The sequence below is a fragment of the Mycolicibacterium arcueilense genome (genome assembly GCF_058536225.1).
The window spans coordinates 2095730-2153400 of record NZ_JBZTYL010000007.1 but is presented as its reverse complement, the minus strand read 5'-3'; the positions used below and the strand labels follow the sequence as shown (position 1 = coordinate 2153400).

The following is a 57671-nucleotide window of genomic DNA, read 5'->3' as shown; positions in this document are numbered from 1 at the left end:
TATACCGTCCGCGCTGTCGCCCCCACCGGGCAGGCTCCGGCACATGTGATCGAGGCGCCGTCGGGCAGAATTTATGTGACCAACGCCAATGACGGGACAGTCTCGGTGTACGAGGGGCCTGAACTGTCCCCGGTCGGCGAAATTGCGCTCGGGGACATGCCACACGGACTCCGCGCCGCCGCAGGCGGCTCGGTGATCGTAGTCGCCAACACCATGGCGGGCCGGTTGGACCTGATCGACCCAGCAACTGATCAGCTGACCGGCTCAGTGCCTGTTGGCACCGCGCCGGCACAGGTTGCCGTCACTGCCGACGGTCGCTACGCCTTCAGTGGGATCACCGACCCGCCAGCGGTGGTGAAAGTGGATTTGGTGTCACGCACCGTCGTCGGCAGTGTCCCGGTGCCTACCGCTCCGGTCCAGCTGTACTTAACTCAGGATCAGAGAACCGTCCTCAGCGCCGACCAGGGCACGTTGGAAAAACCGGGCCACACCGTATCGGTGATCGACACCGCGGCGATGACCCTCCGCGGCACCGTGACCACCGGATCAGGGCCACACGGTGTCGTTATCGACGCGTCCGGGACACGGGCGTGGGTGACCAACACCTTCGACGACACAGTGTCGGTCATCGACCTCACCAACCTGGCTGCCGCCGCGACACTCGCTGTCGGCGACGAACCCAACGGAATCAGCTTTTCTCCGCGACCCCCAGCTGCGCCGCCAGCGGCGAACGTCACCCTCAATATCGCAGCCACTCCTGCAGAAACTCCGGCGACTGGGCACAACCCTACAACTGGCCACGGCCACGGCCACTAGTTCATCCTGCTCACCGCGGATTGCACTCCTACTAGCGCCGGCGCGAAGCGCTATTCTCGGCCGACGGGACGATGTGTGTGGGCGTTATCTGTAGGTCGTTATCGGCTGTAATCGACTGTCGCTCACGGTGAAGGTGAATGTGTTCCTGACCGTGAGCGACAGGGTTATCTGTAGTGCTGTACTTCATGATCTGCTCTTGGGCAGGCAGGCGTTCGACACTTCGCGTCGTCCTCTACGCCCTGCATCGGCAGTGCAGTGCGGCATTGCGACCACCATCGGCAGGGTCAGTAGTCCGTAACGTCGTCGCGGGTGGGATCAGGGACCCTGCGACCTCAACCCGAAGCTTCTCCCTACTGCCAGTAGCGGTGTCGAGCAAGCCTTCAGAAGGGGTCTTTCGGCCCTACCCGTCGGCGCCGATGACGCGCATCGTTATAGCAGCACCACTAGCTTTGGGTGCCGTTCGACGGAAGGACGACCATCATGATGTGGTATGGCGGGGGTTGGGGCGGTTGGATCATGATGACGGTGTTGATGTTGCTGTTTTGGGGTGGGCTGCTCACTGCGATTGTCTTGGCGGCCCGCGCCTTTGGCGCTGACAGCCGAGCCCGCAGCAGCCCGCCGGCATCGCCACGGGCCGATGAGCTGTTGAGCGAACGGTTCGCCCGCGGCGAGATCGACGATGAGGAGTTCCGCCGGCGCATGGCACTGCTGCGCGAGCACCGCTGAGCACCGGGACCCACCCGCTGCGGCACTGCACTGATCGACGGTCAGGTGTTGACGGCCGGCGTAGGTTCAACCTTGAGCCTGATAGCTGGCCGAGGTCGGTCGTAGCGACCCGGCCACCCTGAACAACGCGCAGAGCGTGATGAGAAGAGTCTCGTGATGGCGGAATCCCCACTGGGCGTGCGGCTCAGTCGGCGCAACTTCCTGGCCGCCACCGTCGCCAGCGGTTTCGCGTTGGCGAGCTGCGGCACCCGAACACCACCCCCGCCGACCACGACCACCGGCGGCTGTCGGCCGCGATCACCGCCACCGAAGCCGCCCGCCCACACACCGGGCGCACCGTGACCGCCGCGTTGAAACCTGCGCCAGCCACGATCGACCTCGGCGGCCCCACTCCACGCACTTTGGCCTATAGCGACACGGTCCCCGCCGCGCCGATCCGGGCCAGTGTCGGCGATGAGTTCGCCGTCACTGTCACTAACGGTCTTGACCATGCGACGTCGGTGAATTGGCACGGAATCGCGCTGCGCAACGACATGGACGGTGCCGCGCCGGGCACCCCAACATCGACGCCGGCGAGGAGTTCACCTACCGATTCTCGGTGCCGTATCCGGGCACCTATTGGGCCCACCCGCACACCGCCCTGGACGCCGATTTTGGGCTGTATTTACCGGTGATCGTCGATGACCCCAACGAACCGGGCGCCTATAACGCCGAATGGATCGCCATACTCGATGACTGGACCGACGGCATCGGTAAAGCCCCGCAACAGATTTTCGACACCCTGCGTGGCGGTATGCCCGGCATGGGGCCGATGAGCGGTGTCGGGAACAGCGCGTTGTTGGGCGGGGACGCCGGCGATGTCGCCTACCCGTACTACCTGATCAACGGCCGTATCCCGGCCGCTCCCACCAGCTTCTCCGCCAAGCCCGGTCAGCGGATCCGTATCCGCATCATCAACGCTGGCTCCGACACGGCGTTTCGGGTCGCGCTGGCCGGACACACCATGACGGTCACGCACACCGACGGCTACCCGGTCACCCCCACCGAGGTCGACGCGGTACTGGTGGGTATGGGGGAACGTTACGACGTTCTCGTCACTGCCGCCGACGGCATCTTCGCCCTGGTCGGGTTGGCTGAAGGGAAAAACGCGCTGGCCCGGGCACTGTTATCCACCGGTGCCGGCACCGCACCCGATCCTGGCTTTCAACCTCCCGAGCTGACCAAACGCGTGGGCACCGCCGACATGTTCACCGCCACACCGCCGGTCGATCTGGGCAACACCACCGCCGATGTCGACCGTGCGGCGGTACTGGCCGGGGATATGGCCCACTACGACTGGACGATCAACGGCGCCCCCTTCGACAAGTATCAGCCCCTGCAGATCAGCCAGGGCAAACGCGCGGTGCTGACCTTCACCAACAACACCGCGATGTGGCACCCCATGCACCTGCACGGTCACACCTTCCAGATCATCAGACCCGACGGCAGCCGCGGGGACCGCAAAGACACCGCGATCGTGGCACCCATGCGGAAACTGGCCGTCGCGTTGATCGCGGACAATCCCGGGATCTGGATGGTGCACTGCCACAACACCTATCACCAAGCGCCGGGATGATGACCAGCCTCAACTACCGCGCCTAACGGCAACACCTGGTCGTGCGCAGGGCGCTTCCCGCGCTGCTATTCGTGTCAGCGGGCCACCGGCTGTCCTCGCCCGATGGCGTGGCGTCCGTCCGTGCGATTGGGGACGAAAGACCCTAGTCACACGCCATTTCGCAGCCGATACTGGCAGTATCGTCCGGCACAAACAGTTGCCGAACGGGCCGCGGTGCGAGGGAGAACGATCATGACCGAGTCATCTGAGTCACGCATCGACACCGAACCGTCAAGCACCGCGCCACCGCGACAGCCCAACCGCGTCGGCCAAGTGGCCGTGTGGGTAGGCATCGTGGCCGGCGTTGTCTTCATCATCGCGGTGGTGTTCTTCTCCGGTTTCTACACCGCCAGCTACACCACCAACCGGTACTGGGACCAGGGCTACCGCCACAGCCAAGGGCAACAAGGACCCGGCTGCACCATGAGCCCCGGCGGCATGATGGGGCCCGGACAGCAGTCGCCGGTGTCTGTCCCACCGGGCGCGCCGAATCCCCATCATCCGTAGCCGAATTCGGCTCAGTAGCCCTGGGGATGGGCAAGGCAGCAATGACGCGGCAGGATAGCGCTTTCGGGAAGGTCGAGCACGTCATCCGCAGTCACACCTTCGGCACCCTCTCGACCTTGAGTCTTGCGGGCCTCCCGAATGCGACGGCCGTGGTCTACGCCGTGTCAGCGCCGTCGCAGCCCCTGATGCTGTACGTGACGACGAGGACAACCACCGCCAAGACCACAAATATTCGAAGTCACCCGGAGGTGGCGTTCGTCATCCCGGTACCTCGCCGGACCATCCCGCTCTTCCCGCCTGCCGCGGTGCAATTCCAAGCCACCGCAACAATCGTGGGTTCTCACGACACCGCAGCGTTGGCAGCCTTCCAATCAACGTGGTTTCACCGCCGCATCCTGCACGCTGAGCAGCGCATCGTCTCTCAAACAGGTGAGATGTGTTTCCTCGCGATCCGGCCACACCGCGCGCTGTCCACCTATGGAATCGGCATGTCGGCACTTTCTATCCTGCGTCGGCCGCGCCAAGCCATCAGCCGCGTGCATATCCCACCCAACCGATGACGGGATCAGCACGGTATCAGCTACCGCGCCATGAACCCTTTTCTCCCCGCCTACAAGTCCAGGTCCGTAGGTGGCGACAGACGATACTTCGGTGCATCGCTGGAGAGCTCCGGGCAGCGGTAAATGCGCAAAAACGCCAGGTGGCCAAGCGGTTTACACAGTCCCACGTGTGCAGACGTTGACTAGTGCGCCGCGAAGTACGCCTCCCGATGATTATGGCGCCGACTGGGAACTCACCCCGCGGGGATGGATTGTGTTGGCGTGCAGGTGGGTTGTCCCGCTATCCAATCCAGGGGCAGGGCCGGGGAGGGTTGCAGACAGTCCTGCGGAACCGCAGCAGCCGTTCCGGCGGTCCAGCTCCAGGACCGCCCTGGAAGTTGGGGTAGTTCGGCGGGGTGGCGCGACGTTGATCCCGGCGTGCCCTGGCGAGGTGCATTCGTGCACTCCTCAGTTGATCACCGCCGCAACGCCTAGAACACCGGCAGCCGCTTACGGCAGCACACAAGTAATCGAATCGAGTGAGCATCGAAGTTCCTCCTTGTGCAGAGCATCGCCGTATGGCCCGGCGCTACTTCAAATGTTGCGCCGCCCCAGTCGCAAACCAGGGTCTTAAGACCCCAGCCACGCGCCGAAAGCCACGCCCGGTTCCGGTAACTAAAGACCCTGAGTTCTGTCAGCAGTCACCGACAACAGCGCTCGGCGGCCCTCAGCGTTGACACCAAGCGCGGTGCGACGCGGGCGTACCCAACACCGCGGACGCGGCGGCCATAGCCGGCAAAGTTCTCGCCATGTGGGTGAGCGCGACTACCGACTTCGTGCCGCGGCCGTTCCGATGATCTGGGGTGAGCTATCTGGGGTGCGCGTCGGTCAGCAATGGACGTGCACGTAGGCCGTCATCGTGCTGGCGCCCTTGACCTTCGGGATGCCTAGCCTGTTGGGGTTCTGCAGAACAAGGATCGTCTGGCCGGTCCCTGAGACGGTGCGAACGTTATCTGCTGTGCAGTCTTGCAATGATCCGTGGCCCATCTTGTCGATGATGACTTTGTAGCCTTCGTCCCGCAGTGTGTTGATGATGTCTTGTGCTGAATCGGCGTTGTTGGGTGCCGCCAGCACCGGTGCAGCCAGTCCGGTGGTCGCCGCGGCCAGACCACTGCCGATGAGTGTCGCGACCGCTACGCGTTTCCAGTTCATGACGTTTCTCCCGACTAGAGTTCCGACGTGGCGTCGGTGCTGTGGCTGCATCGGCGCCGTTGTCGGATGTATCCAGTGTCCGTTCACTGGCACTGCGCGGGCAAGGGACTAAGTGCTCTAATGCACTGGTCGATCACCACACCGTGGGGCCCTGCCCCGGTCGTCACGCTGGCGCGCACGGTCATCGTGGCGATGTCAATCACTGAGACCGCGTGCCCTGCGGCATCGGGGGTGCCTTGGTCGGCCGAGGCTACGGTCGCGTCCCCGGGCGTGAGGTACACCTGCACCGGGTGGGGCTGATACCGCGACGCGACCAACTACTGTGCGCGCGTTGAGGTCGACCTTCACCACCGCCGCCGGCGAGGTGGTTCCGGTGTAGGCGTAACGTCCATCGGCGCTCACCGCGACTTGAGCCGGCCCCGCCCACAGGCACCGAGAACGCTATTTGGTGGGTCTGGGCGTCGATGACATCCAGTGCGCCGCTCATGTGATTGGCGACGACGACCTTTGAGCCATCGGCCGACGCGCGCAGTCCGTGTCCGTGCGGGTTCGGCGTGCACTGGCACAAGTAGTCTTGAGGGTTCTCGCCCTTCACACGATGTGACCGACAACCCGCTCACCGGGTTTCTGGCTCGCAACCCCATCACGTCGGTTACACATGTACAGACCACACTGTCTGCAACGGAGTCATCCAACCCGCCATCGCACATCAGTCACGGTCCTGCACACCCGAAAGCCATGACAGAGAACGACGGTGGCGCGTAGGTCACCTGTTGTGTGGTCGCCGCACTATGGTCTTCGGGCCAGTTGGCCGTGCAGGGTCGCGATGATGTGGTCGCGTTCGCGCAGTTGACCTTTCAGTTCGGCGATCTGAGCGTCGCGTGTTTTGAGCCGGGTCCGCAGCGCGGTGATGATGCTGTATTCGGTGTCGGCCGCTGGTGGTGGCGGCTCGCCCGCGTCGACGGCGGTCAGCGGTTGCAGACTGCGGATCTTTTCGTGCAGTTCGGGGCGGCGGTGGATGACGCTGCGGGACACGCCCGCTTCGCGGGCCAGGCTGCTGACATTGATGTCGATTCTGTGCTTGCGCATGTTCTTGAGGGCCCGCTCGATGCGTGCGTCGACGTCGCCGCTGCGTTTGCGGGCGCTGGCCTCAAGCGCGTTGAGGGACGCCTCGGTGGCGGTCATGGGTAATGGTGGGGTCGGCCTTGCGCAGTGCGGAATCGTGCGCGCCGCGGGTGGCGATGGGTTGCAGCGGGATCCAGTTGGCCGTGCCCGCCCGCGTGATCCCTCCTGGTGGGCGGCGTCGTCGGCGGCCAGCCGGTCCAGGATGGCTTGCAGGGAATGTAATTCGTGCAGCCGCTACGCGATCCACACGTTGTCGTCAGTCAATTCGCGGCCGGTGCGCCGACGGTACTGCTGGCGGCGCAGCTCGATCAGTGCGATGGTCTTGGCGCGCTGGTCTTTCAGCTCGTCGATGTGGGTGGCATCGGTGGCGAAATGCCCGCACGACAAGCAGGCGTTGCCCTTGTCGCATGACTTCAGCGGCGGCAACAGACACACCCCGTTGGGCAGCACCCGGTCGGTGCGCACCGACAGCTGGGTCATGTCCACGATGTCAGATGGGCTGATCCCGATATCGGTGCCATGGGCGCCGATCTTCTTGTGCCTGAGGAACTCAGCTTCCGCGGTCGCGGCCAAGGTGGCTGCGTAGCGCATGGAGCCCAAGCAACACGCCGCACCGGTGTGTTGCCGGGAAATCTATTGCTAGACACCCTCATAGGGTACATGTAGCTGACGATAAATGCGCTGGTAAACACACCCATAGCGAGTCACATGGAATTAACTACAGATAAGCCGTGCCGAGTTCGGGTTCGCAAAAAGGTCGATGCCCTGCAGGGTCGGCGCAGATGAGGTCCGCGGATGTGGCAGTCCGCGACGTCAACGCAAAGCGCTGCCTTGCACCCACTGATCCCAGGGCACACTCCAGTCGCCGTTTTGCCACACCTGTAGCGGCTCACCGCCAGTGTTGCGGACCTCGACAACATCGCCGGGTTGAGAGAAGTCGTAGAACCAGCGCGCGTTGTCGGGGTTGAGATTCAGACAGCCGTGCGACACATTGGTGTTGCCCTGCGCCCAGACGGTGCTCTCCAGCTGGTGTAGGTATATCCCGTCTGTGCTGATACGGGTGGCCCACGAGATCGTTTCGCGGTATCCCAACCGGGAATTGATCGGCAGCCCGTAGGTCGAGGAATCCATCACCACCGGATTGGCCTTGTCCATCACTGTGTAGATGCCGCGCTGGGTCCAAAACGAGATGGTCTGCCCGTTGACTGTCTCGGTGCCGCCCATGCCCATCGAGGTCGGCATAGTGCGGACCAGTTGGCCGTTGCTGAACACGCTGACTTGTTTGGTCACATCGTCGGCGATCGCGATGTGCGCGTCACCGATGACAAAACTCGCCTCGGCGTCTTCCTGCCCGTACAGGCCCCCGCCGAGGGCTGCCCCATAGATGTTGGCCCGCACCGTGACCGCGGTTCCCGGGGCGTAGTACTGCGCGGGGCGCCAGTGTGCATTCTGATCGTCGAGCCAGTACCAGGATCCGGTCACTGCCGGTGCGGTCGTCACCAGCAGGCGCCGCTCGGCGGCAGCCTTGTCGGGGATTGGTTCATCAAAACGCGCCACCACGACGGTGCCAATGCCGTAGGTCGCGCCGTCGCGCATGTCCGCGCCCGACGTCGTCGTCAGCCGGACTCGGGTTTGATTGCCGGGAATCAGCGTCGAGAACGTGGAAATACGTTGCAGCCGGGACCCGTCAGGGGCTGTGCCCGTCGCGGCGATGGTATAGGTACGTCCGTAACCCAGCGGCACTGCGGGCTTCCACACTGCACCGTCAGGCGTGGTGATGCCGACGATGCGGGTCCCCTGTTCGTTGGTCATCACCACCTCCGAGACCGAAGCAAAGCTCGCCGACACTGTCACCGGGGCCAGTGGGTCCACATCGGTGGCCGCCGGACCCGGGGAGATCACCAGTTCAGCCGGCGGCAGCGGCCCAGTGGCACTTTGCTGGTCGCGGCGGTCCGAGCGGTCACATCCCCAACAGCGTGAGATGCCCACGGCCACAACTGCACCGAGCACCGCGTTCAGTACCAGCACCGCAGCCAGTACTCGAACGCCGATCCGGCGGTCCATGCTCACATCGGCCTCCCGTCGCCGAGGAGCCGCACAGGCCCCGTCATCTGAACTGCACCCACTCACCATCTACTAAGCTAGATAGTAGATGATGCTTCGGTTCCTGCCGCGACTCTCGTGCGATGCGCTTATGGTGCTGCTTCCCAACGCATTCGGAGAACAGCGGCACAGACGCGAATCGGGCCTGTCAGCGCACCGGTCTCGACAGGTGAGCAGTATCGCGCAGAGCATTCGGGCAGTTGCCGATCCGTGGGTTAAGCCTGATAGTCCATACTGGTCATCATGCCGGCCTCCTGATGATAAGTGTTGTGGCAGTGCATCATCCACACGCCGGGATTGTCGGCGACGAAGGTGACCCTGACCTGCTGCATTGGCAACACGATCAGAGTGTCCTTACGCGCCCCCGGGCGTCCATCCTCGCCCACAACCTGAAATGTGTGCCCATGCAAATGCATCGGATGCCACATCATCGAGGAGTTGCGGAACGTCAGAGCGACGCGCTGGCCTTCGCGCACGCTCAGGGGCCGTGTTTTGGCGAACGGCAGACCATTGATCGTCCAGTCGTAGTTCGACATCGACCCGCCCAGTTCGGCCGGCAGTTCGGTGTCGGTGGGGGCCGCGGCGAAGGTGGCTTCCGGTGTTGCTGTAAACATTGAGACGGTACCGACGCGGCCCTGCAGTTGAGGTGGAGCGTAATCAGCTGCAGGGGCCGTCCCCTGCCCGGTCACCAGCATTGCCCGTGTCGATGCATTCTTGCCCTCGGCGGCGGCAACCAGCGGGAATGACCCGTCACCGGCGGTGACCACCACGTCGTAACGCTCCCCCATGCCGATCAACACCGCGTCGACCTCGGTAGGAACGACCGGAAATCCGTCGGTATGAGTCACGGTCATCCGATGTTCGGCCAAGGCAACCCGAAACGCGGTGTCGGAGCCGGCATTGATCAGCCGGATCCGTACCCGCTCGCCGGGACGAGCCCGAAAATTACTTGGCGATTGCGCATTACGCCCATTGGCGACATACAGCGGGTACGTGATGTCGCCGGCGTCACCACCGAGCAGCGCACTCCCGCCCCCCTCGCCCATCGGGCCCATGCCCGCACTGCCCGACATGTCGGGCATGCCGCCCATACCTGGCATATTGTGTCCCGGACCCGACCCTGCACGTAATCCGTCGTAGATTTGGGCGGGGCTAGAGCCGATGCCATCGGTCCAGTCATCGAGCATCACGACCCATTCCGCGTCGTAGCGTCCGGGGTCATTCGGATCATCGACGATCACCGGGAAGTATAGGCCGGTATCAGCGTCTAGGCCGGTGTGCGGGTGGGCCCAATAGGTGCCTGGGTGCGCGACTGAGAACCGGTAGGTGAAATCGCTGCCATCGTCGATGTCGGGAGTCGCCGGTGACGCACCGTCCATATCGTTGCGCAACGCGATGCCATGCCAGTGCACAGAGGTCGGATGTCCGAGCCGATTGCGCACAGTGACCGCGAGTTCATCGCCCACCGACGCCCGCACGAGCGGACCGGGCACCGTGCCGTTGTAGGCGATCGTGTCTGCCACTTGGCCACCGAGGTCCACGCGGGTGCGTTCGGCGGTCAAGGCGGTCGACACGGTACGGCCGCTATGTGGGCGACGCGCTTCGGCGGTGGCAATCGCTCCCGACGACGGCGAGGCGGAGGGCGAAGGTGTTGTGCCGGTGTTGCGCTGGCACCCCGCTATTGCAGTAGCGCCCAACGCTACCGAGGCCGCAAGGAAACCGCGGCGGTTGAACTGCGACGCTCTGCCGGTATCAACCATTTCCTGTGTTCTCCTGCGTCGGGTGATCGCGAGTTGCCGATACCGGGTGGCTGACGCCGTGCAGCACCTGCGGGCGGGTCGCCAACATCGCCGCAGTCCCCGCAGCTGAACGAACCTCGTGTCCGTCACGGGGCCGAGGACTGAACAATGATGCCGCCGTCGCAATCGCTGCGACCCAGCACGCCGCCAGCGCAGCGGTCAACAGGAGCCAGCCATCCCAGTCGGCGTGCGCGGCGAACCCGCCCAGTGTCGATCCCACGGTCACGTTGATCTCCTTCGTGCTCCACGATGACCGCCGTACGCCAATGAATCGGTAAGGGTCGTGTGAAGATTCGTTGAAGAAGCTCGCCAATCGTTTGCGGTGTGCGCCGCGGCGGCACCATAACACCATGAGTGATGCGTCACGACCACCTATCGACGGCTCAAAATACCGGGCACTTGTCGTCGACGACGAGACCGCCCTGGCCCAGGTTGTGGCCAGCTACCTCGTTCGTGAGCACTTCAGCGCCCACATCGCCCACACCGGACCTGACGCGCTGCAGCTGGCACGCGCTGTTAACCCCGATGTGGTGATTCTTGATCTCGGATTGCCGGGGATGGACGGCTTGGAAGTGTGCCGGCAAATCCGCACCTTCTCCGATGCCTACGTGGTCATCCTGACCGCCCGCGACACCGAACTGGACACCATCCTCGGGCTCACTGTCGGCGCCGACGACTATGTCACCAAGCCGTTCAGTCCTCGTGAGTTGGTCGCCCGTGTCCGCGCCATGCTGCGTCGCCCCCGCGGCACCAGCCCCACGGCCGCTGCCGGCGCCGAGGCGCGGCCAGCGCCCCTCCAGATCGGGGCGTTGCGCATCGACGTGGCCGCTCGCCAGGCGTTCCTGCAGGAGGAGCAGATCGCGTTGACTCGCATGGAATTCGACATTCTGGCGGCCCTGGCCGCCAGGCCAGGGGTGGTGTTGAATCGCCGCCAGCTGCTGGAGGTGGTTCGCGATGGCCCGTGGGTTGGCAATGATCACCTTGTCGACGTCCACATCGGACATGTGCGACGCAAGCTCGGCGAAGATCCCGCCGCATCGCGCTACGTCGTCACGGTCCGCGGGGTGGGCTACCGGATCGGGGACGGGCAATGACACGCCGTCGGTGGGGACAACCCGGGATTGGGATGCGGTTACTGATCGCGCAGTCCACGGTCCTGCTTGCTGGAGCGATCACGACCTGGTTGGTCGCCGCGGTCGTCGGGCCGCCGTTGTTCCGGGAACATCTACATCGTGCGGGTGTCCCGCCGGGCTCGGCCGAGCAAGTACACGCCGAACAGGCCTACCAGTACGCGACCGTACTGTCGGTCGGCGGCGCGGTGGTCGTGTCGGCCGCGACGGCAATCCTGGTGACCTGGTATGTCAGCCGGCGGCTGCAACGATCGGTGGCGGATATCGCGGCGGCGGCCATCGCCGTCGCCGAGGGCCATTACGGCGCCCGGGTGCCGCCACCTCGCCTGGGCGCTGACTTCGACTCACTGGCACACGCGTTCAACCGCATGGCCGCACAGTTGCAGGCCGTCGACGCGAACCGGCGCCGGCTGTTCAGCGACCTCGCCCACGAAATCCGCACCCCGGTATCGGTACTGGACGCCTACATCGAAGCTGTCGAGGACGGGGTGCGTTCCCTGACCACCGACACCACGACATTGCTGCGCGAACAAACTCGCAGACTCGTTCGGTTCTCCGAGGATGTTGCTGCGCTGGCCCAGGCAGAAGAAGGCTCGACCTCGATGTCGGCAGCCGAAGTGGACATCTGCGATGTCATCCTGACCACTGTCGCAGCCGCCAGCGATCGGTATCGCGCCAAACAGGTATCGCTGCTGACAGCGCTACCCGCCGCACTGCCGCCGGTGCACGGCGACGCGCAGCGACTCGCGCAGGTGCTCACCAACCTGCTCGACAACGCGTTGCGACACACTCCGGCACACCGACGCGTTACCGTCAGCGTTGAAAATCAGGCCGCAGACATTCGGCTGCAGGTCACCGATACCGGCCAAGGCATCTCTCCCGAGCATCTCCCCTACGTCTTCGACCGTCTCTACCGCGCTGACCCGGCTCGTACCCGCGAGCACGGCGGCTCGGGACTGGGTCTATCCATCGCCAAGGCGATTGTGGAGGCCCACGGCGGGAACATCGAAGTTGAAAGCCCCAGCGCTACAGGGCAAACCACCTTCACCATCACACTGCCCACATCAGTGCGCACACCCACCTGAGGTCATGGTAACCCGGCCCCGGTCGCGTACACCCTGCGAACAAAGCTCAAGAACAAGCGATGCGCCGTCAACCCGAAACAGGTTGGGGTGGGACCACATTGGCGCAGCGTGTCCAAGCCGTCACCACCTGCTCGGTGGGCTGGTCGACCACCCCGGGTTGCATCGGCGGCCGGCCGTTGAGCAGATTGTGCTGACGACAGTAGGCGTCGTTGTAGATGGTGTCGAAGTAGCGTTGCGGACCGTCAGGGAACACCGCAGCAATCGTGGCATTCTCATCGACCGTTCGCGCTACCCAGTCGGCGACCAAAGCCACCGCGCCCACACTCCACCCGCCGCTGAGGAAATGGTCTGCGGCCAGGGCGCGGCAGGACCAGACCGCCTCGGCCGGCGCCACCCAGTGCACTTCGCTAAACGCCTCATAGGCGACATTGCGGGGATAGATACTCGATCCCAGCCCTCGCATCAGGCGATGCGCCGCCGGCTGTCCGAAAATGGTTGATCCGATGCTGTCGACGCCGATCAACCGCAGGCCTGGGTTGAACTGTCGCAGGATGCGTGCCACTCCGGCGGAGTGCCCACCGGTACCCACCGAACACACCAAAATGTCGATGGGGCCCAGCTCAGCGTGCAGTTCCAGCGCCAAGGTCTGATACCCGTCGACGTTGTCCGGATTGTTGTACTGATCGGGGTGCCAACTGCCGGGTTCGGCTGCAAGGATGTCCGCGGCGCGTCGTTTGCGGGCCTGCTGCCATCCACCGCTGACATCGGGTTGTGTGACGATATCGACTTGGGCCCCATACGCCGACAGCATCCGCTGCACAATCGGCTCCATTCCAGGATCGGTGACCAGCGTGACCGGATGCCCATAGACCATCCCCGCCAATGCGAGACCTAAACCCAGTGTGCCGCTTGTCGATTCGATGATGCGGGCGCCCGGAGTCAGATCTCCGCGTGCCCGCGCACGCTCGACCATGTGCATAGCGGGGCGGTCTTTCATTCCGCCAGGGTTGAAACCTTCGAGCTTGGCCCAGTATCCGTGACTGCCGTGTGCCGCTCGCGCCGGTACCCGCAAGACGGGCGTCTCGCCGACCATCGCTTCGGGGCGATCGCAGCGACGGAGAAGCCGCGGGTGCCCGGCGCGGAGGGGCGGGGCGCTCAGGACATGGTTCATGGAGTCCCTTTTCTGATGTCGAACCGCACGTGCAGCGGTGTGGGGTGGGAACCGATGCGCCAAGCGATGTTGTCAACGCAGTAGCAGGACCGGCTTGATGCGGGCACAGAAGGTGCGACGCCCGAAATGACTTGGCCTAACGGTGCATTCGGTCGATCTCAGCGCTTGCACAACAGGTCGACATACACCGTTGGTGCGGCGACGGGCTGCGTGCGCACTCCGGTTCGGATCGGCAGGTTCTGTGAGGCTTTGCGCCCAGGCCGCACCGCGTTAACGGTGCACTTGTTTAGCGGCCCGTCGCCGACCTTGCTGACCAGAACGTGGAATCCTTGGGCCTGCAGCATCCCGATCGTCGCCTGGGCATCGGCGGATCCCGTCGGCGCGGCTGCCGCGGAGGCCGCAAACGCGATCGGTGCCGCACTCGCCGCCATTGTGATCGCAAGGCCTGCTAATGCTGAGCGTAGTGTGAAAGACATCGACCCTTCCTTTCAAAAAGAAGATTTGTCTGCCACTCAGCGTAAATGCGAATCGCATGACCTATTCGAAACTCATATCGAACCCAAAAAAATACGCATACCGAACGTTCAGCATGTTTTCAGCTGGCACCTTTAATGTTCCAATCTCGGGTGTCGCGCAGTCACGCAATGGAGTCGTTGTCACGAGTCGGTAGGCGAACGATAAACGAGGTCTGTCCCAATCTGGATTCGACACGGACGGTGCCGTGATGCGCTTCGGTGATCGACGCCACGATCGCCAAACCCAACCCGGTGCCTGATTCTGTGTCACCCGAATTGTGAGCCTTGACAAACCGATCGAACAGGGTGGGTAGCAACCGCGGGTCGATACCCGGGCCGTCGTTGGCGACGGTCAATTCCGCCCAACTCGCACCCGCGCCCGTCACCGTGAGCGTGGCCGTGACGGTTGTTCCGGCGGGCGTGTGAACCCGGGCGTTGGTGAGCAGATTGCTGATGAGTTGATGCAGGCGAGCGCCATCGCCATGGAGATACACCGGGGCCGGTGGCAGTGAGGTCCGCCACGTGTGCCCGGGGCCCACTACTGCGGCGTCGTTCACCGCATCTACCAGTAGCTCGGAGAGATTCAGCTCGCCGTAGTCGAGGTCTTGTCCCTCGTCGAGTCGGGAGATGAGCAGCAGATCATTGACCAGCCGCGTCATGCGGTGCGATTCGGCTTCGATGCGGGCCAGCGCGTATTCGGTAACCGTCGGCAGATTTGCGCTGTCTTGCCGGGTCAGTTCCGCATAGCCCTGGATTGCCGCCAGCGGTGTCCGTAGCTCGTGGCTGGCGTCGCTGAGGAGCCGGCGCGTGCGTCGATCAGATTCTGCGCGTGCGGCCAGAGCACTATCAACATTGTCGAGCAAACGATTCAGGGTGTCACCGACGATCCCCACCTCGGTAGCGGGATCGGTATCGGTGGCGCGGACACGCATCGTGATCCGGTGGTCTTCGTCGCTCAAGGGCAGGCTGGCGACTTGGGCGGCGGTGGTGGCGACTCGCTGCAGCGGCCGTAGCGACGACCGGACCACAGCGATCGTGCCCACCGACGTCACCGCAACCGCCGTTAGGACCAATGTCAGAGTCCAAAACGTCTTCTCTCTAAGAGCACGATAGGCAGGAGCCAGCGATACAGCCGAAACCAGCCGCTCGCCTCCCTCGATCGTTCGACTGCGCACTCGATACGGACCCAAACTGCCCAAGTCGATAGTGAAGGCCGGCCCGTTGCGCCAGACATGGTCCTCGATCACACCCACCACGTCCGCCGGCGCCGGGCGCGCATCGCGTTCGTAAAACACCGCCGATTCGACCATCTGGTTACCGTGCAGCACCGCGATGACGTTATCGATGCCCTGACCAGTGAAATGGGTAAGTTGATCGGCCAGCACCGGGCCGTCGGCATGGTCTTGTAGCGCGTACTCGAATGCGGTCAATGCCCGCCCGACCTGGGCGTCACTGATGTTGGTCACGTAGCTGCGAAGCGTCAGAATCGATACCGCCCCGACAGCCACCAACACCACCGTCACGACAGCGCACACGCCGATCGCTAGTCGGCTCAGCAGCGATCTCGGCGGCCACCATTGCACACGGCTACGCGCCATCGGCCGGCCGCAACATATACCCGACACCACGGGCCGTGTGAATCATCGGCGCACGTCCCGCATCGATCTTCTTGCGTAGATACGAGATGTAGAGGTCAACAATGCTGGTACGACCCGAAAACCCATAGTTCCAGACCCGGTCCAGAATCTCGGCGCGGCTCAAAACCCGCCGCGGATTGCGCATGAGATAACGCAACAGCTCGAACTCTGTGCCGGTCAGGCTCACCGGGTCGTGATCGCGGATCACTTCACGCGATGCTCCGTACAAAACGAGCCCGCCCACCCTTAGCACCTCATTGTCGGCGGTCGAAAGCACACTCGATCGCCGCAGCAGACCCCGCAGCCTGGCAACGAGCTCTTCGAGACTGAACGGTTTGGACATGTAGTCGTCGGCACCGGCCGTGAGACCAGTGACCCGATCGATCACCGAATCACGGGCCGTGAGCAACAGGGTCGGTGTGTACTGCTCACCGTTGCGCACCTGCCTGAGAATTTCCAGCCCGTCCGCATCAGGAAGCTGGATGTCGAGGACGAGCGCATCGGGGCTCATCGCGGCGAACTTCTCCACCGCTTCGCGACCAGTGTGAGCCACACCGACCTGCCACCCTTCGTAGTGCAAGGCCATCTTCACCAAGTTGGTCAACGCTGGCTCATCATCCACCAGCAATATCTTGATCGGCGATACATCATCCGTACGCAGATCGGTGGTCGATCCGTCGACCCCGGTGCTGCCCTGGAATTGATCATGCGCTGTTGACACGGTTGCCATATCTATATGCTCCGAAATCCACGTACCAGTGTCATCATCTTCATTCCATTCCCCTATAATCCATGTTCGTGTGATCGGCGGAATAATTCCTGCGGAATAGACTGTGCAAACCGGGCAGGTCACCCCGGCGCGGTTCGCGAGATTTCTGTGCGAGATGGGTCTGGCCGACGTTACGTTCAGCCGAACACATTCTGTGATTACCGGAATCATGATGGGACAGCCGAGCGCACTGTGGAGGGGTATCCACATCAGGCTGAATGCGCCCATAACTTTTCCCCCTCACCGTGGAGCTACGGTGAGGGGGCGCAGCGTTGAATACCTGAGCCACATCTGTGTATCCCGCACTAGAGCGAGTTGACAATCTCCTGCATGGTGCGGACCTCTGCACGCTGAGTGTCGATGATCGAGCGTGCCAGCGTGACCGCCTGCGTGAACTGGCCGCCGTCAATCTCATTCTGGGCCATGGCGATTGCCCCATTGTGATGTTCAACCATCTGGGTGAGAAACAGCTTCGAGGCATCCACGCCCTGGGCATCACGCAACGCAGCCAAATCCTGCTCGGTCATCATGCCCTCGCCAGCGGCTCCCATGTCGTGGCCAGGCATGCTCGGCATCCCGGTCTCTGCTGGCGAAGCCGGCATTCCCCACCCGTTCAGCCAACCCTGCATCTGGTCGATTTCAGGGCCCTGCGCGGTCTTGATCGCTTGGGCCAGCGATATCACGCGAGGATAGATAGCTTGCTTGCCCAAAACCATGTCGGCCATCGCGATCGCCTGACGATGGTGCGGGATCATGCCTTGAGTGAACGTGACGTCGGCGTCATTGTGCTGCTTCGCCTGTGTCCCGCTGACCGAGGACGTCGCTTGCAGCGGCGGCGAGGCTGACATAGCCGACATATCGTGGCCGCTGCCGCCGGTTGTGCAGCCGCTCAAAACAAGCATCACGCCAATCACACCAACTGCCACCCCGGCCAATCGTTCGACCCGCACTTTGTGCCCTTCGTCGGTCGCTGCGGGACCTCGCACACGCGCGATCTGCACTCGGCGTTGGCGCACGGCCACTGTCCCCGTTCTCCTCCAGCGTGATCGCCGATTGTTGTCAGCGGTTCGGCTTTTGACAAAGAATCGGTAAAGAGCGCTGCGTAACCGGGGCGAACCCGGCCCACCGCGATACTCGCGATGCTCGCCACCTGAATCTTCGTGGAGGGACGCTACCCTACTACGTAGTACGTACGTAGTAGGGTCTGGGCCGAGCTCGATCTCGACGCCGGGAAGGCGGGCTGGCACACTACGATCTTCGTGAATCCCTGGGGCAGTGCCGGACTTCGCCAGAGCGCTACATAGGTCATCTGTGTCGACGTAGACGACGAGCCGGCGCTACCACTATGGGTCCTTGCCGCGACCCAGTGGCGTGGCCACACATGCGAATTCTGCAGCCAGCTGTGCCACCACGCGTTCGATGCGCAACCCGGGCGGTTCGCCCCCAACGACCGTCGGCCCCGTCGTCGCCCGCGGCGACAATCCCTAGTCGCCCAGCACCACACCTACTACTTCCGTACGTAGCCAGTAGACTATGGCAACAACGCCGCGCACCGCGTCCTCCGCGCGGTCTCGCATCGAAACCGCAACATTGAGGAGGCGCTATGCACCACCAGATCAGGAGCTCTTGGACCACCGTGATCCTGACAGTCGTGTGGACTGTCGCATCTGTACTGAGCGCCCCCACCGCACTGGCAGACCCCGAGGGACCGCCTGCGCCGCCGCCCGTCGAGCCCGCCCCGATTCTGGATCCGGCACAGCCACCTCCAGCCGACCCGTTTGCCGGCCCTCCGGTCCTAGACCCGCCGCCAGCGCCTTTCACTTCGTCGATGGGTTCCGTCACTCCCGCCGGACAGAACCCGCTTCCTTTCACAGGCGAGGCCCCGTTCCTTCCGCCGGCGTTCAATCCGGTCAATGGATCGACGGTCGGTGTCGCCAAACCGATTTCCATCACCTTCCAGCGTCCGATCGCCAACCGCCAGATGGCCGAGAACGCTATTCACATCTCCTCCAACCCACAGGTAGCCGGAAAGTTCTACTGGATGAGTGACACCCAAGTCCGCTGGCGCCCAATAGATTTCTGGCCATCTGGGACAGTGGTCAACATCGACGCAGCAGGCACCACATCCAGCTTCCGTGTCGGCGATGCGCTGGTGGCCACGATTGACGACAAGACCCACCAAATGCAGGTCAGTCGCAACGGCAAACTGGAGAAGACGTTCCCTGTCTCCCTGGGTAAGCGTGGCTACGAAACGCCCAACGGGACCTATTACGTGCTGGAGAAGTTCACCGACATCGTCATGGACTCCTCCACCTACGGGGTACCTGTGAACTCGCCCGAAGGGTACAAACTCAAAGTTCAAAACGCCGTACGCATCGATAACAGCGGCATCTTCGTCCACAGTGCGCCCTGGTCAGTCGCCGACCAAGGCAAACGCAACGTTAGTCACGGCTGCCCCAATCTCAGCCCCTCCAACGCACAATGGTTCTTCGACAACTTCGGCAGCGGCGACCCCGTCGTGGTCAAGAACTCGGTCGGCACCTACAACCAACCAGACGGAGCGCAAGACTGGCAGATTTGACCACAGACCAACAGCCGCCAGCTGCACCCATTCCCGACACAGCCGTGACCCCAGGAGGTGACCCCGATGGCAAAGTGTCCCCCCGGCTCAAGAGGTGGCTTCACAGCCGACCGCGTCGCCATTCTCATTCGGCTGTGGTCAAGCATAATCGGATACCGCGACGGTCTGGGATCTCGGCTACCTGCTCAGTTGAGTTGGTTAATCAGGCGGTCGCAAGCCTGCGCGCAACGCCGGCATTCGCCCGCGCATACCCGACAGTGTGGTTGGTGCGACGAGTAACGTTCGCATTCCTCGGCGCACTCTTGACATACAGATGCGCATGCTGCGAGCACAGTTGTGGTGAGCTCAGAGCTTGATCCGGTCTGTCGGGCGCCGATCCGGGCGGCGGCCGTACAGATATCGGCACAATCGAGATTCCTTGTGATACAGGGGGTCAACGCGACGATTGATGGCTCCCCGAGGCAGGCGTCGGTGCATTGAGTGCAGGCTTGTGCGCAGTCCTTTGGCACGCCTCAGAACTCCTCTGAGCCCCTCAGCGATGTAGTGCGGATGGGTTTCGAGCATGGTCGCCGCTGCGCTCATTGCGAGTCTTCCTTCGCCTACGAGGAAAACGTCATTGCCAGGGCTTACCCGGATAGCGTCGGTGAGAAACCCAGCTCGGGCCACAACTAATCCCGGGACCATGGCCGCCTGGAGATTCAACGAAGTTCTGACATCGACTTCAGGCACGGAGTGTTCGTGCACCACGGCGACCGACTTCGCTGACCAAGAACTGCGAACATACTCCAGCCGCCGACCCCCCAGGGCAGCGCCCCCGAATGACCCAGAACCGCCAACCCCGGGATTCCCCGGCTGCTGAGGCCGAATTCCCCGACGCGGGGCTTTCCGCCACGCGCCCGCTAGGGTTGCGACTCTCGAACACCGTCCCGTCACGGCATACGTCTGTATGTAGTAGGTCAGTACTACTAAAATCAGCAATTAGCGCGGATTAGGGACTTTTGGCACTCGTCAGGACGTGTCGAGCGCGCGATCGTAGATGTAACGGCATCGAAAGGAGAACTCCGATGAAAACTCAGCTCCGCTATCTGCTAGCTGCCAGTGCGGCAGTCCTCGGCACCGTAGCGGCGATCAACGCGCCAGCCGCCACGGCAGACCCGCAAGAATGCTCGCAACCATCTCCAGGAATCCACGAATGCACCTCGCCGGGTCACGCGCAGATCCACGTGCCGCCACCTGCTCCGCCCAACCCCAACTATCAGGGCGGGCCCGGGGGTGGCCCCCCGCATCTGCCGTGGATCGGCTAGTGCGCGCATAAATCAGCCCCTCCCGCACACGGTGTGACGGCGTCAGCCGAGCGCCACACCGCGCACCGTGCGCGGGCTGTCAGTTCTGGGCCGTGGACGGCAACTGCGACTGGCCGACCGGCCAGCCGTAGGAACGAATCCATCGCTGTGCACCACACCCGATCAGCAATCAGGGCCCCGGACAGGCCACTTGGCCGCGGCCGTATGGCCGCGCCGCACAGCATCTCTGTCACATCTGCAATCCACTCCACGAAGGAGGCCATCATGATGATCTGGTGCGACCACGACATGGGTTGGTGGGGTTACGCCGCGATGGGGATCGGCATGGTCCTGTTTTGGGCCCTGCTGGTCGTAGGCATTGTTGCACTGGTCCGACTCGTCACCAACCCCAAGCAGGCGGCGATGTCGGTGGCCACGCCTCCCCAGGTACTGGCGGACCGACTCGCCCGTGGGGAAATCACCGAGTCGGAATACCGTGAGAAGCTGGCTGCCCTAAGCAACCACTCCCCACGTTGAGACATCCGCAACCGTTCCCAATGCAGCATGCCGCAGCGCCGGCGCGGCACACGCAGTGAGACACCGACAACCACACTTGCTGCGCTAAGCCGCTTTCACGCCGATTGGGGGAATCCGAGTTCGCCGAGAACGATTTCTATGCGGGGTAAAACGTGTTTGAGTCCGCGATGCCCACGACAGGCGCTCCAGCGTCAGATCGGCTGCAGCGGGCCCTGTCGGGCACTCTCACGGTTTTCGGGATCTCGTCCTACACACTCGTGTTTGTCGGAGCAATTCCACGAATGGCCGTATACGACTGAGAGCGCGCGGGTCGGGGTGCACGCCCGCCTTGCATTCAACTGACCCGGATCGAGTAGACGCTCTCAAACTTGTACCGTCACAGCTTTTCCCGTAAATCCGGATAATCGCGGACTTGCCCTCTACACGGCAGCCGCTCGGAAACGTTGCGTGTCATCCCTTAGAGTAGCGATCGAGCCGTTCAGCGATCTCACTGATCGTGGTGTTGCGAGTGACGCCTAGATCGCTCAATGACACTAGGCCCACGCTTGTTCTCACGTCGGTGTGGTCGTAGTGGATGGCACCGAAAAACGGCCGATTGGTATCGGGCCGGTGGGAGACAATCGTGTACGGGATGTACGGCAGCGTCTGGTCTTGCAGCCACCCATACGAGTCGGTCGGTTCCGCTACTACGAATAGTGACTCCCCCATAACCGATGCAGGAAAGATGTGTTCGAATTCCTTCCTGATCTCGGCTTTCTCCTCAGGGTCCTCGCCGACCCCTTCGAAATAGAACTCAGGGGTGAAGTGCGAGAGGAAAACTCGACTGCGATGCAGCCTGGCATCGTTGGGCGGGCTAGTTTGAACGCGAACGGCGCGAATTGGCTCGTTGTCGATGATTACGCGCTGTTCACTGTGGATGCACATCTGCCGGTAGCCACGATCGGCCAATCGAAGAGCTGCTTCCTCCATCAGCTGATCGAGATCGGCGCTAGTCTTGTTCACCTCGACTCCTTGCGGTGAATAGACGCGCCAATTCTTGGGGCGATCGCCAGGTTCGACAAATTTGCCGCCGGAGAACACGAGGTCGCTGATGACAATGAGGTGGGCTACGCAGGCGGCGGAACCTCGGCTGGGTTTTGTCGCGCCCCGGATAGATTTGTTGGCGTCGGACGCTACTGCGGTGACGGGTCCGGGGACACCTCTGGTGGTTGTGCTCAGGTTGGAATCGTCGCCGTCAACCAGGCCGAGTACGCGGTGGTAGGCCTGGCGGTACTTTTCAGGCACGGGCCGCGAACCACGCTCCCACTGCGAGATAGTCGCCCTGTTGACCCCCAACACCTTTGCAACGTCGGTTTGGTTGAGCCCCGCAGCCACCCGCCGCTCCGCGAGCGTCTCTGTACCCTCGGGCGAACCGTAGAGGTCACTGACCGCTACCCCCACAGCTGCGGCGATCGCGGGGACCTTTCGCGGTCTGGGTTGGCACTGACCGGTCTCCCACTGCAGGACAACATCCCAGCCGGTGTTCAGGCGCCGTGCCAACTCCGCGCGCGTCAAACCCAGGTGTTCTCTGGCCGCCAGGAGACGTGAGCCGTCGAAGCCGATCGTCTGACGAACATCTCGCGTCACCGACTCGATCCTTCCTCCGTTTCCACACCAACCAACCTAGGCGCGCTCCACTGCCTTCCGGGGGCGCGACGCATTGACAGTCGTCGTTTAGTTTGGGTACGTTAACGCCATAGTGTACGTCGTACCTATATCTATTGTTTGCTGTCCGTGTGGTCTCCTGCGCGTGCACGGGCCCTATTTGTCCAGCGCGGTTGATTACATCCACACTCGCGTCGAGACGCCAATAGACCGCCTGCTCTCGGCTCACTGCTCCATTAGTGTTCACGTATTGCCTTATCTTCCAAATTGATTCGACCTATTGCGTGTCTAGTGCTGTGCCACATCGATTTGTTCCTCGTGTCGCCCGAGTCGCCACGGGGGGATGTGCACTCGAAGTTCGCACCACGCGGGCTTCCGGACCTCACTCGAGTGGTCGAGATTGCTGGAACTCTTGTGAAGCACGTTGACGTGTGATGAACTTGCGGTTGCCCCAAATATTTCATCCGAGCCGGGACGTAGCGCCGGCCCGTGTATGGGGTTGAACGGCGTTCGCACATTCCGCCGCAGGAGGTGCTCGATACAGATACGCATCTGACAGTCGAATTTATGACTGAGCTCTAGATACTGAAAAAGCCGGGGGGCAACCCGGCTTCTCCAGTGTGGTCTGAAACCACATTCGCATCTCTCCCCACAATAGGAGGACACATGGCTATTTCAGCGTGCCCAGATCAAGTTGTCAACCCCTTGCCGGCGCCTGAGTGGGCGCCTGCCCAGCGTGCGTCGGCTCAGCCCCGATTGACCTGGCAGCGGCCATGACGACGCAACGATCCACAGCTCCGGTCGCGCTGCCCGTTAACGATGCGCCTTACACGAAGATCTTGTACGTCGATCCCGAGACAGGTCGGCGGGTTCGGTCTCGCATCGTCGCCGAGATCGGCCATGTCTGCTTCGAAACGTCTGCCCCGATTCGCTATTTCCCCGCCTACCGTGGCAGACGCTCACATCAAGGTCTGTACTGGTTTTCGCGGTCAGCCTCGTATGTACATTTCGAATCTCGATTCGAGATGACTGCACTAATGGTGCTGGATTTTCGGGGCGAAGCGATCGCGGTCAGCTCCAATCCGTTCTGGTTGTTGTGGCCGCGAGGCACCAAACCGGTGCGCCACGCACCGGACTTCTTCGTGCGCCGGCGCGACGGCTCGGTCCTCATCGTCGACGTCAAACCTGCCGAGCGAATCACCGACAAAGACCGCGAACAGCATGACCTCACACGGCAATGTTGTATTGAAATCGGCTGGGAATATGAGGAGTTCACGTCGATCACCACGGCGGTGGAGCGCAATCTGCGGGTGCTGTCGGGATACCATCATCCTCGGTTCGCTCCCCCCGAGAACGCTCGCGCGCTGATCGTGGCACGAGTGAGGGCGGCTGGAAGCGAAGGCTTGCAGTTGGCTGAGCTGGTCGACATAGTCCGTGATTGCACTGGTCTGTCTGACGAGCTTGTGGTCTGCGCGGTCTACCACATGCTGTGGAACGCGCAGTTGCACGCCGACCTCAACCGTCTGCTCGCCTGGGACGCGGTGGTGCGGTCATGATCGAAATTCAGGTCGGCGACCTCATCGAATTCCGCTGCCAAACATGGCAGATACGGGACCGGGATGCAGTGGCGCTACAACTGAAATGCCTCGACGACGGTAGTGAACTCACCCTGCCGATCGCGATGGTGACCTCTGACGACACCTTCGTTGGACCCGATTCTGGCGGTCCCAGCGTGGCCGATCAGCGCCTGCTTGACCTGGCTTCACCGCAACAGCGTGCAGAGGCCGAATTCTGGTACGCGCACATGTTCGAGGTGAAGTACGGAATCTCCCTGCAAGACCGGGGCATCCTCGCCCCAGTCGAGCCGACATCGCCCGTTGCCTCGCGATTAGACGACATGCGCCGACATTTAGGCGACCTCGGCATCACGGTGTCGATGGCGACGATGTGGCGCAAATGGAGCGGATTCAATCGCCGAGGCGTCGTGGGCTGCATGGATCTGCGCGGAATGCCCGGCCACGTGCGGTTGTCCGGTATCGACCAGCGGATCGAGGCTGTTCTCGACGCGGTCCGCACCCAATTCATCGACAAGTCCACTCCGACAAAGAAACAGATGATCGAAATAGCCAAACACCGCCTCACCGACGAGAACATCGCGATGCCGAAAAGGACCTCCATGTACAACCTGCTCGAAAAGCTCGACCGGGGCGAGCACATCACTGGCGATGCCACCGCCCGCCGCAGCCACGCCAACAGCCCCGACCGTGCCTTCAACAAAATTGTTGCCCTGTTCCCCGGCGAGGAAGTCCAGGTCGATTCCACTCCCCTCGACGCCATGGTGCTCCTAGCCGACGGCAAACCCGGCACGGTGGATCTCGCCGCCGGCATAGATGTCGCCACAGGAACCATTCTGAGTCCGATACTGCGGGTCAACGCCTGCAAAACCGTCGATGTCGTGGAGATCTGGGCCAATTCCGCAATACCGCAACAAAACGTCCCCGGCTGGAAAGAAAACATGGCCATAGCCCGCAGCTATCTGCCCGACGTGATCGCTTCCGAAGAGGAACTCAATGCTGCGCTGGCGGACAAGCCGCTCATCGACGTGCGTGGCCTGGTCGTTGACCGCGGCAAGATATTCGTATCAGACACGTTCCTTCGCGCTGCGGAAGCCCGCGGTGTCAACTATCGCGTGGCGCCCCCGTACACACCCACGGCCAAACCACATATCGAGCGACTGCTGAAAACCATCTCCGACGACTTCGTCAGATGGATCCCCGGCTACAAGGGCCGTTCGGTGAACCACCGGGGCCGCCAGCCAGAAAAGGACGCAGTGTGGCCCCTTCCGCTGCTGCAGGCACTCTTGGACCAATGGGTCATCATGGTCTACCAATATCGCAGTCGAGTCGGCCCGCAGGCGACACTCGCGCCGCGAATGCAACTGTCCCCCAATGCCATATATCGCGCACTGTCTCAGTCGGCACCGACTCCTGCACGGATACTGACTCGCGAGGAGTGGATCTGCCTACATCCCTGCACATTCAGGGTGGTCAATACCTACGGAATCAACTTCGAAAACCTTATCTACAACGACGATTCACCGGAGTTTCATCGACTGCGACGCCGTAAATCGCCCAACAAGAAACAGAACGGACGGTGGGAAGTGCGCTACGACCCCAACAACCTGCTTCAGATTTGGGTGCGCGATGAATCGCTGGATTACGACGAGGACGGTCACCAGATCGTCAAAGACAACGGATGGATCGAATGCCGTTGGGTTCTGGCTAAATTCGCGACCGTCCCGTTCGGTATCGATCTTGTTCACGCCATCAAAGCCGACGTCGGCAAGAACATCAGTGACAAACTTGTCCTCGAACGCACCGAGCACATCCACCGGCAACTTCTGGGCGGGCCGCCACAACCTCGACGCCGGCCCCTGACCCGCACCGAGACTGTTGCGGGCCGAGCCAACTTGGCACGTCAAGAGCTACGGGCCGGTCCCCCGGAACCGGACGCCAGACCCGAGTCGGAGCAGGCTGACGCGGCTGCGGAAACCACTACAGCGCCTGCCCCCATCCGTGTAGAACCGATGCGCCCCATGCGCTTGTCGGAAGGGTGGTGACCAGGTGGCATCGCCGACGACTAGAGATGAGTGGCGCGAGTACTGCATGTATGAGCCGACACCCGACTCACATCGCCCCCGCTTAAGCATCGATGAAATCAAAGCCCTCAGTCCCGCAGACCGTGAGATCTACAACGAGCGCCGCATCGACTACCTCAACGAGGAACGAGTGTTTCCCACCCGAGACCTGAAACGAATCCTGAAGCACTCCCGCCGACTTCTGCGCAGGTCACGGGTTGAGAAATGGGTTGCGCGCCCTGGGATTAGGGTCTCAGGCAAACCGAGAACCGGCAAAACCACCGATGTGATGGCTGCCGGCAAGCGCCTGGACGCTGAGCTTCGCCGAGCCAGCGGTAAAGGAAACGATCGGTCCTACCTTCCCGTTGTTTACACCACGATCGCCACCGCCACGACGACCAACAAACTTTGGGTCAGGCTCGCCGACTTCGTCGGTGTACGTGAGCTGCGGGGTAGCAACGCCGATGAGCGACTCGTGGACCTCGCACGACTGCTCAAAGGCCTCGGCACCAAGTTCGTCATCCTGGACGACGTCCAGCGCCTGAACACCGACCGCGCCGCCGGCGCGGAAGTCGCAGACAACATCAAGACGTTCGCAGAGAATCTCGACGCCACGATGCTTTTCGCCGGCATCTCTCTGGAGACAGCACCGCTGTTCAGCGGTGAGAACGGCGAGCAATGGCGCAAGCGCACACGGGCGGTCAACCTCGCCAAATATGAGCTGTCCAACGAGGCCGACCACCTGGAATGGATCGAGCTGGTCGCCTCGCTCGAACGTATCCTGCCGCTGCCTCTACACGAGGAAGGCCTGCTGGAGAGCAACGCCGACTATCTGTATCACCGCACAGACGGCTCGATCGCGGCGCTGACCGACTTGATCATCGACGCAGCCACCGACGCCATCGATCTCGGGATGGAGGCCATCACGCTCAAGCTTCTCGACTCGGTAGCCGTCGACGATGTGGACCTGGAAGCCGACGATGTCGACTAGTTCGTTCAAGCTCTTCGAGCATGATGATTCGGCCCTACCGCTGCTGCGTCGCAGTGGGCTGCCTGTCCAGATAGCACCGATGACCGACGAGACGCTGGCCAGCTACCTGCAACGACTCACCGATCGAAACCTGCTACAGCCCCAGTGGCTTGCCCGACTGTCGCATCTACCCCATTTCGGTGCGACCCTGGCGCAGCTGACCGGGCTACCCGAGAAGCACCTGGCATCGGCACTGCCAGAACTGCGATCAACGGGGACCGTCCAGAAGTGGCCACATCTCATCGGACAGGTCTCAGCCTGTGCGGGCAGACGGCCCGCCTGCACACACTGTGCGGCTGCGTGCACCGGCGACCGTACGTTGGTCGTCACCGTGTTCGCCTGTCACGAACAACTCGTCTGCCATACCCATCGGCGTTGGGTCGGAAGTCCCGCCCTCAAATGCACACCAGCAGAGCAACTGTCACTTCACCACTGTCCCGACGTCGTTGCCGCCAACCTCAAGCATCGCCGCTTGATCAAAAAATGGGGACGTGGACCCGTTCGCGCCTGCTTCATCTCCGCCGTCGCCTGCCTATCGGTGTGGGCGAGATGGCCGGTGGTCATCCGCGCACCCGACATCAGGACACGATGGGCACGACTAGGGGTAACCGAACAAGGCCCGCCGATGAGGCCTGCCGAAATCGCCGCGTGGTACCCCAACGCGGTGTCGGTGACGGAAATCATCCTGTCGCACCGTCGACACGTCATCACTGCTGAACTAACGCGCCCCCGCATCGTCGCCAGCGCACTGACGCAACTGCACGAAGTCATCACCGGGCTGAGCCCTGGTGGCGCCGCGGACCCGTTCCGCCAGGCAATCTTCGCCGAGCTCCTCGAACCCGGCTGCGAAGCCGAAGGCCAGCCCCCGTTGGCGCCAGACCAGTTTCGACCACACCGCCCGCACAGCGGGAAGCTCTCTTTGGCCCGTCCGAACCCGCACTGAGTCCAAAAGATCAAGGAGAGATGAATGGCCGAACCAGATCTCACACCTCGGGCGTTCGTTAAGGGCGTATGGGGCAGCACCGAATGGGAGTGCAACGACGGGGTGGCGTCGCGCATCGTGTACGGGCAGCAACGAGGAATCGGTAACGACGGACCCACCTTGCGCGTCAGCGCTGTCCAGTATCTAGACGGTCGGTTCGATGTCGTTGCCGACCCTGCCAGCATCCTCGTTTGCAGTGTGCGTGATCGTGGTTTAACCGCTGCCCACGCTCGTGTACTGGCAGCGCTACTCACGCATGCCGCCGACGAACTCGACCGATGGGTTCCCGGATGATGTTTGCGGCCAAACAATCCAGAGGGAACAACAGCGATCCCCGTCACCGACAACGGGGGCCGCAGCTGTCACCTACCGGCTCAACACCGATTATGTTGGCGTAGTGTCGAATTGGTCATCCGAACGGTCGGTGTGCTGACACAGAGGCCAAACACTTTCGGTACCCGCACCGATCTGCCACTGTCGCGACGGCTTGGGTACGACGGGCCCGTGCCGAGGGTGCTCCTACGGTGAGCAGAAGATCCGCAGTTGTGCGCCGCACTGAGCTGCCGTGCTCCACGCGGTCTGGAGCAATGAATAGAGTTGGATCATCTCATCGGCTGGGTGGCTTTTGGCGAGTTCGGCTCGCACATCAGCCAGTGACATTCCAGCGCCGAGAACAATCCACACCTCCTTTTGCGCACCGGGGTCCGTGACGATGTCGCGCATCTGTTCCCAAATCTGCTGAGGGCTCAGTTTCCGCGGAGTGCGCAGCCGGGTGACTTGTTTGCCCGAAGATTTGTCGGTCGACCATGGTGTGTCCCAATAGTCGATGCGCAGAGGGGTTTGGCTTGAGGCCAGCAGGTAGGTGATGTTTTTGATCGCTTGTCCGACGACGTCATGAAACACACTGGCCGACCGCTTCTTGCCTTCCCCATATTTGGCATGGATGAAGGCAATGCGGTCCGGTTGCATGGCGATGAAGTCGCACGGCTCGGTTCGAAGGTCGGTACAGATTAGGGTGTCGAGGTGATCGAAGTACCGTGACATCTCCGGTATTTCGTCACGCTCAGGCCTGACCAGTTTGTCGATGACCTCGAACACCGAGTTGGGAGCCCACCGGTCACCAACAGGGTCACCTTTTTCGATTTTGATGTCCTTGAGTTGGCTCATACCGGTGACGAGTTTGAGCAGCCGCTGGCCGGGGAGGCCGGTGTGCGGTTCGCCCGCCGCCAGGAACTGGCCGTGGACATAGATGCTGCCTGGTGTCTGGGGAACGATGCGCATCCGTTGGCCGGCATTGATGGTTGCTGTCAGTTCACGCTCGGTCGTGGTGTCGAGGAAATTGAGGCGGCGTAGTGCGGATGATTCGAAGTGGTATTTGGCCTCGGTGGCATCCCAGTGCAGCGAAGCCGGGACCGCTGTGCCGCCGACTTGAAGGGTCAGCTCACCGTCGTGGACGGTGGTGGCGGCGTCGTCGAGGTGCAGTTCGGTGGTGGTGCCGTCATCATCGGTGCGTGCGAAGTCGGCGACGTCGACGTCGATGAGCAGGTGCGCTGGCGTGGGGTCAACGGGCTGCTCGGCCGCGGCGGCGTAGCGGTCCAAGGTGGCACTTGCCTGGGCGTGGTCGTCATCGAGGAGGTGATCGATGGTTTCGACCCAGTCGCGGTATTGCTCGAACGGCATGCGCTGGGCCCGGCCGTCTCGGATCCGGGCTCGGCTAATCCCCAGATACCGGCGGGTTTTATCGCCCAGCGGTGAGTTCGGAGTGTAGCCCTCGGCGACGTTGCACACGTAGGCGTAGTCGGTGAGATCGGGAGCCACGTCCTCGATCGATGCCGCGCGCACGGCGCGGGATCGGATGGCGCGTTTTCCGAGGTCGGTGTTGTCGAGGGACACGCTGGTCAGGCGTGTGGCGGGATCGAGCAGGATCGACAGGGTGGGCCGGGTCTCTTGGCGCAGGCTCAGTGCGCTGATGGCGTCGGGAAGGTGGTTGTGGCTGTCGAACACGTACAGGCGTTTGGTGGTCAGCCGGATGACGGTGAATCCTAAGTCGCCCTGCAAGAACAGGCCGTTGAGCAGAGCATCAGAATTGCCGATGCTGACATATCCGACGACGACGGTGTCCGCGTCGGGAAACATGGGCGCCTGGGTGCTGCGGCCCATCGACTGGTAGTCGGCGACGATGGTCTCGCCGAGCTCAGCGGGTGAGGGCAACGTGGGTGGCCGCTGGTAAACCCGTGCGGCGGGTTGGTAGGCGAACTGTTGCCACAAGTCGGGATCGGACAGGTCGATCGGTGTGCGGAACTGCTGGTCGAAGTAGGCCGCAGCCGGCTGTACGCCGAGCAGGCACTGCGTGAAATCGGGTGCTGTCGCCAGTGATTGGCCGCCGAGCTTGTCGAATTGCAGGTAGCGGCTCCAGGTAGCGGCGGCATCGGATCCTTGACGCGACAAAACCCAGGCGATCTTGGGTGCAGGTGTGGGCCGGCGCAGGATGCGCCCGATCTGCTGGACCACCGAACGGTCATTGCCGGGTGTGTCGTGAAAGGCCACCACCCGAAACGACGGATCGTCGATTCCTTCGAGCAGCTTGAACTGGTGTACCCAATATTGAGCATCGGTGTCGTGGGGCGCGGGCAGGTGGTTGGTCAGAGTGGGATCGCCGGTGCGGGTGAATGTTTCGTGGATGCCGATGACCGACTGGTTGCGGTCGCGCAAGGCAGCTACACATGCCTGGATCGCGGGCGCGTCCTTGCAGCGGATGATGATCCGCGCCGCATCGAGCCGTTTCTGCGCGACGAAGTCAAGGGTGTCGTCGATGAACTGCTCGGTGCGGCCTTTGGAGAGCGTGACAAATCGCGGCTCGCGCAGTCGCTCGTCGGCTTCCGCTTGATGATGGCGATACCAGTAGCGATGTGACGGCTCGGCATCGAAGTGCAGTTCATCGTTGCGATAGGGGGTGGCGGTGAATAACACGACCGGCAACCCCAATGACCGTATCGCGCACGACCATTGCGGTGAGGGTTCATAGTGGCCTTCATCGACCAGCACAGCGTTGAACCCCGCAAAACACGCATCGCGTCGTACCGGGTCGCCGTCCAGTTCTGCTTGGATACGCAAGGCTTTCTGGAACGTGCCAACAAACACCGTCGCGGTGGCGGTGTCGGCAAGCTCATCGATGCGTGAGCTGACAGGCAGCTCACGCACGCCGGGGAACTGGGAAGGTTTGGGGCGCTGCAGTCGATCCCACAATCCTGTGTCGAGCGGGCGTGTCAGATGGTTTGTGTAGGAGCTGCATGAACCGGATGGAGCACGATGATGTCCATGGTTGTTCGGCAGGACAGTCAGGCCGGTGACGGCGAAAACGGCGAGGAGATAGACCGGCTGGATTCGGGCCGGCAGGCGTTCGAGGAGTTGAAGGCCTCGGGCGGTTTCGATGACGTGCTGGCCAAGATCGACGCCGGCGAACTGCAGCTGACCGGCGAGGGCGGCTTCCTGCAGGAGATGGTGAAAGCGGTCCTCGAGCGAGGCTTGCAGACTGAGCTGAGCAGCCATCTGGGATACGAAAAGGGTGATCCAGCCGCAAGGGTACTTCCCAACGCCCGCAATGGATTCAGTCCCAAGACAGTATCTAGCGAAGTCGGCGACGTCACCCTGGCGATCCCACGCGACCGAGACGGTAGCTTCATTCCGACGCTGGTCCCGAAGGGCTCGCGGCGCATCGGCGGACTCGATTCGATGATCGTCAGCCTCTACGCCGGCGGTATGACCATCCGCGATATAGAGCATCATCTGGCGACCACGATCGGGACCGAGATCTCGCGGGAGACGATCAGCAAGATCACCGACTCGGTGCTCGAGGAGGTCCTGGAATGGCAGCGCAGACCCCTGGACCCGATGTATCCGATCGTCTATCTGGACGCTCTGGTCATCAAGATCCGCGACGGACAGCAGGTCCGCAACAAGTCAGCGCATATCGCCGTGGGCGTCGACATCGACGGCATTCGCCACGTACTGGGGATCTGGGTTCAGCCCACCGAGGGCGCCAAATTTTGGGCTGGCGTGTGCGCTGAGCTGGCCAATCGCGGCGTCAAGGACGTGCTCATCGCCTGCGTGGACGGCTTGACCGGCTTCGGTGATGCGGTCGCGGCGACCTGGCCGCAGACCATCGTTCAGACATGCACTGTGCATCTCATCCGGGCTTCGATGCGTTTTGTCGCCTACGGCGATCGCAAACCGGTCGCCGCCGCACTGCGCGCGATCTACACCGCACCCACCATTGATGCCGCTGAATCGGCGCTGCGGGACTTCGCCGGCTCGGCCTGGGGGCAGAAGTACCCGACGGCGGTTCGGGCCTGGGAATCGGCTTGGGAACGCTTCATTCCGTTCTTGGCGTTCCCGCCAGCGGTCCGCAAAATCATCTACACCACCAACGCGATCGAGTCGCTGAACTACCAGCTCCGCAAGATCATCAAGAATCGTGGCCATTTCCCCAATGATCAAGCGGCAGTGAAGCTTCTGTGGCTCGCGATCTGCAACATCGAGGATAAACGTGCCCGAGAACGCGTCCGCCAACGCGACCGAACAGAGCCGCAGGAATACAGGCAAAGCAACCGTCTCGTCGAAGGCGCCATAGTCACCGGCTGGAAACACGCACTGGCCGCCCTCGTCCTCAACTACCCAGACCGACTAGAGCCCTACATCTACTAAATGACCGCAGGTCTTACACAAAAATCTTGACAAGCTCTGTCGAGCGTGCGGCGGATCTGGCGAACCAACGCACGCCTGGGCACCAGCACCAGCCAATGCCGATCCGGCCGACTGTCGATCAGGCCAGCAATGACCGCTGTCTTGCCGGTACCGGTCGGCATGGTGACCAGCCCGGCACCACTCGGCGAGCTGCCACTGCCCGCAAGAAAGTTCGCCATGGCTTTCACCGCGTCACGTTGGTGTGGCCACAACGCGCCGGCCAAAGAGGTGTGCACCGTCACCTGTCTATGAAACCCTGTTGCCCACAGCAGGCGGCTCAGCGACGCAGCTGTCTTGAGCCATCATCTGCAGCCTGCCGGACATCAGCGATCTAACGCTTTGCCACGGCCCACCCTGGCCCCTAGTCGCAGGCTCAGTCGCTAAATGCCCGCGGTATCGAGCTGCCGCGGGCGCGGGCCGCGTAGGCCGGCCACTAGGTCGGCGAGCAACATCCGCTGCCCGGCTCTCGCATGTTGTTGCGGAATGCGTCCGGCGCTCTCACCCGTCCGCGGGCATTCTGATTGGCGGGAAGTTGCCTACCAGCGCTCGACGTGCGTCCCGACTGTCTGTCACTGTCATGTCATCCCGGAAAAGAGCCAAACTTGGTGGCACAAATCCGCGAAATGATGCGAGTCGCACTGGATCTGACTGGTCGAGTTGGCCTCGGGAGATCTGCTGCATCCCAACCCTTCTAGTGGCAGACGGCGCACGAACAGTCGGGCGTCGACGTCGGGTCGATGACTGATGTGACGCGATGGTCGCGACAAACCGGCAACGAGGAGTATCGTGAATGGCGCTCAGGAGTGGCTTTTCGGAAGAGTCGACCATCAGAGGTGAAGAGTCGACCGCGCACGACGATGAATATCGACCCAGACGTTCCTCAAGTGCCCTCCTGAGCTTTTAAACACTGTCCAGCGGGGCACGAAGAGCGCGTTAGCTCAACGCGCACGGCCAGAACGCGGTTGCTACGCCTCGATCGAGGTCAGTACGGTCGCGCTTCACCGATCGAGAATGGCTCCATCTGATCGTCGCCGTCCGCGGTGTTCGTCACTTGCCCGAGGGCGCAGGTGGAGTCAGCCAGTCCTGCGTACCAACCACCGAATCTGTCGAACTCCGGTGACACGCTGGAGACCATGACCATCACCCTCCCCAGCGGGCAACCCAACGAGCGATTCATGCGGTACGTGCGGCCACCAGTCAGGGACGACGATGACCATCCCCCGCTGTTTCCGCTTCGCCCCGCGACGCGCCGGTTGCGACTGGGCATCGACGTCACCACGGTGCCGACTCCCCCGGATGGACTCCTGGCTGGGTACCTCACACGAGACGAAATCGACGTCCAGCTCCTGCTTCCGGAAGACCAGGAAGTTCCCAGCACGTGGACCGCCCTGTTGCCCGCGGCGACAACAGTGCGAGTTGCGTTCACTGCGGTACCTGAGAGCTGGCCGATGATGCTGGCCTTCAGCGTCGGGTTCGCCGCTGACAGTGAGACGCGACGCACCCGGGGAACAGCAGAGTTCTTCCCCGCGTATCAGCTCGCCGACGCGCAGGCAGCACCTGCCAACGCACAGCCGCTGGAGTCGTCGCAGCGGCATCACGCGGCTGCTTACGCCGCGGTGGCCGCAAAGGTCGACATGGACGTCATCGTCACCAACGCTCCGACCGCGGGCCGGTCCGACGTTGCAGATAACGACATCGTCATGGCGGTCGCTCCGGATGACGCGGTGGCCCTGATCGGGCTCTATCTGCGCATGACAGCCAACCCCGTTGTCGGGGTGCAGCGGGGAGCACTCGCCGGCGACATTGGATCGTGGGAGACGACGCTGACCACCGGAACCATCGAGAACCTCTACAACTGGGGCTTGGTGTCGCACATGCGCTACTTCGAGATCTTCCAGGCCCTCGCCGCTCGGGAGTCGGACAGCGCAACAGTGACGGCGCTCAACTCGATCCGCGTGCGCCTGACCCGTGCGGCACGCGCACTCGATCACGTGCTCGCGGCGCTCGCCAACCCGCTGAATAACAACCGCGAGGCCGACGTAATCGAGACCGCCGCCGAGGCTTTCGACCGTGAACTGCTCTACCTCGCCGCGGCATTCGACATCTACGGGCGCCGGTACCCCCTCCTCATCGATCCCACGCGTGACCCGAAGAACTTCCGCCAGTCACTGGACGGGAAAGGCTACACCCAGGACCACGTGGAGAGGGAATACGACGCCGGCATGCTCGTCGATGTCCAATGGCTGCACGTCTACGCAACGGTGTGCAAGGTGCTCCGCAACCACATCCACGACGGCATTCTGCCCGTCAACCAGCATCTCGGGCGCAGCTACGGCAGCACCAGGAACATTGCACTGAACCTGGACGCGATGCCCGAACTGCTACCCGGCAGCACCGCGGTCGACAGCAGGTTGACCCAGGCTCACTATGACTCGCTCGGAGCGTGGCAAGCCGACCCCGCCGACGCCTTCGCCACCCCGATGAAGGTCGCCGACCTCGCCACAGCGGGGGTCACGCTCCTAGTCTCCGGACTGCAGCTCATCGAGGAGTTCACGAAGGTGATCCTGCGGAACAAGCCGCAGACAGCGGCCGCACCCAGCCCGCTGCTCGGTTGCCTCACCGCACCGCCGGGGTGGACCGAACCCCCGCTGCACGAACGCGCGGTGCTTTACGGAGCGCTGTTCGGCTATCACCCCGTCTGAAGCAACGCAGCCGCCGGTGATCGGCGCGTACGCAACGTCACCTAGATGGTTCGGGAGTGTCGACCGGAAACCACCCCGAGATTGACCACCAACGGTCATCAGCGGGATCCCGGCGGAGGTTGATCAACTCCAAGGTTCCGGTGCCCGCCACCGTCGGTTCCTCACGCGGCCCGTTAGGGTCGTATCCGCGCGTCCAGCTCTGCGGCGGCTGTGACCATGTGCTGCGGACACGGGCGGTACGGGAATCGGCACGCCTCCAGGTACTGCTGCAGCGGCATCACCCCCACCTGCCGCCAGGCCCGGATCAGGTTGGCCGCTTCAACCCGTGGAGTCTCCCCCATGCCCTCCAACAGCATGAGATCGGAAATCGAGACGACAGCGGGCGCTAGCATCCGGCCCCCATACGCCGCCATCATCTCGCGAGCACAGAACCCGACGAGCATCATCGACATCGGAGTGCTTGGAAGTCCCACGTCGGGCACGACGACGAAGGGCGCGAACGTCGTGTCCGTGAACGATGCGCCGTCCCAGCCGCGTTCGATCAGTTGATCGATCACGGACTCGAACTGACGAGCTTTCTTGCTCGTCAGGAAAGCTTCGAGGTTGGAGGCGAACTCCGCGCCACTGCCCCATCCCTCGGCCAGCGGTTGCCTCAGCGGACGGTGCGTCGCGTCGATCAGCCAGACCAACTGAGTGTTGGTCGGCAGCATCCAATCGCACGCCTTCGGTTGCTGTCCCCTCTTGACAGGCCACGCGGCCTGCATGTCCTCTTCACCAACGATGGAGCCGAACACCGCACTATTCGCAGCGATGCGGGCGACCATGCGACCGACGATCTGCTCGAACTGGTGCTTGACCGCATCCTGAAACTGCCTCGCCCGCTCCGGCTTTCCCTGCTCTACGAAGCCCTGCTGAACATCGAACTCGGGGGCGTTCCCGAAGAACCGGTCCATACCCCACTGAGCTCGGAGCGCGAGCACTGCGCAGTCGCCGAGGTCGAGGAACGGGAACCGCGTGAACGTGTACCGCTGTGCTCGCACATCGCCACGCTCCCGATCCTGCCGCGACATGGCACGGAACTCGTCCAGGTCGCGGACCATGTTCCGTTTGATGTACTGCGCCACTTCATCACTGACACCGTGCTCGTGGAGTGCGCCCAGGTCGAAGCGAGCGCGCCCTGTCCGCAGAACCGACATGATGACGTCACCCGCTCGCAGGAAGTCGTCCATGCTGATCCCCGTGGCTTCGCGGAAAGTGTCGGCGGGGGTCTCACCGAGCTGGTCGCCCACCTTCTGTGCCCAGGGCTGGTACCAGAACTCATGGGTCATGCACTTCATGTGCTCGGGTAACCGAGAGGCGTTGAACATTATCGACGCCGCTTCGTCGACCGCCATCTCGTTGGCGAACTCGATGAGCTCGTCCTCCGGCATGGCCCGCATCTCAGCATCCATCTGGCGCATGTCCATGGCGCTAAACCGAGCAGCTGAGCCGCTCGAGGTGTCGTGGTCCTCGGTCACCGACAACAGCAGCTGGAGCAGAGCGTCGTCGTCCTCGATACCGAGCCGTGGCCCCTCGCCAGCTTCGATGATCTCCCGCATGAGTCGGACCATCGTCTGCGGCGGCGCCAGCCGGTGCCCTGCCGCGAGCTGCTGCCGCACCGGCTCGTACCACTGCGAATCCACGATGCGCCTGGCCTCGATCGGCACCGTCTCCGCGCTGCTGAGCAGCGCAGCGTCGAGTTCGGCTTGCATCTCACCCAGCGCTACCAGCACCGCCGTGCTGTCGATACCCGAGAGCAGCTCAAGGCGTTGCTCCCGATCTAGCGGCTCCAAGCCCACTGTTGTTGCTGTGATCGTGTGTCGCGCCATCCCATGCATGGCCTCCACGACACGCCGAACCCCAGGCGGAAGATCACTCATGTCGGGCAGCTCCATCGCTGCTGGTTGAAAGGCAGGTCTGTTCGAAGGAGTGGGTGTACTGCTCTCCGACTGCCGCGTCCGCTTCACAAGGCGCCGTTGCCGTCGTGCACGCTTCTGCTGCCGCTTCCTCATGACCGTCGATATTCGCACGCAGGACCGACAACGCCGCCTTATGGGACATACCAGGTCCCGCTCCGCCACGAACTCAGCAGCCCCGGAATCTGCGAAAACATGAGACTGTCAACGGATGCCTGACATGAGTCGGCAGGTAATTCACCGTATCGCGATCCGGACTGCACCGCCGTGGGGGTTGAGTGTGGTGTGCAGCCAGAGGCATGTAGGCGAATTGTCCTGCCGTCGAGGTTGGTTACGGCGAGCCGGCGATCGGGCTACCCGAGTGAGTCTGGTTGGACCACCTCGCCGAACATCGAGAATGGCCGTTCGGCGGTGCCAGCGTGTACGAGTCGGCGTGCGGTGACCGATTCGTCAGTGTCACTGCGGGTCCGAGGTAACCGTTGCGAGGCGCAGCTTCGGCATTTCCACGATCATCTGCCGCCACGCCGAACGCTGGGGAGGGGCGAATGTGTGCTGCAGCGACAACGGAACACCGCGCGGCCGCAGCACGATACGTGTTCTTTTGCGATGCCGAAGCTCCGCGTATTGCTCCGCGTAGTTGTCAGCTCCCTCCAGGAAGGCAGCGAGAATGTCGAACTCTTCGGCGGCGATGGAATGCCCCGCCCCTACAGCCTCGTGCCGGAAATCCAGATACCGCAGAAATTCGTCCATGCCGTCGAGGGTGTATGCCACCAGGGCTAAGTCCTGCAGGGTCATCACGGGAAAACGTGTTGCCTGCCGGTACTTTCCGGACATGACTGCATCGCCCCAGATCCCGCCACCAAAATCGTGCATCACGACCCCGAGTCCCCGCACCGTGGTGAACGTATCCGGTTTGATCAGCCGACCGCCGACGACGACCGGCGTGCCCTGTGCTGCGGCGGCCAGCCGTGAGGTTAGTTGTTGGAATGCCTTACCGACATCCCGTTCATACGATGAAACCGTTTTCGAAGGATCAGCGGGCCCGAACCCTGCCTTGACTTCCCCCAGAATCAGCGTCGGATCGGACCTGACCGCGAAATCGACCTGCCCTTTGTCGCTATCCGACACTTTTACGGTGACATCGGTGAGGACATGATCGGAGGGATTGTGAAACAACTGCCCGAGAGTGTCACCCGAGGTTCGCTCCATAACGCGGGTAACCGCTTTCTCGGGCAGGGATCGCCGCAGGTAGTCGGCGATGGTTATGTGTAGACTCCCCCGTACTATCGGAACATTCACGGGCACAACTTGATCGTCAACGAGAACGAACGGGTAGGCGTCGAACGCTTGCCCACCGGTCTTCTCACCGTCGAGACGCGTGTTGAACACATCGCGGATCCGGACCCCCGCGTACACGCCGACCGGGATCGCGCACGCCTCAGCGAATGACCGCGCCCCCTCGCTGAGTGGCGGAAGAATAAAGTCCGGCCGTTCGATCGTGCAATTCGTATCACACGTGATGATGTACTGAACAAGTTCCGAGATTACGGACTCGGGCAGCGTTTCGATGTGCGCGTGGCGCAGAAGTGACCGTGAAACAATCAGCGATGCCCACCACATGCGGGTACGAAGGTTCACCATCTGCGCGCTGGAGGCCGTCAACGCCATTTCGCCGTGCGGCAATACTGTCGATCGAGATTCGCGCAACAGAGCGGCCAACCGTTCGGCGGCGAGCCACTGCACCATGCACTCAAGGAAGGGCATCACACCGTGGCCAAGCGGACCGTCGCCCCCTCCCGCCGCGCCGATCAGCCAGACAATTTTCGAATGACCGTAGTCGAGCAGGAAATCTCTATAACGTGACGCATGCACTGCCTTCGTGATGGCCCCGAGGGCCAGTACCGTGCACGGATTCACCTCGCTGAGTGCCTCCATGGCGAGACGCTCGGTCATCGCGCATTCGTCGAGCACCGCTGACCGCATATTGTTGTCGAAGAGAGCTTTGCGACGGTAGCGGCGCTTCACCTCCCCCACCGGCAGGACCGCATTCAAGATTCGCAACCCTTGCGGCGACCGGCTGAACTCTTCCCGCAAATGCACTTCGTAGAAGTTGCGCAGCGCGACACGCGCGTCGGCTTGCAGACCTGTCGCTTTCCAGTTCACCAATCCCCCTGATGTAAACGTAACCTTCACCGATGTCGAACACGCGCGATTCACGTTGTCTGTTCGCTCTAGCCACGTCCCAGCCCAGTGTAGATATCGCCAATTACGTTGTGGCCACGACGGCTTGAGGTCTCTGCCGTGCGCACTTGTGCACCGTCGGTGTGCGCCGCGCCGACAGAACCCCGTCGTGGCGTCATCCGAACCCGGCGAGGCCGGCGGTTGGGTGAGCGCGGCTGCCCGCCGTCGACAGCGTGATCCGCCGTGCCCTCGGGTTGGGCGCGGATCGGAAGCTCGAGCTGCGGGACTGCTTGGCCGACCTGGAGATGCGGGCGGCAATTGAGAGCGCTCGGCCAGAAACCGCTCCAGCCGCAGGCATCTCACCGATACGGGTGTTGGATGCCGTCGTCTGGATCCGCCAGAGTGGTTCCCGCAACGCCCGACAAGCACGGCGACGCGCTGGCCTAACTGGCTAGCAACCCGCACCTAATCGGCGGGCCGCCGTTGCGACCGCGCCGTAGCGACCAATCGAGCCCTCACTCTGTGGTGTCCGGCACTCTCAAGTTTTCCTGGACTCTGGCCGGCACTCTCATCTCTTCGCGGAAAGATAGACTCAAATCGATCCAAAACTAGTTGAGAGTGCCCACGTCACGGCACTGATCCACTCTCACCTTCTTCCGGATCGGACAATGAGTGTCCGATCCGGAACTAGTTGAGACTATTCCGGGAAAACATGAGAGCTGTCCGATTCCGCCCTGTTTTCCGGAACTATCTGAGAGTTGAGTCGGCCCTGGTGGCTCGATGTTTTCCGACCAGGTGTCCATATTGAGCGGTCTGTGTGGTTCCGATTCCGCGACTGCCTGACAGTGCCGGTTTTCAACGGCATGTCTACGTGCGGCCTTGTCGGACGCCCCAGCCTTCCGGGGGGGGACGCGAAAATCGACATCACGGCCGGCGGCCCGGCTGTGCGCCTTCGCGTCCGCCGCGATCTGCCTCGCGAGGTCGTCGCGAGACCACGCATTCATCAGAGCCGGAGGATTGCCGACTCGCCGCTGAAGCCGACGCAGCCCGATAGAAAGAACTGGTCGACTGAAGTTCTACACCGAGGTGCTGGGATGCGAACTCCGCACCGACATGGAGGTCTGGCCGGGTGCGCGGATGATCGAGGTTGTGCCGCCGGGATCAGATGTCTCCCTGGTTCTCCTGCCGCACGACAGCCAGATCCCGATCGCGATCCGCCTGGGCACCGCGGATGCTCAACAAGCCCATGACAGGGTCCGTGATGCCGGGGTGACGCTGCACAACGACGAGTTGATCCGGATGGAGGGAGTACCGGCGATGTTTTCGTTTACCGACCCCGACGGCAACGGTTTGGTCTACCTCGAGGACACCGAGCCGACCGATCCCCGCTAACCAGACGCCCCACGACGGAGACGATGCAAGGATGGCCTCCATGACTGTGGTTCTCGTGCACGGTAATCCGGAAACTGACGCGATCTGGGGTCCACTCGTCGATGCGCTCGGTCGCGATGACGTGGTGCGGCTGTCGCCGCCGGGATTCGGTGCGCCACTCCCCGACGGCTTTGCCGCGACCTTCCTTGCCTACCGGGACTGGCTCGAAGGCGAGCTGGAGAACATCGACGAGCCAGTCGATGTCGTCGGGCACGATTGGGGCGGCGGCCATGTGATGAGCGTCGTCATGCACCGGCCCGAACTGGTGCGCAGCTGGGTCACCGATGTCATCGGTGTCCTGGACCCCGACTACGTGTGGCACGACATGGCCCAGCTTTGGCAGACACCCGGAGAAGGTGAGGAACTCGTCGACACCATGCTCGGCGGAACCGTCGAGGATCGCGCCGCCCAGATGTCCGCGTTGGGCATCCCGATCGACATCGCGACCTCGATCGCCGCCCAGCAGGGACCAGAGATGGGGCGGGCGATCCTCGCGCTGTACCGCTCGGCCCGCCAACCCGCGATGGCGGAGGCCGGGCGAGCGCTGGAGAAGGCTCGGGCCCGGCCGGGCCTTTCCCTGCTCGCCACCGACGATCCCTACATCGGCTCCGACGACATTCGACAGCGTGCGGCGACGCGGGCCGGTGCACGCACCGAGGTACTCGACGGACTGGGACATTGGTGGATGGTGCAGGACCCGGCTGGTGGCGCGGCGGCCCTCACCCGCTTCTGGGACGGCCTCGGCTGATTTGTTCGGAACGTCGCGGTCCTGACGAACATCTGTTCGCGCTCGGGTTGCCGTCCTTTGTAGGCTGCGAACATGCCGTTCAATGCCGGTGACGTCTTTGCCGGGTACACCATTCAGCGGCTCCTGGGCGCCGGTGGCATGGGCGAGGTCTACCTGGCCCAGCATCCTCGCCTGCCCCGTCTGGATGCACTCAAGATCCTTTCGGTGAGCACCACGCGCGATGAGGAGTTCCGCGCCCGGTTCAACCGCGAGGCGGAGTTGGCCGCATCGTTGTGGCATCCGCACATCGTCGGGGTGCACGACCGGGGCGAGTTCGACGGCCGGCTGTGGATCTCGATGGACTATGTCGAGGGCACCGATGCCAAGCACTTGATTGAGCAGCACCCGTCTGGGATGCCCTTGCCGGATGTGGTGGAGATCGTCACGGCAGTCGCCGAAGCCCTCGACGTCGCTCACGAACGGAACCTGCTGCACCGCGACGTCAAACCGGCGAACATCCTGGTCACCGTGCCGTCGGGAAGTGCCCGCCGACGCATCTTGCTCACCGATTTCGGTATCGCCCGCGAAGCCGACGACGCGAATGGCCTCACGGAGACCGACGTGGCCATCGGTACCGTCGCGTACGTAGCGCCGGAGCAGCTCACCGGGAAGACGCTCGATGGCCGCGCAGACCAGTACGCCCTGGCAGCGACCGCTTTCCATCTGCTGACCGGCTCGCCTGTCTTCGAAGACACCAATCGCATCGTCCAGGCCGGCAACCACCTCTACGCACCACCGCCCCGGCTGTCCGAGCGCCGCCGCGACCTCGCCCATCTCGACGCCGTGATGGCCAAGGCGCTGGCCAAGCAACCCGACAAGCGCTACGCGCGGTGCCTGGACTTCGCGCGAGCGCTGGGCGGGAGCACGGACGTGTCGACCGCGCCCCAGCCGGTGGCGCCTGCTACGGGCGTTCACACCGCCCCGCTGGAGATCCCCGACGTCCATGAGCGGAGCAGCTCCCCGGAAACCAAACGGCTGGCCATGCTGACGATCCTGGGCACTGCCCGCGGCGTGCAGAAGACACCGGCCGGGCCTGACGGCGAGGAAGAGGTCTGGACGTTCCGCGTGGAGCGGTACGAATCGACCGGTGAAGCGCACACCGTCGTGCCGGTCGAGCTCCGTGGCAACTCCATCACGGGCGAACTCTCCGACGGGGATGTGGTGGAGGTCAGCGGCCCCTGGGACGACCGAACGCTGTTCGCCGACTCGGTGGTCAATCATTCGGCCGGCACCCGCGGACGCCGCCGGCGCGACTCGTTCGCAGTGACGCCAGGTAATCGCCGCCGTGCATTGACGTCGCATCCGGTACGCATTCTGTTGGTTCTGGCCGTGGTCGCCGCGATCGTTGCGACGTCCGTCCTTCTCCTCCGCGGTTTGGGCTCGTCGGAGCACAACACCACTCCGGGGTCGCCCGTGAAGCCCGAGAGTGCGACGGTGTTCTCCCCAGGCGGCTCACCAGACCATCCGGATCAGGCGAGTCTGGCCATCGACGGCAACCCGGATACGTCGTGGTCCACCGACATCTATCAGGATGCCGCGCCCTTCCCGGCCTTCAAACAAGGTGTCGGCCTGCTACTTCAGCTCCCCTCGCCAACCGCTTTGAGCGAGGTGACGATCGACGTGCCCAGCACCGGAACAGAAGTCCAGATTCGCGCGGCCGACAGTGCTCACCCGAACAGCCTGTCCGACACCACCGAGCTGACGCCGAACGTGACGTTACAGCCGGGCGACAACACCATCACCGTCGACAATCAGACGAAAACGTCCAATGTGCTGGTGTGGATTTCCAAGTTGGGCACCCTCGATGGGCAGAGCCGCACGAACATCTCAGAGATCACGCTGCGGGCATCGGGCGATTGATCCGCCTTCGGACTCGAGCAGACGCTTGGGGTGCATGCCGTCGACCTGACCGATGAACGGCGGGTGGATGCTGTAGCCGAGCATGCGGCGGATGTCCTCGGAGACGGCCCGCACGGTGTCGCGGGTCATCGACAAGGTGAATGCCTCCTGCGGACGCAGCCACGGCTCGCAGTATTGCGCCGTCAGGGCCAGGCGTGGGTTCGCAGAACGGTTGGCGCCACCGCCGTGCCACAACGTTCCGACGAAGAACACGCATGACCCGGCGCTCATCACCACCGGCTCGCGCTCGGCGGGCTCGGGCAGCCGCTCACCCCACTGGTGGCTACCCGCGACGATGTCGGTGGCACCGTTGTCGGCAGTGAAGTCGTCGATCGCCCAGATCGTGGCCGCGCCCAGGGCCTTTCGCGGTCGGGGCAGCGGATAGAAGCCGTCATCGGTGTGCAACATCTGGGCCTGCTCCCCCGGTAGGATGTTGATCACCTGCAGCATGGACAACAGGTAGTTGGGCATGAACAACCGATCCAGCAGCGCCAGCACCCGCGGATGGTCGGCGATGCGGTCGCAGCTGCGGGTCTTGTTCAACACGCTGTACACCCGCTGGGTCGCGTGTCCTTCAAACCCGTTGCGGCCCACCAGGTCCAACAGCGGACCCACAGATTTCCGAATGTCGTCGAGCTCGGCCTCGCTCAGCAGGTCGGGCAGGATCACGTATCCGTCGCGCAGCACTGCCGCCAGGTCCGCGTCTGCCACGGCAGGGTCCACCTGCTCACCGCTGCTGCGGGTCCGCCGATAGGTACCGGCCAGGTCACCGGACAACTCCGTCAACGACGTCACTTCAGTGCTCATATCGCCCTCACCGAAACATAACTGATTTCTGTTATGGTTCGGACTATGGCACGCGCGCCGGTCGGACGTCAACAACTGATCGATGCCGCCCGCGACGAACTCGTGCACGGAAACGGCGTCTTCGAACTCAGCGGGCTCACCCGTCGCGCCGGCCTCAGTACCGGCGCCCTCTATCACCACTTCGGATCGAAGAGCGGGCTTCTGACCGCGATCTATGACGGCTTCTACGACGGGCTGCGCCACGCGATCGCCGATACCCACCTACCCGACGGCGACTGGGCTACCCGCGAACGCGACCGCACCCATCGCTTCGTCGCCTATCACCTCGCCGACCCGCTGGCACCGATTCTGCTCAACCGCACCGCCAGCGACCCGCAGCTCACCGAACTCGGCGAGGCCTACATTCACGACCTCATCGACAACGCCGCCGCCAACATCCGCCATGGACAGCAACTCGGCGGAATTCCAACGGATCTGGACCCCGACAGCGCTGCTGCCTACGTCATCGGAGGCCTGCGCCACGGCATCGCGCAGCAGCTCCGTGTCATCCCGACGCCCGATTCCGATCAAGCCACACAGACACTTTGGCGCTTCACGGCAGCAGTCCTCGGAATCACCTAGACCGACAGTCCAACCGCGTCAGTCCCGGTCGTCGCGACCGCGCCCGGTTAACCGGTTGAACGCGGAGACGCCCGGGATGTTCGTCAACATCCGGAAGACGTCGTTACCCGTGTTGATCAACGATTCCAGCTGTGGCAGGAGGCGGTCCAACGTACGGAACATCGGGTCGGCCATGGCCATATACCGTTCGGTGCGATCGATGGTGGTGTTGAGCCGTTCCGTCGCAACCGCGAGGTTCTCCAGCAGATCAGGTAACTGGGCGGCAAGTTGAGCCGACGCCGGCGGAATACGCATCGCGCCGCTCGCCACCGCCTGGGCGGCGCCGACGGCGGACTGGGCCGTCTCGACGGCTGCCTGAGCGGCCGACTTGAGGTCGCTGGGTTTAGGTACCTTCTGGCTACTCATATCGCTAACTGTCCCCCCACACCCGCTACTCCGTCAGCAATATGCTTGAGCTGAACCGCGCGAGAGGACTCCCCCATGGGCACAGCCCGTACACCGATCGACCCGGATGCGCCGGTGCTCGTCACGGGCGCCAGTGGCTACATCGGGAGCTGGATCGTCAGGTCCCTGCTCGAAGCCGGTCACACCGTCCACGGCACGGTGCGCAATCCGCAGAAGGCGTCCGGTTTGGAGCATCTGCACAAGCTCTCCGCCGATCATCCCGGCCGGCTGAAACTGTTCAAGGCAGACCTGCTCGAGCCCGGCAGCTTCGACGAGGCGATGCACGGCTGTCAGCTGGTCATGCACACCGCCTCGCCGTTCCTGCTTTCCGGTTTCACCGATGCGCAGGAGGCGCTGATCCGCCCGGCACTTGAGGGCACCCGCAATGTGCTGGACTCGGTCAACCGCACCGAGAGCGTCAAGCGTGTGGTACTGACCAGCAGTGTGGTCGCCATCTACGGGGACGCCTGCGAATCACGGGATGTCCCGGGCGGCGTCTTCACCGATGAGCACTGGAACACCACCAGCAGCGCCGACCACCAGCCGTACCCCTACTCCAAGACGGTGGCCGAACAGGAGGCCTGGCGGTATCAGAAGGCGCAGGAGCGTTGGGACATGGTCACCATCCACCCGGGCCTGGTGCTCGGACCTGCGCTGACCAGTGCCAGCGACTCGGCCAGCCTGAGCACGATGAAGCAGTTCACCGACGGCACCCTGCTGGCAGGAGCGCCCGCGCTGACCATGGGCGTGGTGGACGTGCGCGACGTCGCCGATGCGCACCTGCGTGCCGGGTTCACCCCCGAGGCGCACGGCCGCTACATCGTCAATGCGGATTCGCTGACGCTTCTGGAGATTGGCAAGGTACTACGCCGCCGGTTCGGCCCGTTCTACCCGTTCCCGAGGATGACCGCGCCGAAGGTGCTCGTGAAGGCCATCGCCCCGGCGGCCGGGCTCACCCGAGAGTTCGTCGAGCGCAACGTGGGATATCCATTGGTGTTCGACAACAGTCGCAGCCGCAACGAGCTGGGACTGACCTACCGGCCCGCCGCGCAGACGGTCACCGATCACTTCCAGCAGATGCTCGACGACGGGCTGGCCCGCCGCATGCCGGGTAGCTAGTCCGCGGGTTCGGGCGGAAGCCCGTACTGCACCGCGATGCCGGTGAGCAGCAACGTCATTCGGTGCTGAAAGGCGTCCTCGCTGAACGGGTCGAATCCGGACTGTGCGACTGCGCGCAACGTCGGATAGTCGGATGCGGAACGTTTGGCCGTGAGTTTGAAGATCCGGGCCAGCCAGGGCTGTCCGCTTTCGGCGTGGAGGTGTTCACGGTGCGCCTCGGTGACGCTGCCGATCGCCATCGCGCTCACCGCAGCCCATACCGCCATCGCGTTGTCGGGCGACAGGCCGTGCCCGGCCAGCGCTTCGACCGCGTCGCCGTTGCACTCCATTTCCATGTCGTCGCGTACGCCGCCGGTGACGAACTTCTCGACCAGTGCCGGCTCCGAGGCCAGGACCGTCCTGATGTAGGACGCATAGCTGCGCATCCAGGTCGCCCAGTGCTCGCCGGCGTACCGCGGGGGCGGTGACATGACCAAGGCGCTTTCGGTGGCCAGTCGCAGCAGATCGTCCTGGTTCTTGACGTGGTGATACAGCCCGGGAAGGCTGACACCGAGATGCTCGGCTACCCGGCGCATCGTGACGTTTTCGGTGCCGATCTCCCGCACCGCTGCGACAATGGCGCTGTGGTCGATGCGGGGTGGCCTCCCTCGACGAGGCGTTATCTCGTTGGCGCTCATGTCATCCCGGTCGTTTCTCCCGCGGGCTCATGGGTGTTCTCCCGCCTGGCGAGACACTTTCAGTCTGGGGCTTGACGATAATCGATATGCATTCTAAGAATCAATATGAAAAATCGGATGGCACCTCGATCTTCCACAGAAATGAGCAGCGACATGACTGACTCCGCGCACCGCCAGAACCGTCAAGTCCTGTTGCGCCGTCGTCCGAATGGGCTGGTCTCCCCCGAGGACACGGAAATGGTGACCACGTCCGCGCCGGTTCCTGCCGACGGTGAGGCACTGCTGCGGACGACGTATGTGGGCATCGACGCGGCCGCGCGCACCTGGCTGGACGGTGAACCCGGCTACCTGCCGGCTCTCGAATTGGGCGAGGTCGTCCGAGTCGCCGGCATCGGCGAAGTTGTCGAATCACGTTGTGATGCCTACAAGGTCGGCGACCTGGTCACCACGCTGACGGGGCTGCAGGACTATGCCATCATCCGCGACGACCTCTTCAGTACGCCGGTGGTCGGCTACACCGATCCGCTCGCGGTGATGTCGATCTACGGACCGACGGGCGCCACGGCGTACTTCGGCATGAAGGGCGTCGGCAAACCGCAAGCCGGTGAGACGGTCGTGGTGTCGGCTGCAGCGGGCGCCACCGGATCGGTGGCAGGCCAGATCGCCAAGATCGCCGGTGCCCGGGTGGTCGGTATCGCGGGCGGCCCGGAAAAATGTCGGGCCGTGGTCGAGGACTTCGGCTTCGACGCCTGCGTCGACTACAAGGACGGCGATCTGTCCGCCGCGCTCAAGGAGCAGTGTCCGAACGGGATCAACGTCTACTTCGACAATGTCGGCGGAGACATCCTCAATGCAGTGCTCGGCAACTTGGCACACAAAGCCCGAGTGGTGATGTGCGGCATCATCTCCAGCTATCTCAACGGCGATCACCCGGGCCCCTCCAACTACGTCAACCTGCTTGCCACGTCCTCGACGATGCAGGGCTTCATCGCACTCGAAGAGTGGGCGCACTTCGATGAGGCCTTCGCCGCACTGAGCGAATGGGAGCAACAAGGGCTGCTCGTCCATCGCGAAACCGTGTACGAGGGACTCGAATCCAGCATCGACGCCCTCAACGGACTGTTCACCGGGGCCAACATCGGCAAGATGCTCGTCAAGATCAACGAGCCGGAAAATTGACACCGTGCTCACCCCTTTTGATGACTACCCCATTCACGCCTCGGCCGACCCGGTCGCCACACCGGTCAGCGCCGACCCCAACCACTACGACCGCTACTGGTTCAACGGTCATCAGCGTGACGGCGAGTTCTACTTCGGCGCGGCGATGGGCCACTACCCGGTTCGCGGGACCATCGACGCCGCCTTCAGCGTGGTCAAGGACGGGGTGGAACATTCCGTCTTCGCCTCGGGGGCCATGCCGCTGGACCGATCGGCGACCATCGGGCCCTTCCATATCGAGGTCGTCGAACCACTGCGCACCATCCGCTACCTCGTCGATTCCAACGAGCACGGCATCTCCTGCGACCTGACCTTCCGCGCCACCACCGTCGCCATCGAGGAACCTCGCCAGCAGCGGCGTACCACCGAAGGCATCGTGCTGACCGATCACACCCGGCTCACCCAATGGGGATCCTGGGAAGGAACGATCTGCGTCGACGGCGAGGACCTGACGGTCGAGGCCGGTGCCGTACCCGGAACCCGCGACCGGTCCTGGGGAGTTCGGCCCATCGGCGAGCAGGTACCCGTGCTCCGTCAGCCGATGCCATTTCAGGTGTTCTGGCTCTGGGCGCCCTTGCATTTCGGCGATCGGTTCACGCACTACGCCTTCCACGAGCACGAGGACGGGCGCCGTTGGCTGGAGACGGCGCAGATTCTGGATCCGATTCCGGCGGGCGTCTCGCCGTGCAGCCGGGTGGGTGTGCGGGAGTGCTACGACATCGGCTACGAACTCGAATGGGAGCCGGGGCGGCGGGAGATCCGGCGAGCCCACCTGTGGTTCACCGATCCCGTCGACGGTGAGACCCACATCGAAGTGGAAAAGCTCTTCACCTTCCGGATGCGCGGGATCGGCTACTGGCATCCGCATTGGGGGCATGGTTCCAATCACGGACAATTCGAGATCGGCAGGGAGTCCATCGATCTCGATGCCTTCGAGCCTACCGACTTCGCCTCCATTCACCTACAGAACGTCGTCAAGGCCACCATGGGTGAGCGCACCGGGATCGGTGTCGTCGAGCAGATCGCGATCGGACCGCACGCACCGTCGGGGCTCACGGGATTCCTCGACGGCTACCAACCCTGAGGCTGCCTCGCGTCGGCCAACAGTTTCATGACGCGCAAGGTCTTCGGTTCGTCGGCATCGTCCAGCGCCAGCCCACGCGACGTCACTTCGTCGGTCAACGCCTGCTGCCGTCCACGCGCCTGATCGACGTGCGTGACGCGAATGGAGAGTTCCAGGAAATCGGCTCCGGCGATCGTCCACCGTTCGGCCGAAACATGGTCAACCGCACCGATCTTCATGTTCTTCCACTGGATGGCAGCGATCGGGCCCAACAGCGTCAGCCCACCGAACGCCACTCGAATCTCGCCGCAGTCGGCCAGGAAGTCGAGTTGTGACTTGGTGAACGCGTTGACGAGACGGCCGTCCTCATCGATGGCCGACTCGATGCTGCCCTCGTCGAGATCAGCTTTGCATGACGCGGCCAACACGTGCTTCGAGCGCGACCAGTCACCCTCGACCGTCAAGTCGGTATCGCCGCCGGAGCGCTCTCCCCACTGTCCGGCCAGCTGTGACCACCGGCACGGACGCAACTTGACCGTCGAGTCCTCACCACCGTCCTTGTTTCTGCGCAGCCGCAGAACGATTCCCGCACTCAGAAGCGGCAGAACCGGACGCGCACCCTCGGTCAGGTCGTCGAGGAACCAGACTTTTCGCGACTTGCCACCGCTCAACCCCAACAGCGACAGCGCATGGTCGACGTCGCCCTTGACATTCACTTTGATCTCGACCGCACTCGGCCCAGTCATCTCACCTCCCCATCCGTGGATCGGTCACCTCGTCGACCAGTTCGTTGGTCGCCGGGTCGAGGCGTTGCAGGCGCGCCACGTGATCGGCGTCTGTCGTCACCTTCATGATCAGTTCGGCCGGGTCCATGCCCAGCGATTTCAGTGTGGCCGTTGCCGTCTCGATGGCCTCGTGTTCGGGAATGTCACGGCCGCCGGCATAGACCTTGGTGATGTGGGCGAAGGCGGTCGTTCCGTTCGGGCGGTGAAACGAGACCCTCCGGACCTGGACGGCGTCCTGCGGAGGGCCGCTGACGGTGCCCGTCGTATCGAATTGGTTGACCACGGACACCGATGCACCGTTCTCCGTGATGAGCTCGAAATGCAACTCCGTGACGCCGGTCGCGGCAAAGGACGGTTCGTTCAGGGTGATGGTCGATCCATCGACGACGGCCGTACGAAAGAACCCGAAGCTGCGAAAAATCGGCTTGGGCGGAAGGTCCACGTTGAATTCCATGTGCAACGCCAGGGTTGACTGAGCGACAACGGAGCGTGGGGCGTGGGAGTAATGGACGGTGGCCGAGTGACCCCAGGTTTTCACGGTATCCGTCAACGCGATCATCACAGCATCCCCTTCTGCAACCCGACGTCCACAAGCGTATGAAGCGCTCGTGCAGGTGCCATGAGTACTGCACTACCTGTTCTGACACGCCCGCCGGCTAGCGTCCGACGTCGGCGACCGAGACCAAAACGCAATCTGCGCAATGAATTACCACGATGGAATTTGGTTACAGATGGGGCTGACGTGTCTATTGTCATCTAGAGTACGTACGTACGTAGTTGGTACAGAGTTCCCGTGAATGCGGACGCTGCCTCCGCCACGGCTATCGCAAGGCGGAGGGGGATGCGTGACCATGCCTTCCATGACCCACGGGCGTCCCCTCTACTGGGATCGGCGAACACTCCTGCACACAGGGATTCTCGCCGCGGCAGCGTTGGCGGCCATGGGTACTCCCCTCGCCCACGCGGAACCCAACGCCGGCCAGTGGGATCCCACCCTGCCCAACCTGCTCAGCGCGGGAGCGCCGGGCGATCCTGTGGCCATCGCCAATGCGTCGTTGCAGGCGAGCGCTTTTGCCGCGCAGACGACGTTCGACATGGGCCGAAAGTTCCTCGGCAGCCTGGGGCTCGCCCCCGCGGACACCGGCGCGGCCCCCGTCCTCCGCGGCAACCGCGTCTATGGCAGGCAGGCAGTCGAGTACGTGATCCGGCGGGCCGGCACCCAACTCGGAGTGCCGTATTCGTGGGGTGGTGGCAGTCTGACCGGGCCCAGTCGCGGAGTGGATTCCGGTGCCGGCACCGTCGGCTTCGACTGCTCCGGGCTCACTCGTTACGCGTTCGCCGGCGTGGGTGTCCTGCTCCCCCGCTATTCGGGCGATCAGTACACGGCGGGGCGCCACCTGCCGCCGTCACAGGCCAAGCGAGGAGATCTGCTGTTCTGGGGGCCAGGTGGCGGTCAGCACGAAGCGCTCTACCTCGGCGGCGGCCAGATGCTCGAGGCGCAGCAGACCGGCGTTCCGATCAAGATCTCGCCGGTCCGCACCTCCGGGATGACGCCGTATGTCACTCGCATCATCGAGTACTGACCTCAGCGACAGAGCAGGCCCGACGCCCCCAACACGAACGTCGCGACCGGAGCCAGGGCGATCACTGCCATCGCCCCGAAGAGGCCGGCCCCGGCCCCGACCCGGATCCACGGCGCCGGCGGAAGAGCAAGGCGCTCAGCCCGGTTCAGCAAGGCAACGTCGGCGGCGCCGAGGGCCTGGGCCGGCGTGGCTCCGGCGAGTGCCATGAGCCCGGACAGAAGCGTGTGCTGCCCATGGCGGCGCACCGCGACGTCGTCGGCGCACATTTCCAGGAGCCGACCGACATCGGCGGCGCCCCGGGTCATCAGCCGTACCCGTGGAAAGACCATCGCCAGCCCGCGCATCGCGGTCACGATCTTCGGATGACGTCCGTCGAGATGTGCCCGTTCGTGGGCCAGTACGGCCTGCAGCTCGTCGCTGCCCAGTGCGGCGATCGCCCCGGTGGTGACCACGATCGCCGGAGGCTCCCCCGCCACGCAGTACGCAGTGCGCTCACCGGTGTCGACGATGAAGACGTCGCGCTGATCGGTCGGACGTCCCACCAGACGGACCGCCTGGGCGTGACCGTGGGCATGGGCGCGCAGCCGTCGAATGGTGCGCAGGGCTTTGATCCCGACGCCGGCCAGCGCCACGACCAGCGCGACCGCCGCGACCATCACCGCCGCCTGCGCCACGATGCCCGCGCGCCCGGCCGCGATGTCGCAGAGGAACTCGACGCATGACGCCAGGAATGATGAGCGCCCGCCGCCGTGGAAAACCACGTCGAGGATGACCAACACCGGAATGACGATCCAGGTGGCCAAGACGCTGACGACGGCCGTCAACCATGCCGCCACACCGAATCGGGGGGCGGACCCGCCGCGGGTGAGGGCGCTGAGCAGCGTCGGCGCCAGCACCATCATCGCCACGCTGTAGATCAGCAGACCCGCGGCGACGTTCACCGCTTTTTCGCCCTCGTCGATCGTCTGGCCAACGTGCGTAGCGCGGCGCGCAGTCGATCGGAATCCTGCGGGTCGATCTGCTCGATGAAGTAGCTGAGCACCAGATCCGAACGGCCGCCACCGTCGAGGGCCTCGCGCATCAACTGAGCGGTGTGCTGCTCGCGGTTCAACCTCGGCCAGTACCGGTAGGCCCGGCCGTCGCGGTCGCGTTCCAGCCAGCCCTTCGTGTGCAGATTGTCCATCGTCGACATGACGGTGGTGTACGCGATCCGGCGCTCTTCGACGAGCTCATCGAACACCTCGCGCACAGTGACCGCCGCGGGACCGCGATTCCAGATGCGGTCCATGATGTCGGCTTCGAGTTCGCCGAATCCTCGTACGCGCACAGCACCCCTCCAAGATCGGTGATGCGAGCGTACCTCGCGCCGGGGCGCCGCAGCCGGCTCGACGCGGTGGCCGTACCTACTACATAGGCTCGTACGTAGTACTGGCCTAAGTTCAGCCGGCGTAGTCGACACGGGTCATCATCCCCGCATCCTGGTGGTATGTGTTGTGGCAGTGGAGCATCCAGGCACCGGGATTGTCAGCGGCGAACACCACGCGCACCTGCTGCATCGGCAACACGATCAGGGTGTCCTTACGGGCGCCGGGCCGACCGTCTGCACCCATGACCTGAAAGGTGTGGCCGTGCAGATGCATCGGATGCCACATCATCGACGAGTTCCGGAATGTCATTGCCACCCGTTGCCCTTCGCGCACGGTCAGCGGCTGCGCTTCGGCGAAGTTGCGGCCATTGATGGTCCACGTGTAGGTCGCCATCGAGCCACCCAGCTCGACGGGCAGCTCGACATCGACCGGCTTGGAGTCGAACGTGGCCTCCGGAGTTGCGGTGAACACATTGACCGTGCCGAGCCGTCCCCGCAACTCCGGCGGCGCGTAGTCCGGCGGCGGGGTCGAGCCATCGGCGGTGATCAGCAAGGCCCGCGTGGACGCATTCTTCCCCTCGGCGGCCGCAACGAGGGGAAACACCCCGTCCCCTGCGGTGACCACCACGTCATAGCGCTCGCCCATTCCCAGCAGTACCGCATCCACCTCGGTGGGGACCACCGGGAAACCGTCGGTGTGGGTGACGGTCATGCGGTGCCCGGCCAATGCGACGCGGAATGCCGTATCGGAGCCGGCGTTGATCAACCGGATCCGCACCCGTTGGCCGGGTCGCACCCGGAAGCTGGTGGGGTTCTGAGCGTTTCGACCATTGGCGACGTACATCGGGTAGTCGACGTCGCCGGCATCGCCCCCGAGGGCCGAACTTTCGCGACCACCCGTGGGTCCCATCGCTTCGTGCCCGGTCATGCCCGGCATGCCACCCATGCCGGGCATGTTGTGTCTCCCGCCCGACGGCTTGCGCAAGCGGTCGTAGATCTGGGCAGGGCTTTCACCGACGCCATCGGTCCAATCGTCGAGCATCACCACCCATTCGGCGTCATATCGGCCCGGGTCATCGGGATCATCGATGATCACCGGGAAGTACAGGCCGGTATCGGCGTCCAGTCCGGTATGCGGGTGTGCCCAGTAGGTTCCGGGATGAGGCGCCGAGAACCGGTACGTGAAATCACCCCCGTCGGGGATGTCCGGGGTGGCCGGTGCCGCCCCGTCCATGTCATTGCGGAGCGCCAGACCGTGCCAATGCGCCGAGGTGGCACGGCCGAGCCTGTTGCGCACCGTGACCTCCAGCTCATCGCCGACCGACGCTCGCAACAGCGGCCCGGGCACAACGTCGGTGTAGGCGATGGTTTCGGCGACCCGACCACCGAGATCGACCCGTGCGCGCTGTGCGGTCACAGTGGTCGACACGGTGCGGCCACTGTGCGGGCGGCGAGCCTCGGCCGCGGCGATCGCATCCCGGGAAGTCGCTGCGGTCGAGGTGGCGCCCGCGTCACGTTGACACGCCGCGATGGCCGTCGCGCTCAAGGCGGCCGTGGCCACGAGGAATCCCCGGCGGCTCAGACGCGGCAGGCTGGTGGTGTCGGGCATGGTCGGGGCTCCAGTGGTCTTACGTGACAGGTGCGTGGGTGCTCTGCCACCACCTGACCACCGGAGAACAGTGAATCGGTATGGGTTATGTGAAGGTTTGTTGAAGAACTGCGCCTCAGCGGTGACACACCAAGGTTGTCGTAGGAACCGAAACTCATATCGAACGCAAAGCGCTACGCTATTTTCTACGTATTTATCGCGTATGTGACACCTACGTACGGGGTGATCACGCAGGTCATCGCAGTCGTCGGCGCGCTGTACTCGGTAAATTTTTCACAAAAGTAGTGGCAAATAACCACTTTCGGCGGGTACCTCGCGCTTGCGATCGGCCGCCCGGTCGCTGCCACGATCTACTATCCCCGTACGTAGCTAGTAGACTGGTCGCGCAACCATGAATCCGCCCGAGCGGACGTGGTCATCAAGGACACCTCGTCGATGGAGGCCTCGTGCAGCACCGCACCAGCTACCTGTGGATCACCGCGATCGCGGCGACCGTCATGGTCACCGCATCAAGCGTGACCGGCACTTCCGCACTGGCGGAGCCGGCGGGACCCCCACCACCCGTCGAACCGGCACCTCACCTCGCGCCCCAGATGCTGTGGCCCGCCCCCTTCGGCGCGGCCGCTACTGTCGGTACCCCGGCAGGGCAGAACCCCTTGCCCTTCACCGGCGAACCGCCGTTCCTGCCACCGGCATTCAATCCGGCAAACGGAGCCACGGTCGGTGTCGCCAAGCCGATCTCCATCACGTTCCAACGGCCGATCGCAGACCGCCAGCTGGCCGAGGATGCCATCCACATCTCGTCCAACCCTCCGGTGCCCGGAAAGTTCTACTGGATGAGCAATACTCAGGTGCGTTGGCGTCCAATCGATTTCTGGCCGGCAGGGACCGTGGTGAACATCGATGCCGCCGGTACGAATTCCAGTTTCCGCGTCGGTGATTCACTGGTTGCCACGATCGACGACAGCACCCATCAGATGCAGATCCACCGTAACGGCGAGCTGGAGAAGACGTTTCCGGTATCGCTGGGTAAGCCTGGCTACGAAACCCCCAACGGGACCTACTACGTACTGGAGAAGTTCTCCGACATCATCATGGACTCGTCGACGTACGGGGTCCCGGTGAATTCCGCCGAGGGCTACAAGCTCAAGGTTCAGAACGCCGTCCGTCTCAGCAACACCGGAATCTTCGCGCACAGCGCACCCTGGTCGGTCGCCGATCAAGGCAAACGCAATGTCAGCCACGGCTGCCCCAACCTCAGCCCCGCCAACGCCCAGTGGTTCTTCGACCACTTCGGCAGCGGCGACCCTGTCGTGGTCAAGAACTCCGTCGGCCTCTACAACCAGCCGGACGGCGCCCAGGACTGGCAGATGTGATCAACGCGGGGCACCGAGCCCGCCGCCTCGATTTGCGGTGGGCTCGGTGCTTCCGGCGGTGCCGAAATGGGCTCGCGAATTGGCTGAATTAAACGCCAGTAATTGATTGTCGACCTTGGAAAGAAATTCAGCGATTACACATGAGGTCGACGTATGCAGTCGTATAGCGCACTAGATTGTTCACATTGCCCGTCGGCCCGCGCTGCACCCACGAGTGTTTGACGTCGGTGCCCTGCCGCACCGCAGTCACGGTGCATTGATCGATGGGTGCATTGCCCACCTTGTTGAGGATCACGCGAAAACCCTGCGCTTCGAGGTCGCTGATGGTCGCCTGTGCGGAGGTCTGACCACTGGGTGCCGCATGTGCCGGCGCAGATGCGGCAAACCCGAGTGCAGTCGCAACCGAGGCAACGGCGACGGTCTTCACGAACAGATTCTTCGTCATCCAATTCCCTTTCCGGCCAGTCGATAAGCCGACCCCGTATTCCTGAGGCGTCTAACATCGAGCCTAGTTGCGAATACGGGTCCAGGACGAAACTCATATGCGACGCATAATTAGCCGCATATGAGTTTCATGACCAATTCAGGTCGAATTCAGATATGAAGGGGCCGGCCCCGTCAGAAATTCCCGTCGAGGAACTCCGCATACGCCGGCAGGTCGAGTTGGCCGTGACCGGACAGCCCGATGACGACCACCTGCTCGGCCGGGTCATCGGCGACGTGCCGGGCAGCGGCGGCGATCGCGTGGGTGGCTTCCGGTGCCGGGACGATGCCCTGGGTCCGCGCGAACAGCACCCCCGCCGAGAACGCGTCGTGCTGCCCG

General features: G+C 63.3%; 53 protein-coding genes and 2 pseudogenes (2 of these 55 running past the window's edge). 28 read left to right on the top strand and 27 right to left on the bottom strand.

Going from position 1 to position 57671, the window contains the following annotated elements; translation table 11 throughout:
• The 5 genes and pseudogenes from AC4LGL_RS14540 to AC4LGL_RS14520 form a co-directional block, all read left to right on the top strand.
• Positions 1–816 carry the 3' portion of a beta-propeller fold lactonase family protein gene (locus AC4LGL_RS14540; protein ID WP_234998381.1) on the top strand. The gene continues 141 nt to the left of window position 1, outside the view, so the window shows 816 of its 957 coding nt (coding positions 142–957); the start codon falls outside the window, past its left edge; its stop codon occupies positions 814–816.
• Positions 817–1296: 480 nt separating this feature from the next.
• The gene (locus AC4LGL_RS14535; RefSeq protein WP_174553724.1) at positions 1297–1542 is read left to right on the top strand and encodes an SHOCT domain-containing protein; all 246 of its coding nucleotides are present in this window, start codon (positions 1297–1299) and stop codon (positions 1540–1542) included.
• A gap of 156 nt (positions 1543–1698) precedes the next feature.
• Positions 1699–3183, top strand: a pseudogene (locus tag AC4LGL_RS14530) (multicopper oxidase family protein).
• A gap of 205 nt (positions 3184–3388) precedes the next feature.
• Positions 3389–3703, top strand: coding sequence for a hypothetical protein (locus tag AC4LGL_RS14525; RefSeq protein ID WP_061262346.1), 315 nt, complete (start codon positions 3389–3391; stop codon positions 3701–3703).
• Positions 3704–3729: 26 nt separating this feature from the next.
• Positions 3730–4263, top strand: coding sequence for a pyridoxamine 5'-phosphate oxidase family protein (locus tag AC4LGL_RS14520; RefSeq protein ID WP_225503060.1), 534 nt, complete (start codon positions 3730–3732; stop codon positions 4261–4263).
• An 867-nt stretch (positions 4264–5130) separates the two neighbouring features.
• Here the strand turns inward: AC4LGL_RS14520 and AC4LGL_RS14515 are convergent.
• From AC4LGL_RS14515 to AC4LGL_RS14490, 6 genes and pseudogenes are all read right to left on the bottom strand, one after another.
• Positions 5131–5454, bottom strand: a complete 324-nt coding sequence (locus AC4LGL_RS14515; RefSeq protein WP_064864886.1) for a hypothetical protein — start codon at positions 5452–5454, stop codon at positions 5131–5133.
• A 789-nt stretch (positions 5455–6243) separates the two neighbouring features.
• Positions 6244–6639 (bottom strand): hypothetical protein, encoded by a 396-nt coding sequence (locus AC4LGL_RS14510; protein ID WP_064864885.1) that lies wholly within the window; start codon positions 6637–6639, stop codon positions 6244–6246.
• Positions 6605–7167: pseudogene (locus AC4LGL_RS14505) on the bottom strand (tyrosine-type recombinase/integrase); the annotation flags it as partial. The pseudogene AC4LGL_RS14505 and the gene AC4LGL_RS14510, both read right to left, overlap by 35 nt.
• Before the next feature lie 225 nt (positions 7168–7392).
• A complete protein-coding gene (locus AC4LGL_RS14500) occupies positions 7393–8643 on the bottom strand; it encodes a L,D-transpeptidase (RefSeq protein ID WP_064864879.1) in 1251 nt (416 codons plus the stop codon).
• A 254-nt stretch (positions 8644–8897) separates the two neighbouring features.
• On the bottom strand, positions 8898–10442 hold the full coding sequence (locus AC4LGL_RS14495; RefSeq protein ID WP_064864876.1) for a multicopper oxidase family protein: 1545 nt from the start codon (positions 10440–10442) through the stop codon (positions 8898–8900).
• Complete coding sequence (locus tag AC4LGL_RS14490; protein WP_131809954.1) at positions 10435–10707, bottom strand: hypothetical protein; 273 nt, start codon at positions 10705–10707, stop codon at positions 10435–10437. The genes AC4LGL_RS14495 and AC4LGL_RS14490 overlap by 8 nt, the downstream gene beginning before the upstream one ends.
• A gap of 124 nt (positions 10708–10831) precedes the next feature.
• Between AC4LGL_RS14490 and AC4LGL_RS14485 the strand changes: the two genes are divergently transcribed.
• Together AC4LGL_RS14485 and AC4LGL_RS14480 are read left to right on the top strand one after the other, a co-directional pair.
• Entirely contained in the window at positions 10832–11575 is a 744-nt protein-coding gene (locus tag AC4LGL_RS14485) for a response regulator (RefSeq protein ID WP_064864871.1), read from the top strand.
• A gap of 32 nt (positions 11576–11607) precedes the next feature.
• Complete coding sequence (locus AC4LGL_RS14480; protein WP_225503059.1) at positions 11608–12696, top strand: sensor histidine kinase; 1089 nt, start codon at positions 11608–11610, stop codon at positions 12694–12696.
• A gap of 67 nt (positions 12697–12763) precedes the next feature.
• Here the strand turns inward: AC4LGL_RS14480 and AC4LGL_RS14475 are convergent, their stop codons facing one another.
• The 5 genes from AC4LGL_RS14475 to AC4LGL_RS14455 all read right to left on the bottom strand — a co-directional run bounded on the left by AC4LGL_RS14475 (position 12764) and on the right by AC4LGL_RS14455 (position 17690).
• Positions 12764–13867 carry a PLP-dependent cysteine synthase family protein gene (locus AC4LGL_RS14475; RefSeq protein WP_064864867.1) on the bottom strand — a complete coding sequence of 368 codons (1104 nt, stop codon included), beginning with the start codon at positions 13865–13867 and terminating at the stop codon, positions 12764–12766.
• A 158-nt stretch (positions 13868–14025) separates the two neighbouring features.
• A complete protein-coding gene (locus tag AC4LGL_RS14470; RefSeq protein ID WP_064864864.1) occupies positions 14026–14343 on the bottom strand; it encodes a hypothetical protein in 318 nt (105 codons plus the stop codon).
• A gap of 161 nt (positions 14344–14504) precedes the next feature.
• Positions 14505–15980, bottom strand: a complete 1476-nt coding sequence (locus AC4LGL_RS14465; protein WP_064864863.1) for a sensor histidine kinase — start codon at positions 15978–15980, stop codon at positions 14505–14507.
• Entirely contained in the window at positions 15970–16749 is a 780-nt protein-coding gene (locus AC4LGL_RS14460) for a response regulator transcription factor (RefSeq protein WP_081288932.1), read from the bottom strand. Before AC4LGL_RS14460 ends, AC4LGL_RS14465 begins: the two co-directional genes overlap by 11 nt.
• 344 nt (positions 16750–17093) lie before the next feature.
• A complete protein-coding gene (locus AC4LGL_RS14455) occupies positions 17094–17690 on the bottom strand; it encodes a DUF305 domain-containing protein (protein ID WP_065147909.1) in 597 nt (198 codons plus the stop codon).
• A gap of 701 nt (positions 17691–18391) precedes the next feature.
• Between AC4LGL_RS14455 and AC4LGL_RS14450 the strand changes: the two genes are divergently transcribed.
• Entirely contained in the window at positions 18392–19369 is a 978-nt protein-coding gene (locus tag AC4LGL_RS14450) for a L,D-transpeptidase (protein WP_081278845.1), read from the top strand.
• A gap of 185 nt (positions 19370–19554) precedes the next feature.
• On the opposite strand, the gene AC4LGL_RS14445 is transcribed toward AC4LGL_RS14450, so the two are convergent.
• Complete coding sequence (locus AC4LGL_RS14445; protein ID WP_374102551.1) at positions 19555–19878, bottom strand: four-helix bundle copper-binding protein; 324 nt, start codon at positions 19876–19878, stop codon at positions 19555–19557.
• Positions 19879–20433: 555 nt separating this feature from the next.
• Here AC4LGL_RS14445 and AC4LGL_RS14440 point away from each other — a divergent pair.
• Both AC4LGL_RS14440 and AC4LGL_RS14435 read left to right on the top strand, forming a co-directional pair.
• On the top strand, positions 20434–20673 hold the full coding sequence (locus tag AC4LGL_RS14440; RefSeq protein WP_131810043.1) for a hypothetical protein: 240 nt from the start codon (positions 20434–20436) through the stop codon (positions 20671–20673).
• 264 nt (positions 20674–20937) lie between these two features.
• Positions 20938–21189 carry an SHOCT domain-containing protein gene (locus tag AC4LGL_RS14435; RefSeq protein WP_064865959.1) on the top strand — a complete coding sequence of 84 codons (252 nt, stop codon included), beginning with the start codon at positions 20938–20940 and terminating at the stop codon, positions 21187–21189.
• Positions 21190–21639: 450 nt separating this feature from the next.
• Here AC4LGL_RS14435 and AC4LGL_RS14430 read toward each other — a convergent pair whose 3' ends face one another.
• Positions 21640–22815: a helix-turn-helix domain-containing protein gene (locus AC4LGL_RS14430; RefSeq protein WP_064866933.1), complete on the bottom strand. Its 1176-nt coding sequence runs from the start codon at positions 22813–22815 to the stop codon at positions 21640–21642.
• A gap of 791 nt (positions 22816–23606) precedes the next feature.
• Here AC4LGL_RS14430 and AC4LGL_RS14425 point away from each other — a divergent pair.
• From AC4LGL_RS14425 to AC4LGL_RS14405, 5 genes are all read left to right on the top strand, one after another.
• Positions 23607–24389 carry a TnsA-like heteromeric transposase endonuclease subunit gene (locus AC4LGL_RS14425; RefSeq protein ID WP_081278885.1) on the top strand — a complete coding sequence of 261 codons (783 nt, stop codon included), beginning with the start codon at positions 23607–23609 and terminating at the stop codon, positions 24387–24389.
• Entirely contained in the window at positions 24386–26452 is a 2067-nt protein-coding gene (locus AC4LGL_RS14420; protein ID WP_064866931.1) for a Mu transposase C-terminal domain-containing protein, read from the top strand. Before AC4LGL_RS14425 ends, AC4LGL_RS14420 begins: the two co-directional genes overlap by 4 nt.
• A gap of 46 nt (positions 26453–26498) precedes the next feature.
• A complete protein-coding gene (locus AC4LGL_RS14415; protein ID WP_074405140.1) occupies positions 26499–27461 on the top strand; it encodes a TniB family NTP-binding protein in 963 nt (320 codons plus the stop codon).
• Positions 27462–28125: 664 nt separating this feature from the next.
• Positions 28126–28443 (top strand): hypothetical protein, encoded by a 318-nt coding sequence (locus AC4LGL_RS14410; protein WP_219996713.1) that lies wholly within the window; start codon positions 28126–28128, stop codon positions 28441–28443.
• Between the two features lie 24 nt (positions 28444–28467).
• A complete protein-coding gene (locus AC4LGL_RS14405; protein ID WP_131810138.1) occupies positions 28468–28776 on the top strand; it encodes a hypothetical protein in 309 nt (102 codons plus the stop codon).
• Between the two features lie 225 nt (positions 28777–29001).
• Here AC4LGL_RS14405 and AC4LGL_RS14400 read toward each other — a convergent pair whose 3' ends face one another.
• The gene (locus AC4LGL_RS14400) at positions 29002–31461 is read right to left on the bottom strand and encodes a DEAD/DEAH box helicase (protein ID WP_131814461.1); all 2460 of its coding nucleotides are present in this window, start codon (positions 31459–31461) and stop codon (positions 29002–29004) included.
• A gap of 45 nt (positions 31462–31506) precedes the next feature.
• On the opposite strand from AC4LGL_RS14400, the gene AC4LGL_RS14395 reads away from it, so the two are divergent.
• The gene (locus AC4LGL_RS14395) at positions 31507–31662 is read left to right on the top strand and encodes a hypothetical protein (RefSeq protein WP_165609484.1); all 156 of its coding nucleotides are present in this window, start codon (positions 31507–31509) and stop codon (positions 31660–31662) included.
• A 132-nt stretch (positions 31663–31794) separates the two neighbouring features.
• The gene (locus tag AC4LGL_RS14390; RefSeq protein ID WP_412458454.1) at positions 31795–33186 is read left to right on the top strand and encodes an IS256 family transposase; all 1392 of its coding nucleotides are present in this window, start codon (positions 31795–31797) and stop codon (positions 33184–33186) included.
• Here the strand turns inward: AC4LGL_RS14390 and AC4LGL_RS14385 are convergent.
• Positions 33183–33467 carry a DEAD/DEAH box helicase family protein gene (locus AC4LGL_RS14385; RefSeq protein ID WP_074405139.1) on the bottom strand — a complete coding sequence of 95 codons (285 nt, stop codon included), beginning with the start codon at positions 33465–33467 and terminating at the stop codon, positions 33183–33185. The two genes, AC4LGL_RS14390 and AC4LGL_RS14385, sit on opposite strands and share 4 nt — an antisense overlap.
• Before the next feature lie 891 nt (positions 33468–34358).
• On the opposite strand from AC4LGL_RS14385, the gene AC4LGL_RS14380 reads away from it, so the two are divergent.
• Positions 34359–35927 carry a hypothetical protein gene (locus tag AC4LGL_RS14380; RefSeq protein WP_491839263.1) on the top strand — a complete coding sequence of 523 codons (1569 nt, stop codon included), beginning with the start codon at positions 34359–34361 and terminating at the stop codon, positions 35925–35927.
• 173 nt (positions 35928–36100) lie between these two features.
• On the opposite strand, the gene AC4LGL_RS14375 is transcribed toward AC4LGL_RS14380, so the two are convergent.
• Together AC4LGL_RS14375 and AC4LGL_RS14370 are read right to left on the bottom strand one after the other, a co-directional pair.
• Positions 36101–37759 (bottom strand): hypothetical protein, encoded by a 1659-nt coding sequence (locus AC4LGL_RS14375; RefSeq protein WP_131823190.1) that lies wholly within the window; start codon positions 37757–37759, stop codon positions 36101–36103.
• Between the two features lie 579 nt (positions 37760–38338).
• A complete protein-coding gene (locus AC4LGL_RS14370) occupies positions 38339–40045 on the bottom strand; it encodes a hypothetical protein (protein ID WP_081278882.1) in 1707 nt (568 codons plus the stop codon).
• 233 nt (positions 40046–40278) lie between these two features.
• On the opposite strand from AC4LGL_RS14370, the gene AC4LGL_RS14365 reads away from it, so the two are divergent.
• The 4 genes from AC4LGL_RS14365 (at position 40279) to AC4LGL_RS14350 (ending at position 44141) form a co-directional block, all read left to right on the top strand.
• Positions 40279–40518, top strand: a complete 240-nt coding sequence (locus tag AC4LGL_RS14365; RefSeq protein WP_225504932.1) for a DUF6308 family protein — start codon at positions 40279–40281, stop codon at positions 40516–40518.
• Positions 40519–41113: 595 nt separating this feature from the next.
• Positions 41114–41455 (top strand): VOC family protein, encoded by a 342-nt coding sequence (locus AC4LGL_RS14360; protein ID WP_491839375.1) that lies wholly within the window; start codon positions 41114–41116, stop codon positions 41453–41455.
• A 40-nt stretch (positions 41456–41495) separates the two neighbouring features.
• On the top strand, positions 41496–42242 hold the full coding sequence (locus tag AC4LGL_RS14355; RefSeq protein ID WP_491839262.1) for an alpha/beta fold hydrolase: 747 nt from the start codon (positions 41496–41498) through the stop codon (positions 42240–42242).
• A 72-nt stretch (positions 42243–42314) separates the two neighbouring features.
• On the top strand, positions 42315–44141 hold the full coding sequence (locus AC4LGL_RS14350; protein WP_491839261.1) for a serine/threonine-protein kinase: 1827 nt from the start codon (positions 42315–42317) through the stop codon (positions 44139–44141).
• Here the strand turns inward: AC4LGL_RS14350 and AC4LGL_RS14345 are convergent.
• Positions 44109–44987 (bottom strand): phytanoyl-CoA dioxygenase family protein, encoded by an 879-nt coding sequence (locus AC4LGL_RS14345; RefSeq protein ID WP_491839260.1) that lies wholly within the window; start codon positions 44985–44987, stop codon positions 44109–44111. The genes AC4LGL_RS14350 and AC4LGL_RS14345 overlap by 33 nt on opposite strands.
• Positions 44988–45032: 45 nt before the next feature.
• Here AC4LGL_RS14345 and AC4LGL_RS14340 point away from each other — a divergent pair, with 45 nt between their 5' ends.
• Positions 45033–45608 carry a TetR/AcrR family transcriptional regulator gene (locus tag AC4LGL_RS14340; protein ID WP_491839259.1) on the top strand — a complete coding sequence of 192 codons (576 nt, stop codon included), beginning with the start codon at positions 45033–45035 and terminating at the stop codon, positions 45606–45608.
• Between the two features lie 18 nt (positions 45609–45626).
• Here the strand turns inward: AC4LGL_RS14340 and AC4LGL_RS14335 are convergent, their stop codons facing one another.
• The gene (locus AC4LGL_RS14335) at positions 45627–46013 is read right to left on the bottom strand and encodes a hypothetical protein (RefSeq protein WP_491839258.1); all 387 of its coding nucleotides are present in this window, start codon (positions 46011–46013) and stop codon (positions 45627–45629) included.
• Between the two features lie 75 nt (positions 46014–46088).
• Here AC4LGL_RS14335 and AC4LGL_RS14330 point away from each other — a divergent pair, with 75 nt between their 5' ends.
• Positions 46089–47171, top strand: coding sequence for an SDR family oxidoreductase (locus AC4LGL_RS14330; protein WP_491839257.1), 1083 nt, complete (start codon positions 46089–46091; stop codon positions 47169–47171).
• On the opposite strand, the gene AC4LGL_RS14325 is transcribed toward AC4LGL_RS14330, so the two are convergent.
• Entirely contained in the window at positions 47168–47848 is a 681-nt protein-coding gene (locus tag AC4LGL_RS14325; protein ID WP_491839256.1) for a TetR family transcriptional regulator, read from the bottom strand. The genes AC4LGL_RS14330 and AC4LGL_RS14325 overlap by 4 nt on opposite strands.
• A gap of 153 nt (positions 47849–48001) precedes the next feature.
• Here AC4LGL_RS14325 and AC4LGL_RS14320 point away from each other — a divergent pair, with 153 nt between their 5' ends.
• A complete protein-coding gene (locus AC4LGL_RS14320; protein WP_491839255.1) occupies positions 48002–49027 on the top strand; it encodes an NADP-dependent oxidoreductase in 1026 nt (341 codons plus the stop codon).
• 4 nt (positions 49028–49031) lie between these two features.
• Positions 49032–50150, top strand: coding sequence for an Rv3169 family protein (locus tag AC4LGL_RS14315; RefSeq protein WP_491839254.1), 1119 nt, complete (start codon positions 49032–49034; stop codon positions 50148–50150).
• Here the strand turns inward: AC4LGL_RS14315 and AC4LGL_RS14310 are convergent.
• Together AC4LGL_RS14310 and AC4LGL_RS14305 are read right to left on the bottom strand one after the other, a co-directional pair.
• A complete protein-coding gene (locus AC4LGL_RS14310) occupies positions 50138–50875 on the bottom strand; it encodes a hypothetical protein (protein WP_491839253.1) in 738 nt (245 codons plus the stop codon). The genes AC4LGL_RS14315 and AC4LGL_RS14310 overlap by 13 nt on opposite strands.
• 1 nt (position 50876) lies before the next feature.
• Positions 50877–51473: a hypothetical protein gene (locus AC4LGL_RS14305; RefSeq protein ID WP_491839252.1), complete on the bottom strand. Its 597-nt coding sequence runs from the start codon at positions 51471–51473 to the stop codon at positions 50877–50879.
• A 382-nt stretch (positions 51474–51855) separates the two neighbouring features.
• Between AC4LGL_RS14305 and ripB the strand changes: the two genes are divergently transcribed.
• Positions 51856–52497: an NlpC/P60 family peptidoglycan endopeptidase RipB gene (gene ripB / locus AC4LGL_RS14300; protein WP_491839251.1), complete on the top strand. Its 642-nt coding sequence runs from the start codon at positions 51856–51858 to the stop codon at positions 52495–52497.
• A gap of 2 nt (positions 52498–52499) precedes the next feature.
• Here ripB and AC4LGL_RS14295 read toward each other — a convergent pair whose 3' ends face one another.
• The 3 genes from AC4LGL_RS14295 to AC4LGL_RS14285 all read right to left on the bottom strand — a co-directional run bounded on the left by AC4LGL_RS14295 (position 52500) and on the right by AC4LGL_RS14285 (position 55472).
• Positions 52500–53438: a M56 family metallopeptidase gene (locus tag AC4LGL_RS14295; RefSeq protein WP_491839250.1), complete on the bottom strand. Its 939-nt coding sequence runs from the start codon at positions 53436–53438 to the stop codon at positions 52500–52502.
• Positions 53435–53824 (bottom strand): BlaI/MecI/CopY family transcriptional regulator, encoded by a 390-nt coding sequence (locus AC4LGL_RS14290; RefSeq protein ID WP_064881457.1) that lies wholly within the window; start codon positions 53822–53824, stop codon positions 53435–53437. The genes AC4LGL_RS14295 and AC4LGL_RS14290 overlap by 4 nt, the downstream gene beginning before the upstream one ends.
• 112 nt (positions 53825–53936) lie before the next feature.
• Positions 53937–55472 (bottom strand): multicopper oxidase family protein, encoded by a 1536-nt coding sequence (locus AC4LGL_RS14285; RefSeq protein WP_491839249.1) that lies wholly within the window; start codon positions 55470–55472, stop codon positions 53937–53939.
• Positions 55473–55969: 497 nt separating this feature from the next.
• Between AC4LGL_RS14285 and AC4LGL_RS14280 the strand changes: the two genes are divergently transcribed.
• Positions 55970–56848 carry a L,D-transpeptidase gene (locus tag AC4LGL_RS14280; protein ID WP_491839374.1) on the top strand — a complete coding sequence of 293 codons (879 nt, stop codon included), beginning with the start codon at positions 55970–55972 and terminating at the stop codon, positions 56846–56848.
• 127 nt (positions 56849–56975) lie between these two features.
• On the opposite strand, the gene AC4LGL_RS14275 is transcribed toward AC4LGL_RS14280, so the two are convergent.
• The gene (locus AC4LGL_RS14275) at positions 56976–57275 is read right to left on the bottom strand and encodes a hypothetical protein (RefSeq protein WP_491839248.1); all 300 of its coding nucleotides are present in this window, start codon (positions 57273–57275) and stop codon (positions 56976–56978) included.
• A 191-nt stretch (positions 57276–57466) separates the two neighbouring features.
• A protein-coding gene (locus AC4LGL_RS14270) for a TrpB-like pyridoxal phosphate-dependent enzyme (protein ID WP_491839247.1) crosses the window boundary here: on the bottom strand, positions 57467–57671 show its 3' end. It continues 1097 nt past the right edge of the window; only the last 205 of its 1302 coding nucleotides appear in the window; its start codon lies beyond the right edge, outside the window; the stop codon is at positions 57467–57469.

Bases quoted from the DNA above. Each gene is read 5' to 3' on its own strand.
- AC4LGL_RS14535 (WP_174553724.1), top strand. From the start codon at position 1,297: ATGATGTGGTATGGCGGGGGTTGGGGCGGTTGGATCATGATGACGGTG.
- AC4LGL_RS14525 (WP_061262346.1), top strand. From the start codon at position 3,389: ATGACCGAGTCATCTGAGTCACGCATCGACACCGAACCGTCAAGCACC.
- AC4LGL_RS14520 (WP_225503060.1), top strand. From the start codon at position 3,730: ATGGGCAAGGCAGCAATGACGCGGCAGGATAGCGCTTTCGGGAAGGTC.
- AC4LGL_RS14515 (WP_064864886.1), bottom strand. From the start codon at position 5,454: ATGAACTGGAAACGCGTAGCGGTCGCGACACTCATCGGCAGTGGTCTG.
- AC4LGL_RS14510 (WP_064864885.1), bottom strand. From the start codon at position 6,639: ATGACCGCCACCGAGGCGTCCCTCAACGCGCTTGAGGCCAGCGCCCGC.
- AC4LGL_RS14500 (WP_064864879.1), bottom strand. From the start codon at position 8,643: ATGGACCGCCGGATCGGCGTTCGAGTACTGGCTGCGGTGCTGGTACTG.
- AC4LGL_RS14495 (WP_064864876.1), bottom strand. From the start codon at position 10,442: ATGGTTGATACCGGCAGAGCGTCGCAGTTCAACCGCCGCGGTTTCCTT.
- AC4LGL_RS14485 (WP_064864871.1), top strand. From the start codon at position 10,832: ATGAGTGATGCGTCACGACCACCTATCGACGGCTCAAAATACCGGGCA.
- AC4LGL_RS14480 (WP_225503059.1), top strand. From the start codon at position 11,608: ATGCGGTTACTGATCGCGCAGTCCACGGTCCTGCTTGCTGGAGCGATC.
- AC4LGL_RS14475 (WP_064864867.1), bottom strand. From the start codon at position 13,867: ATGAACCATGTCCTGAGCGCCCCGCCCCTCCGCGCCGGGCACCCGCGG.
- AC4LGL_RS14470 (WP_064864864.1), bottom strand. From the start codon at position 14,343: ATGTCTTTCACACTACGCTCAGCATTAGCAGGCCTTGCGATCACAATG.
- AC4LGL_RS14465 (WP_064864863.1), bottom strand. From the start codon at position 15,980: ATGGCGCGTAGCCGTGTGCAATGGTGGCCGCCGAGATCGCTGCTGAGC.
- AC4LGL_RS14460 (WP_081288932.1), bottom strand. From the start codon at position 16,749: ATGGCAACCGTGTCAACAGCGCATGATCAATTCCAGGGCAGCACCGGG.
- AC4LGL_RS14455 (WP_065147909.1), bottom strand. From the start codon at position 17,690: ATGCTTGTTTTGAGCGGCTGCACAACCGGCGGCAGCGGCCACGATATG.
- AC4LGL_RS14450 (WP_081278845.1), top strand. From the start codon at position 18,392: ATGCACCACCAGATCAGGAGCTCTTGGACCACCGTGATCCTGACAGTC.
- AC4LGL_RS14440 (WP_131810043.1), top strand. From the start codon at position 20,434: ATGAAAACTCAGCTCCGCTATCTGCTAGCTGCCAGTGCGGCAGTCCTC.
- AC4LGL_RS14435 (WP_064865959.1), top strand. From the start codon at position 20,938: ATGATGATCTGGTGCGACCACGACATGGGTTGGTGGGGTTACGCCGCG.
- AC4LGL_RS14425 (WP_081278885.1), top strand. From the start codon at position 23,607: ATGACGACGCAACGATCCACAGCTCCGGTCGCGCTGCCCGTTAACGAT.
- AC4LGL_RS14420 (WP_064866931.1), top strand. From the start codon at position 24,386: ATGATCGAAATTCAGGTCGGCGACCTCATCGAATTCCGCTGCCAAACA.
- AC4LGL_RS14415 (WP_074405140.1), top strand. From the start codon at position 26,499: ATGTATGAGCCGACACCCGACTCACATCGCCCCCGCTTAAGCATCGAT.
- AC4LGL_RS14410 (WP_219996713.1), top strand. From the start codon at position 28,126: ATGAGGCCTGCCGAAATCGCCGCGTGGTACCCCAACGCGGTGTCGGTG.
- AC4LGL_RS14405 (WP_131810138.1), top strand. From the start codon at position 28,468: ATGGCCGAACCAGATCTCACACCTCGGGCGTTCGTTAAGGGCGTATGG.
- AC4LGL_RS14390 (WP_412458454.1), top strand. From the start codon at position 31,795: ATGTCCATGGTTGTTCGGCAGGACAGTCAGGCCGGTGACGGCGAAAAC.
- AC4LGL_RS14380 (WP_491839263.1), top strand. From the start codon at position 34,359: ATGACCATCACCCTCCCCAGCGGGCAACCCAACGAGCGATTCATGCGG.
- AC4LGL_RS14355 (WP_491839262.1), top strand. From the start codon at position 41,496: ATGACTGTGGTTCTCGTGCACGGTAATCCGGAAACTGACGCGATCTGG.
- AC4LGL_RS14350 (WP_491839261.1), top strand. From the start codon at position 42,315: ATGCCGTTCAATGCCGGTGACGTCTTTGCCGGGTACACCATTCAGCGG.
- AC4LGL_RS14345 (WP_491839260.1), bottom strand. From the start codon at position 44,987: ATGAGCACTGAAGTGACGTCGTTGACGGAGTTGTCCGGTGACCTGGCC.
- AC4LGL_RS14340 (WP_491839259.1), top strand. From the start codon at position 45,033: ATGGCACGCGCGCCGGTCGGACGTCAACAACTGATCGATGCCGCCCGC.
- AC4LGL_RS14335 (WP_491839258.1), bottom strand. From the start codon at position 46,013: ATGAGTAGCCAGAAGGTACCTAAACCCAGCGACCTCAAGTCGGCCGCT.
- AC4LGL_RS14330 (WP_491839257.1), top strand. From the start codon at position 46,089: ATGGGCACAGCCCGTACACCGATCGACCCGGATGCGCCGGTGCTCGTC.
- AC4LGL_RS14325 (WP_491839256.1), bottom strand. From the start codon at position 47,848: ATGAGCGCCAACGAGATAACGCCTCGTCGAGGGAGGCCACCCCGCATC.
- AC4LGL_RS14320 (WP_491839255.1), top strand. From the start codon at position 48,002: ATGACTGACTCCGCGCACCGCCAGAACCGTCAAGTCCTGTTGCGCCGT.
- AC4LGL_RS14310 (WP_491839253.1), bottom strand. From the start codon at position 50,875: ATGACTGGGCCGAGTGCGGTCGAGATCAAAGTGAATGTCAAGGGCGAC.
- AC4LGL_RS14305 (WP_491839252.1), bottom strand. From the start codon at position 51,473: ATGATCGCGTTGACGGATACCGTGAAAACCTGGGGTCACTCGGCCACC.
- ripB (WP_491839251.1), top strand. From the start codon at position 51,856: ATGGGTACTCCCCTCGCCCACGCGGAACCCAACGCCGGCCAGTGGGAT.
- AC4LGL_RS14285 (WP_491839249.1), bottom strand. From the start codon at position 55,472: ATGCCCGACACCACCAGCCTGCCGCGTCTGAGCCGCCGGGGATTCCTC.
- AC4LGL_RS14280 (WP_491839374.1), top strand. From the start codon at position 55,970: ATGGTCACCGCATCAAGCGTGACCGGCACTTCCGCACTGGCGGAGCCG.